The sequence below is a fragment of the Janthinobacterium glycogeni genome, assembly GCF_051380725.1.
GTDB lineage: Bacteria > Pseudomonadota > Gammaproteobacteria > Burkholderiales > Burkholderiaceae_D > Janthinobacterium.
Window position 1 is genome coordinate 1 of sequence record NZ_JBNYXP010000014.1, and the last position, 55538, is coordinate 55538.

Genomic DNA, 55538 nt, shown 5'->3' on the forward strand with positions numbered 1-55538 from the left:
ATGACCATAGCAAGTTGGTCCCACCCCTTCCCATCCCGAACAGGACCGTGAAACAACTTTGCGCCGATGATAGTGCTGCAACCAGTGTGAAAGTAGGTTATCGTCAGGCTTGTTATATAAAAAAACCCCGCATCAGCGGGGTTTTTTTTCGTCTGTAGCGTTCATCGGACTAGATGCCCCAGGTGATGCTTTCGCCTTCCGCCTTTGCCGAGCGCAGCATCTCCATCAAGGGATAGGCGCGCTGCGAGAAATGCACTTTTTGCGCGCGCGCATGGGCGCCCGTTTCGCCATCTTCCAGCGTTTCCGGCGTATGCGCATCGTGTTCAACATCATTTTCCGGATGCAGTTTGCTTTCTGCGACTTCTTTCTCCAGCAGGGTCAGGGCATCACCCGCTTCGGCCGGCGTGATGACGCCGCGCGTGGGATTCTTGTGCAGGATGTCGAGGATGCGTTGGGCATGTTCCTGGTACATCAGCACTTCAGGGGAGGATTTGGATTTGAATGAGATCAACATAAGCGCTTTCTGAAACTTGTTGTTAGTGTCGAAACAATATCACGACTTGAAATGTCGCACAGGCCGTCTGATTGCCCGGATTGCGTATTTGCAAGCCGGATAGGGCCATCTGTTGGACAACGCACGCATTTACAAGAGCTTGCTTGCGGTGAAAACACCCGTTTAAGCGATCGTTAAGTCTCAATCCAGTTTCACCGAGTCCATGAAAGTGTCGATGGTGTCACGCGACAGCTTGCTTTCTTCACCAAGAATGATGATCTGGAAGATGCGTTTATCCTGCGCCACAAAACGGCCGACCAGCAAGACCGGCTTGCCTTGCTGCGTGCCCTTGGCCTCGATGCTGAGCGAACTGCGCTGGTGCGTTCCGGCCGCCGTGCTCCTGGCCGCCGATGCCGATTTTTCGCTGCGCACGGTGCCGTTGATATTTTTTAACAGGGCAGTCTGCATGGCGGGCAGGGCCGCTTGCGCCTGTTCGGCGCTGTCGAGCACGGCGCTGCCGATGGCGAAGGTCGCGCCATCAACCTCGCTGGCCGTCATGGTCAGGCTGACTTTCTTGCCATCGAGATCGATTTCGCGCGTCAGCACAGCCGGCTTGCCTGGGAACAAGGCCGTGAACTGGGCGTCGGGGCTGCGGTAGTCGCGCCAGTCGAACTTCGGACTGCACGCCGACAAGACGCTGGCGGCCGCGAGCGTAGCCAGAAAGAGGGCGAGTGATGGTTTTTTCATCAGCAGATGGTAGCAGCGCCGCCAGTCGCGCGCAATCGCGCACGTGCGGCGCTTACGGGCCGCCTTATACCTCGCGCAGCACGCGCCGGTACTGGATCGCTTCGGCGACGTGCGGCTGCGTGATGTGGGGACTGCCTGCCAGGTCCGCGATGCTGCGCGCCACGCGCAGTACGCGGTGGTAGGTACGCGCCGACCAGTGTAATCGCGCCATGGCGCCATATAGCAGCTGTTCACCATGCGTTTCCAGGCGACAATGCTGTTCGATTTCCGTGCTGCTCAGGCGCTGATTCGCCTTTCCCTGGCGCGCCAGCTGCAGGGCAAAGGCTGCGGCCACCCTCTTGGCGATGGCTTGCGTGTTTTCTCCGGCGACGGCGTGCCGGCCCAGCGCCGCTGGCGGCATGGCGGCCACTTCAATCTGCAGATCGATACGGTCGAGCAGCGGACCGGACAGGCGGCTGTGATAACGGAGCACGGCGTCCGGCGTGCAGCGGCAACGTCCCGAAGCGTGGCCCAGATAGCCGCACGGGCAGGGATTCATGGCGGCGATCAGCTGAAACCGCGCAGGAAACTCGGCCTGGCGGGCCGCGCGTGAAATGTTGATCACGCCCGATTCCATGGGCTGGCGCAGCACATCGAGCACCCGGCGCTGGAATTCGGCGATTTCATCGAGAAACAGCACACCGCAGTGTGCCAGCGAGATTTCTCCCGGGCGCGGCACGTTGCCGCCGCCCACCAGGGCCACGCCGGACGCCGTCTGATGCGGGGCGCGATAGGGGCGGCGTTTCCAGTGCTCCACCTTGAAGTGACCGCCCAGCGAATGCACGGCAGCCGATTCCAGCGCCTCTTCGTCGCTCATGGGCGGAAGCACGCCGGGAAAACGGCTGGCCAGCATGGTCTTACCCGCGCCTGGCGGCCCCACCATCAGGACGTTATGGCCGCCCGCGGCCGCCACTTCCAGCGCCCGCCGCGCCTGCTGCTGCCCTTGCACGTCGGCAAAGTCAGGATACGGAAAGACGTGCGCTGCCAGCATGGGCTGGTGGCGCTGCAAGGCCGTGTGGCTGGCGTGCGCGGCAAAATGCGCGCAGACTTCGAGCAGGCTGCGGGCAGGATAGATGCAGGCGTCGCCGACGAGCGCCGCCTCGTCCGCGTTCGCCTGGGGCAGGATAAAGGCGCGTGGCGTGCCCGCCGGGCTGCGCTGCATGGCAAAGGTCATGGCCAGGGCGCCACGGATGGGACGCAACTGACCTGAGAGCGACAGTTCGCCCGCGAATTCGTAGTGATGGAGTTGGTCGCCCGGCAACTGGCCGGAGGCAGCCAGGATACCCAAGGCAATGGGCAGGTCGAAGCGCCCCGATTCCTTGGGCAAGTCCGCCGGCGCCAGGTTGGCCGTGATGCGCCGCGCCGGCATCTCGAAGCCGCAGTTTTGCAGCGCGGCACGGACGCGGTCGCGCGATTCCTTCACTTCCGTATCCGGCAGGCCGACTATCGTAAAGGAAGGCAAACCGTTGGCAAGGTGGACTTCGACGCTTACCTCGGGCGCTGCCATGCCGGCCAGGGCGCGGCTTTTCAGGACGGCCAGACTCATCAGACTCCCCTGCATCGCGGGCGCGGGCAGGATCAGTCTAGCGCGTGAAATGCCGTCAGGCTTGAGCTATGCCAGCAAGACCGCCAATAAGGGACCTGGCTGGCGGCACCTTAGGCCTTGGACTCGTTCAGACGCGTTTCCAGTTCGATCAGGCGCAATTCCAGGGCGTCGAGCTTGGCGCGGGTCTTGGCCAGCACTTGTGCCTGGATATCGAATTCCTCGCGCGTGACGAGATCGAGGCGGGCGAAGCCCTGGGTCATCATCGATTTCACGTTTTTCTCGATATCCTTGGCCGGCGAGTTCTCGATGGCTTGGTGAATCTTGCCTTGCAAGTCGTTAAAGAAGGTATTCATGTCCATGGTCAGTCCTTTTATGGTGCGGCATGTGCATCGCACCATTGCGGTGCACAGCGGTGTTAATCTGGTGCGAAAATAGGCAAATCCACAACGCTTCAGCAGCGTATTCCCGCATGCTCAGCGGCTTGCAGGGTATGTATGGCCGGAAAGGCACCTGTCAAGGTGGCAAGAGAGCTGGCACGTATTCTGCTAAAGAAGGTATGAACGCTTTGTGATCTCCAGCCAAGATTTTAAACCTCAACCGCTTTAAAAGTTCAATAAAAGGGAACCGCCATGAAGAATCTGTCCAAGAACATGACTTTAGCTGCAGCGTTGACGCTGGCCATGACCGCCTTGTGCGGCAGCGCCATGGCCCAGGATGCAGTGGCGGCGCCTGCCGCGGCCGAAGCCGTACCTGATAACGTGGTGAGCTACAACGTGGCGCTGACCAGCGACTACCGCTACCGTGGCGTGTCGCAAAGCCGTCTCGACCCTGCCATCAGCGGCGGCGCCGACTATACCCACAATCCCACGGGCCTGTATGTCGGCACCTGGCTGTCGAGCATCAAATGGATCAAGGACGGCGGCGGCGATACCAACCTGGAATGGGATATCTACGGCGGCAAGCGTGGCGAGATCAGCAAGGATTTCACCTACGATGTGGGCGGCCTGTACTACTTCTATCCGTCGAATGGGCTGAGCACCAACGCGAACACCTTTGAACTGTACGGCCAGCTTGGCTATGGTCCGGCCTACATCAAGTACTCGCATTCGACCAGCAATCTGTTCGGCGTTGCCGACAGCAAGAACAGCGGCTACCTTGACGTGGGCGCCAACGTCGATGTGCACGATGGCTACATGCTGAACCTGCATGCCGGACGCCAGAAGGTCGCGCACAACAATTCCCTCAGCTATAACGATTACAAGATCGGCGTGACCAAGGATTTCGGCGTGGTGACCGTGGCTCTGGCCGCCGTCAAGGCCAACATCACGTCGCTGGCACCGAATGGCAAGAATCTGGCGAAATCCGGTCTCGTGCTGACCGTATCGAAAACCTTTTAAGCGAGACTGCCATGAAAATGATTACTGCGATCATTAAACCGTTCAAACTGGACGAAGTACGCGAAGCCTTGTCGGCTATCAATGTGCAAGGCATTACCGTCACGGAAGTCAAAGGTTTCGGTCGCCAGAAAGGGCACACGGAACTCTACCGTGGCGCCGAGTATGTCGTTGATTTCTTGCCAAAAACCAAGATTGAAGCGGCTGTCGATGACGCCATTGTCGACCAGGCCATCGAAGCGATCGAAGGCGCCGCGCGTACCGGTAAAATCGGCGATGGCAAGATTTTCGTCTACAACCTGGAACAAGTCATTCGCATCCGTACCGGTGAAACCGGCAACGAAGCGCTCTAAGGGGAATATTGATGCGTAAAAATATAACAAAATTGCTCGCTGGGTTTGCCTGTCTGTGTGCGTTTGGCGTCGCCGCGCCAAGCTTTGCCGATGCCCCTGCCAAGACCGAGGCGGCCACGACCACGGCCGTTGCCGCCTCCGCCGTCACGCCGGTGCCTGACGCAGCAGCACCGGCTGCCGCCGCGCCTGCCCCGGCCGCTGCCGCACCAGCCGCCGCGCCCGTCGCCAACAAGGGCGATACCAGCTTCATGATGATTTCCACCTTGCTGGTGATCTTGATGACCATCCCCGGCCTGGCCCTGTTCTACGGCGGCCTGGTGCGCTCGAAAAACATGCTGTCGGTGCTGATGCAGGTGTTCATGGTGTTCGCGCTGGTCATCGTGCTGTGGTGTATCTACGGCTACTCGATCGCCTTCACGGAAAAAACCGCCTTCTTCGGTGGCTTCGACCGCCTCTTCCTGAACGGTATCTGGGACCCGGCCAAAGGCACGTTTGCCGCCGCCGCCACCTTCAGCAAGGGCGTTGTCATTCCCGAGTTCGTCTTCGTGGCTTTCCAGGGCACGTTTGCCGCCATCACCTGCGCGCTGATCGTCGGCGCCTTTGCCGAGCGCGCCAAGTTTGCCGCCGTGCTGGCCTTCGTCGTGCTGTGGTTCACGTTCGCCTACCTGCCAGCGGCCCACATGGTGTGGTTCTGGACCGGTCCTGACCTGATCACCAACGCCGCCACCTCGGCCAGCGAAGCCTTGAAGGCTGGCTGGATCTGGCAAAAAGGCGCGCTGGACTTCGCCGGCGGCACCGTGGTGCACATCAACGCCGCCGTCGCTGGCTTGGTGGGCGCGATCATGATCGGCAAGCGCGTCGGCTATGGCCGCGAATCGATGGCGCCGCACTCGCTGACGATGACCATGATCGGCGCGTCGCTGCTGTGGGTGGGCTGGTTCGGTTTCAATGCCGGTTCCTCGCTGGAAGCGGGCGACGTGGCGGCTTTGGCCTTCGTCAACACCTTGCTGGCAACGGCCGCCGCCACCCTGTCGTGGGTATTTGGCGAGTGGATCAGCAAAGGCAAGCCATCCATGCTCGGCGGCGCGTCAGGCGCCGTGGCCGGCCTGGTGGCGATCACCCCGGCGGCCGGCTTTGTCGGTCCGATGGGCGGCCTGGTCATCGGCTTGCTGGCCGGTATCGTCTGCCTGTGGGGCGTGAATGGCTTGAAACGCCTGATCGGCGCCGACGATTCGCTCGACGTGTTCGGCGTGCATGGCGTGGGCGGCATCCTCGGCGCCTTGCTGACGGGCGTGTTTGCTGCACCACAATTGGGCGGCCAGGGCATCTTCGACTATGTCACCAACAAGATGTCGGCGGATCCGTACTCGATCGGCCATCAGGTGTGGGTGCAGGCGCAAGCGGTCGGCACCACCATTCTCTGGTCTGCCCTGGTCTCCGTCGTCGCCTATAAACTGGTCGACATCGTCATCGGTCTGCGCGTACCGGAAGAAGAAGAGCGCGAAGGCCTCGATATCACCAGCCACGGCGAGCAGGCGTACCATGGCTAAATAGTAATTATTTGGCATGCCAGCGCCCCGGCGCGGTGCGCCTTGTCTGAAAAGGCGCCTCGTTGAGGCGCCTTTTTTTCGTTGTGGGAATGGAAAAGGTCTTTAAAACAAGGGTTTTGCCCCGATTTGGGGTACTTACACGGTAATATAGTCGGCAGTTCTGTGTGCTTTTTTGAATACTGCACATAATTTAAGGATGTAACTATGGTTCCCCATCTCGTCACGGCCCTGACCGGACCGCTGCTCGACCTCGAAAAAAAGATTCTGGCCGCGACGCCGGCCATTGAGCGCTGGTTTCGCATGGAGTGGCAAGAGCACACGCCGCCCTTTTATTGCTCGGTAGACTTGCGTAACGCCGGCTACAAGCTGGCGCCCGTCGATACGAATCTGTTCCCTGGCGGTTTTCACAACTTGGCCACGGAAATGCTGCCCCTGTCCGTGCAGGCGGCCATGGCCGCCATCGACAAGTATTGCCCGGACGCCCGCAACTTGCTGATCGTGCCGGAATTGCACAACACCACGCCGCAATACCTGCAGAACGTGGCGCGCCTGATGCAAATCTTCCGCCAGACAGGGCTGCACGTGCGCTTTGGCTCGTGGTCGCCCGAGATCACCCAGCCGACACCGCTGGCTCTGCCGGACGGCAACATGCTCGTCATCGAGCCGCTCGTGCGCCTGAACAACGGCCGTCGCCTGGGCTTGAAGGATTTCGATCCGTGCACGATTCTGCTGAATAACGACTTGTCGGACGGCATTCCCGACATCCTGCAAAACATCCATGAGCAAAGCCTGCTGCCGCCCTTGCATGCGGGCTGGGCCTTGCGCCGCAAGAGCAACCACTACACGGCCTACGATGAAGTGGTGAAAAAATTCGGCAAGATGATTGATGTCGACCCGTGGATGCTCAACCCCTTCCACGCCAAGTGCAGCGACGTGAACTTCCAGGAAGGCGAGGGCGAAGACGCGCTGGCCGCCAGCGTTGACGTGTTGCTGGCCAAGATCCGCAAGAAATACAAGGAATACGGCATCAAGGAAAAGCCGTTTGTCATCGTCAAGCCCGATGCGGGCACGTATGGCACGGGCATCATGACAGTGCGCGACGCGAGCGAAGTGCGCGACTTGTCGCGCAAGCAGCGCGACAAGATGTCCATCGTCAAGGACGGCAAGGTCGTCACCGACGTCATCATCCAGGAAGGCGTGCCCACGTTTGAAAGCATCAAGGATGCCGTGGCCGAGCCCGTCGTCTACATGATCGACCGCTATGTGGTGGGCGGCTTCTACCGCGTACATGCGGAGAAGGGTGTCGACCAGAACCTGAACGCGCCCGGCTCGCAGTACGTGCCGTTGGCGTTTGCCCAGCAGCATGCCGTGCCGGACTTGAAGGCCAAGCCGGGCACGGCCGCGCCGAACCGTTTCTATGTGTATGGCGTGGTGGCGCGCCTGGCCCTGCTGGCCGCGTCGCTGGAAATGGAGCGCACGGACCCGAATCCCGAGGTGTATTGATCTCTCCCCGCAGCTTGCCGGGCGCGGTGACTACCGCACCTGGCGATCTCGGCTAGAATCAAGCATTCCTTATCAGGCTCCCCGATTGGACGCACCATGAAAATTGCATTCCTTGCCGACCCGCTGGCAGGCTTCAAGACTTACAAAGATTCCACCTTCGCCATGATGCGCGAGGCGGCCAAACGCGGCCACGCCGTCTACGCTTTCGAACAGAAGGACATGGCGCTGGAAGAGGGCATCGTCACGGCATTGGTAAAACATATCGAACTGACGGGCGACGAACACGACTGGTACAAGGTCGTCTCGACCGAGGAAGTGCGCCTGTCGGCTCTGGATGCCATCATCGAGCGCAAGGACCCGCCGTTCGACATGGAATACGTGTATGGCACATATTTGCTGGAACTGGCGGAAAAGCAGGGCGCGCACGTCTTCAACAAGCCGTCCGCCATCCGCGACAACAATGAAAAGCTGGCCATCGCCCAGTTTTCCGAATTCACTTCGCCGACCCTGGTGACGTCGGACGAAGCGCGCCTGCGCGCCTTCCATGCCAAGCACCAGGACGTCATCTTCAAGCCGCTCGACGGCATGGGCGGCACGGGCATCTTCCGCGTCAAGGCCGATGGCCTGAATCTGGGCGCCATCATCGAGACCTTGAGCGAGAACGGCGCGCAAACCATCATGGCGCAGCGTTTTATCGCCGACATTGTCAAGGGCGACAAGCGCATCCTCGTCATCGGCGGCAAGCCGGTGCCGTTTTCGCTGGCGCGCATCCCGCAGGCGGGCGAAGTGCGGGGCAACCTGGCGGCCGGCGGCACGGGCGTGGCGCAGCCATTGACGGCGCGCGACCTGGAAATCGCAGAAAAGCTGGGCCCGATCCTTTCCGCGCGTGGCCTGATGCTGGTAGGATTGGACGTGATCGGCGACTATCTGACGGAAGTCAATGTCACCAGCCCGACCTGCTTCCAGGAAATCATGCAGCAGACGGGTTTTGACGTGGCTGCCATGTTTGTCGACGCCGTCGAGCATGGCGTTGCGCAAGCGCAGCAACGCTAGAAGGTGAAACGACTATGGTAGGGATTTTGCTCATGACACATGCACCGCTGGGACAGGCCTTCATCGCCGCCTGCGCGCATGTGTTTCGCGGTCCAACGGAGCGGTTTGAAGCCATCGACGTCGTCGCCGACCAGGACCTGGCGGAAGTGCAAAAGCTGGCGTCGGACGCCATCTGCCGCCTCGACGACGGCTCCGGCGTGCTGGTGATTACCGATGTGAAGGGCGGCACGCCGTCGAACTGCTGCAACAAGCTGGCCGATGCGGGCAGGGTGGAAGTCATCGCCGGCATCAGCCTGCCCATGCTGCTGCGCGCCATCACGTATCGCCGCGACACGCTCGACGTGGTGGTGGAGATGGCGCTGGCCGGCGCGCAAAGCGGCGCCGTGCGCGTCGATAACCGCATTCGCGTAGGCGAGTAAAGAGTGACATGGCCGCCGCCCTGAAGGCGGCGGGTTTTATAGCCAGGGCTGGCAACAATGCAGTGCATTCAGGGATAGAGACCATACAAAAATGATTCAAAGAGAACTCGAAATCATCAACAAGCTGGGACTGCACGCACGCGCCTCCGCCAAATTTACCCAGCTCGCCGCCAAATTCAAGAGCGACGTCTGGTTGACCCGCAACGCGCGCCGCATCAACGCCAAGTCCATCATGGGCGTGATGATGCTGGCCGCCGGCAAGGGCGCGAAAGTGACCCTGGAAGCCGAGGGCGATGATGAGCAGGCATGTGTCGATGCGCTCACCGCCCTGATTAATGACAGGTTTGGCGAAGGCGAGTAATGCCCGCCGAACGCAGCCGCAGCCGCATTCCGACAGGTCAACCCATGGCATCTTTCACGCTCCACGGCATCCCGGTTTCCCGCGGCATCGCCATCGGCCGCGCACATCTGCTGGCGCCGGCCGCCCTTGACGTCAAACATTACCTGGTCGCCCAGGAACAGATCGAAGCCGAAGTCCAGCGCCTGCAAAGCGCCATCGCCACCGTCCACAAGGAACTGCAGACCTTGTGGAACGAGCTGCCCAAGGATGCGCCCACGGAGCTGGGTGCGTTCATCGACGTGCATGCGCTGATCCTCTCCGACCCGATGATTTCCGAAGCGCCGCTCGACATCATCCGCAAGCGCCATTACAACGCCGAATGGGCGCTGTTGACGCAGATCGATGAGTTGTCGGCGCAGTTCGATGAAATCGAAGACCCGTACCTGCGCGAACGCAAGGCCGACATCCAGCAGGTGGCCGAGCGCGTATTGAAAGTCTTGCTGGGCACGGAGCAGCTGCTGCCCAAGGCGGCGGCCGAAGACGAATTGATGGCGCAGATGATCGTCGTCGCCCACGACATTTCTCCGGCCGACATGCTGCAGTTCCGCGACCGCTCTTTCATCGGTTTCATTACCGACGTGGGCGGGCAGAACTCGCATACGGCCATCGTCGCGCGCAGCCTCGATATCCCGGCCGCCGTCGGCATGTCGCAGGCGTCGATGCTGATCGACCAGGATGACTGGCTGATCATCGACGGCGACGCCGGCGTCGTCATCGCCAACCCCAGCGCGCTGGTGCTGGAACAGTACCGCGAGCGTCAGGTGGCGATGCAGCGCGCGCGCAAGAAGCTGGGCAAGCTGAAAAAGACGCCGGCCGTGACCAAATGCGGCACGCCCGTCACCCTGCTGGCGAATATCGAGTTGCCCGAGGATTGCGCGTTTGCGCTGGAGTCGGGCGCCAGCGGCGTGGGGCTGTTCCGCTCCGAATTCCTGTTCATGGGCCGCGCGCACAAGATTCCCACCGAGGATGAGCAGTTCGAGGCTTACCGCAACACGGTGCAGTCGATGAAGGGAAAAGTCGTCACCATCCGCACGCTCGACATCGGCGCCGACAAGCCGCTCGACCAGTCCGACCATACGGCCTTGAATCCGGCCCTGGGCCTGCGCGCCATCCGCTACTGCCTGGCCGAGCCGCAATTGTTCCTGACGCAGCTGCGCGCCATCCTGCGCGCCTCCGCCTTCGGCAAGGTGCGCATCCTGATCCCCATGCTCGCGCATGCGTTCGAGATCGACCAGTCGCTGGCCATGATCGCGCAGGCGAAGGCCAGCCTGCGCGAGGAGGGCGTCAAGTTCGACGACGAGGTCGAAGTGGGCGCCATGATCGAGATTCCGGCCGCGGCGCTGGCCCTGCCCATGTTCGTCAAGCGCATGGATTTTCTGTCGATCGGCACGAACGACTTGATCCAGTACACCCTGGCCATCGACCGGGTCGACTACGAAGTGGCGCATTTGTACAATCCGCTGCACCCGGCCGTGCTGCAGCTGATCTCCATGACGATCGCGGCCGGCCACAAGGCGGGCATCGACGTGGCCGTGTGCGGCGAGATGGCGGGCGACGTGAAGCTCACGCGCTTGCTGCTGGGCATGGGTTTGCGCGAGTTTTCCATGCATCCGGCCCAGCTGTTGGCGGTCAAGCAAGAGATCCTGAACAGCGACCTGGGCCTGATCGCGCCACAAATGCGCAAAATTATGCGGTCGATGGAACCAAATGTGATCGCGGAAGCCGTCCAGCAACTGCAGCTCATGTAAACTGTCACCTTATCAGCATCAGGACACATCGCGCGCGGCAAGAGGTGTCCTGATGTTAAAGTTGCAGCACCTATCATCGCGGTGCTGCATCGACCATGGCCCGTGGGGCCGCCCCCCTTTTATAAACCGACACACATGTCATCCATTGGAATCGTTTCGCCGCAAACCATGTATTTTGCGCAACCCCTGCAGCTGCAAAGCGGCGCATCGCTGCGGGACTATATGTTGATGTATGAAACCTACGGCACCCTGAACGCCGACAAATCGAACGCGGTGCTGGTCTGCCACGCCCTCAACGCCTCGCACCACGTGGCCGGCGTCTACGCCGACGAGCCGAAAAGCACGGGCTGGTGGGACAATATGGTCGGCCCCGGCAAGCCGCTCGACACGGACAAATTCTTCGTCATCGGCGTCAACAACCTGGGCTCCTGCTTCGGCTCGACGGGCCCCATGCACACCAATCCCGCCACCGGCAAGCCATATGGCGCCGCCTTCCCCGTCGTCACAGTGGAAGACTGGGTCAGCGCGCAGGCGCGCCTGGCCGATGAACTGGGCATCAAGCAGTTCGCCGCCGTGATGGGCGGATCGCTGGGCGGCATGCAGGCGCTGGCGTGGAGCATCATGTTCCCCGAGCGCTTGCGCCACTGCGTGGTGATCGCCTCGACGGCCAAGCTGTCGGCGCAAAACATCGCCTTCAATGACGTGGCGCGCCAGGCCATCCTGTCCGACCCCGATTACCATGGCGGCGATTTTTATGCGCACGGCGTGGTGCCGAAGAACGGCTTGCGCGTGGCGCGCATGGTGGGCCACATCACCTATCTGTCGAATGACGACATGGCCGAGAAATTCGGCCGCAAGCTGCGCGATGCGGCACAGACGGGCGACTACAAGTTCGGCTTCGGCATCGATTTCGAGATCGAATCGTACCTGCGCTACCAGGGCGACAAGTTCTCCGAATATTTCGATGCCAACACGTATTTATTGATCACCAAGGCGCTCGATTATTTCGATCCGGCGCGCGCGCATGGCGGCGACCTGGCCAAGGCCCTGTCGGGCACCAAGGCCAAGTTCTTCCTCGCCTCGTTTTCCACCGACTGGCGTTTTTCGCCCGAGCGCAGCCGCGAAATCGTCGAGGCGCTCGTGTGCAACCGCCGCCAGGTCACGTATGCGGAAATCGACGCGCCGCACGGGCACGACGCCTTCCTGCTGGAAGATGCGCGCTATATGAACATGGTGCGCGCCTATTACGGCCAGGTTTGGAACGACATCGGCGCGGGCTTGCCCGCTCCTGCACCGCACACCGCCGTCCGCCAGGGCGCGAAGGAGACCGCATGACTTTTGACGAATTGAGCGTGCTGCGCCCCGACCTGGCCTTCATCGCCCACTGGGTGCCGAACAACGCGCATGTGCTGGACGTGGGCTGCGGCGAAGGCGTGATGCTGCAGTATCTGCAAAGCGACAAGGAATGCAGCGGCTACGGCATCGAGATCGCCGACGACAAGGTGCTGGCCAGCACCCTGCGCGGCGTGAACGTGATCCAGCAGGACATGGAAAAGGGCCTGGCCATCTTTGGCGACAACAGCTTCGACACGGTGCTGTGCCTGTCGTCGCTGCAGATGATGAAGCAGGTCGAACCGCTGCTGCGCGACATCGTGCGCGTCGGCGCCGAAGCCATCGTCTCGTTTCCCAACTTCGCCTACTGGCCGCACCGCGTGGCGCTGCTGAAAGGCCGCATGCCCGTGTCGAAGTCGCTGCCTTACCAGTGGTACGACACGCCCAACGTGCGCTGCGCCACCATCAACGACTTCCGCGAGCTGGCCGAGGAATGCGGCCTGGAAGTGATCGAATGCGTGGCCCTGGCCGAAGGCAAGATGGTTTCCGTGCTGCCGAACCTGCGCGGCGACCTGGCCGTCTTCCGCCTGCGTAAAAAAGCGGTGCATTGATGAGCACAAGCCCGGCGCCTGGCTGGCGTTCCTATGCCAATGGCCGCATGCTGGCCGTGCTGGTGCTGGGTTTCAGTTCCGGCCTGCCCCTGTTCATCCTGCTGTATCTGCTGCAGGCATGGCTGGCCAAGTCGGGCTTGAACGTGAAGGCGCTGGGGCTGTTCGCGCTGGTGCAGTTCCCGTACATCTGGAAATTCCTGTGGGCGCCCCTGATGGACCGCTACCGCATCCTGGGACTTGGGCGCCGGCGCGGCTGGATGGCCTTGACGCAGGTGGCGCTGTTCTTTTCCATCGGCGCCATGGGCATGCTCGATCCGCTCACGCAGATCGGCCTGATCGCGGCCGCCGCCGGCGGCGTCGCCTTTCTGTCGGCCAGCCAGGACATCGTCATCGACGCCTACCGGCGCGAAATCCTCAGCGATAACGAGCAGGGCCTGGGCGCGGCCGTCATCGTCAATGCGTATAAAGTGGCGGGCATGGTGCCGGGAGCGCTGTCGCTGATCCTGGCCGACCGCATGCCATGGCAGCCCGTGTTCTGGATCACGGCCGCCTTCATGCTGCCGGGCCTCGTGTGCACCTTGCTGATCAGGGAGCCGACCGTGTACGGCTCGCCGCCGAAGACCATGCGCGAAGCGATCATCTTGCCATTCCAGGAATTCATCGCGCGCGATGGTTGGCGTAACGCAATGTGGATCCTCGCCTTCGTATTACTCTACAAAATCGGCGACAGCATGGCCACGGCGCTGGCGACGAAGTTCTATCTGGACCTGGGATTTTCCATGACGCAGATCGGCCTGGCCGCCAACACCACGGGTTTCTGGGCCAGCCTGGCCGGCGGCGTGGTCGGTGGCGTGTGGATGCTCAAGCTGGGCATCAACCGGGGCCTGTGGGTGTTTGGCGCACTGCAGGCGATCGCGATTCTGGGATTCGCCTGGCTGGCGCAGGTGGGGCCGAACACCATACTGCTCAGCGCCGTGATCGGTTTTGAAGCTTTCGCCAGCCTGGGCCTGGGTGCGGCCGCGTTTGTCGCGTTCCTGTCGCGCACCACGGACCCGCGCTACACTGCCACGCAATATGCCTTGTTTTCCAGCCTGAGCGCCGTGCCGCGCACCCTGATCAATGCTTCGGTGGGCTTTCTGGTCGCCGAGCTGGGCTGGTTCTCGTTTTTCATCGTGTGCTTCTTCCTGGCCTTTCCGGCCATGATGATGCTGCCTAAAATTGCTCCATGGAGGTCTGCCAATGGCACCAATATCCCTTAAACGTTACGCCGTCCTGGCCAGCCTGTGCACGGCTACCGCGCTGGCGCCCCTGTCCGTCCACGCCCAGCAGGCGACGGTCCAGGATGGCATCAAGGTGCGTCCTTTGTCGACGTCGCGCATCTTTGCCGGCGGCGCCGATTTCAATGCACAATCGAAGCAGCAATATGCGCAGCTGGTCAACGAGGCGAAGGAAAAAAATGCGCTGGTGCCCGACAGCGACCCGCAAGTCAAACGCCTGCGCGCCATCGCCCAGCGCATCATCCCGTTCGCCACGCGCTGGAACGAGGCGGCAGCCGACTGGAACTGGCAGGTCAACCTGCTCAATTCCGACCAGGTCAATGCCTTTTGCATGCCGGGCGGACAGATCGCTTTTTACAGCGGCATCATCACCAAGCTCAATTTGACCGACGACGAAGTGGCCATCGTCATGGGCCATGAGATTTCGCACGCCTTGCGCGAACACTCGCAGGCGCAGGCAGGCAAGGGCAACCTGGCCGCCGTCGGCGCCAAGCTGGCCGGCGCCGGGCTGTCGGCCTGGCTCGGCGTCGATCCGAGCATCACCAGTACCGCCACGAATATGGCGGCGCAGGGGGTGATGCTGAAGTTTTCGCGCGACGATGAACGCGAAGCGGACCTGATCGGCATGGACCTGGCCGCACGCGCCGGTTTCGACCCGCGCGCCGGTGTCATCCTGTGGCAGAAGATGGCGGCCGTGAGCAAGGGTGCGCCGCCGGAATTCCTTTCGACCCACCCGTCGGGCAAGGATCGCATCTCGCAGATGAACAGCCACATGGCGCAAGTACTGCCCCTGTACGCGCGCAGCAAGGGTGTCAGCGTGGACGCCTTGCCGCCATACCGCAGCACCGCCATCGCGCAGCGCTAGAATGTCGAAGCGTCACGCCGCCGCACCCTTGCCCATGCGCGACGGCGTGGCGGCCAGCTATCTGTGGTTGCCGGAAGGGCAATGGCCGGACATGCTGTCGTTTCTGCTCGAGCGCTATCCGCAGATCAGCGCCGCGCAATGGCGGGACCGCATGGCGCGCGGCGAAGTGGTGAACGGTAACGGCGCCGTGCTGGCGCCCGACAGCGCATACCGGCGCGGCATGCGCATTTTTTACTACCGCGAGCTGGAGCGGGAAACGCCGATTCCCTTCCAGGAAGAGATCCTGTTCCAGGACGACCATCTGGTGGTGGTCGACAAGCCGCACTTTCTGCCCATGACGCCGGGCGGGCGCTTCGTGCAGGAGACCTTGCTGACGCGCCTGAAGAAGCGGCTCGACAGCGCCGACCTCACGCCGATCCACCGCCTCGACCGCGAGACGGCCGGCGTGGTGATTTTTTCGCGCCAGGTCGCCAGCCGTGGCGCCTACCAGTCGCTGTTCCAGCGCCGCGAAGTGCGCAAGACCTATGAAGCGCTGGCGCCCGTGCTGGCGGGACGCGATGTTCCATTCACCTACCGCAGCCGCATGGTCGAGGGCGCGCAGTTTTTCCTCATGCGCGAGGAAGCGGGCGAGCCGAACTCGGAAACCGTCATTGACGTAATCGAGCGGCGCGGCGAGTTGAATCTGTACCGGCTGCAGCCGCACACGGGCCGCAAGCACCAGCTGCGCGTGCACCTGGCCTCGCTCGGCATCCCCATCGTCAACGATGCGTTTTACCCGGTAGCCCTGCCGTGCAAGGAAGACGACATGTCGCAGCCCTTGCAGCTGCTGGCGCGCGCCATCGATTTCACGGACCCGCTGTCGGGCGCGCCGCGCCATTTCGAAAGCCTGCGCGTGCTGGCGTAAGCCGACACTCCCATTGGCGTGTCAACCGTCTTGTCGGCAGATCAGGCGTAGGTCGGCTTAGCGCAGCGTAAGCCGACACCAGCGCCGACGTGTCAAAGATCAGCCCTTGAGCGTGTAATCGATGATCAACGGTGCGTGGTCGGAAAACCGCTCGTCCTTGTAGACGCTGACCGTATGCGCCTGGGCCGCGATGCCGGGCGTGGCGACGTGGTAATCGATGCGCCAGCCCACGTTCTTCGCGTAGGCTTGCCCGCGGTTGCTCCACCACGTGTACTGGTCTTCGCGCTTGTCCAGGCCGCGGTGCACGTCGACGAAGCCCACTTCGTCGAAGACGCGCGTCAGCCACGCGCGTTCCTCGGGCAGGAAACCGGAATTCTTCTTGTTGCCCTTCCAGTTTTTCAGGTCGATTTCATGGTGGGCGATATTCCAGTCGCCGCAGATGACCACTTCGCGGCCCAGCGCCTTCAATTCCAGCAGGTGCGGCAGGAACAGTTCCATGAAGCGGAACTTGGCTTCCTGGCGCTCCGGGCCGGACGAGCCGGAGGGGCAGTACACGGAAATGACGGACAGGTTGCCAAAATCGCAGCGCACGTAGCGGCCTTCGGCGTCGAATTCGGGGCTGCCGAAGCCGATATGCACGGCGTCCGGTTCCACCTTGCTGTACACGCCCGTGCCGGAGTAACCCTTTTTCTCGGCATAGTGGAAATGGCCGTGATAGCCGTGCGGATTGAGGAATTCCGGCGTCATGTCGGGCAGCTGCGCCTTCAATTCCTGCACGCAGATGAAATCGGCCGTCTGCGTGCCCATCCAGTTGAAAAAGCCTTTTTTGGCGGCGGAACGGATGCCGTTCAGGTTGGCGGAGATAATTTTTGGCATAGGTCTAGAGTGAAAGGGCGCTGGCCGGGGCCGACAGGCGCGGCATGGCGATTGTCTCGCCGCTGCGCGCGGATTAAAATACAGGCACTTTTAAAAAATGAGGCTAATGTGAATAATTTACGCCAGCAGTTTATCGCGTTTTCAGTATCCAAGGGAGTCTTGCGGTTCGGCGAGTTCACCACCAAGGCCGGGCGCCAGTCGCCGTACTTCTTCAATGCGGGCCTGTTCCATGACGGCGCGACCCTGGCCGAACTGGCGCAGTTCTACGCGCAGACCCTGCTCGACTCGGGCGTGGAATTCGACATGCTGTTCGGCCCCGCCTACAAGGGCATCACCCTGGCGTCGGCCACCGCCGTTGCGCTGGCCGGCAAGGGCCGCAACACCTCGTTCGCCTTCAACCGCAAGGAAGCCAAGGACCATGGCGAAGGCGGCACCATCGTCGGCGCCAAGCTGCATGGCAAAGTCGTCATCATTGACGATGTGATCTCGGCCGGCACCTCGGTGCGCGAATCGGTGGACATGATCCGCGCCGCCGGCGCCGAGCCATGCGCCGTGCTGATCGCCCTGGACCGCATGGAGCGTTCGGGCCCGGACGGCCAGCTGTCGCCAAGTTCGGCGGTGCAGGAAGTGTCGAAACAGTACGGCATTCCCGTCATCTCGATCGGCAACCTGGACGACTTGTTCGGCTACCTGAACGGCGCCGGCGCCGATCCGGAACTGTTGAAGCATAAGGAAGCCGTCTCCGCGTATCGCGCCAAGTATGGCATTTAAAGCGTCCATGGCGGCGTGCGGCGCGTTGCCGCACTAGCGTCTGTCTGCCGCGCCGCGCCTTGCCCTGAGCACTTTAAATCGTTTTGTCTTCCAGCAGCGCCCGCAGCCGCGGGTCGCTGCAGGCGGCGCCGGCTTGCGGATGACATTGCAACAGCCGCCGCAACAGGGCGCCGCCGATGCCGCGCCGGCGGAACGGCGGTTTCACGAACAGCATGTTCACCGTCACGTCATCGGCGTGTCGGCTGATATCGAGCATGGCTACCTGCTGGCCGTCGATCCAGGCGCACAGCGCGCTGTCCCCTTGCCAGTCGATCCGCATCACGCCAGCCATGGTTGCAACGCCGCATGCAAGCCCAGGGCGAACAGGCCGATAAAAAAGCAGCGCTTGAATACCAGCTGCGCGATGCGCCCGCGCAGCCATTGACCGGCCAGCATGCCGGCCAGTGCCGGCAGCAGCGCATACGCGGAAGCGCCGGCCGCGCCGAGGCTGAAGTCGCCGTGCACAGCCAGGCTGGCCGCCAGCGCCACGGTCGACGCCGTAAACGCCAGGCCCAGCGCCTGCACCAGCGCGTCGCGCGCCAGGCCCAATCCCTGCAGGTACGGCACGGCGGGAATCACGAACACGCCCGTGGCGGCCGTCACCAGTCCCGTCGCCGCGCCCGCCACGGGCCCCAGCCAGGCTTCGTGCCGCGCCGGTACGCGCAGCTGCAGCGAGAACAGGCCCGCCAGCGCATACAGCATCAGCGCCACCCCCAGCGCGACGACGGCCCAGGCGCCGCTGTCGGCCGGCATCAGGGCGCCGCCCGCCAGGGTGCCGGCCATGACGGCGGCCAGCATGGGCCACAGGCGCCGCAGCAGGGCGCGCAGTCCGGGGCCGGCCGCCAGCTGCCAGACATTCGTCACCATCGACGGCACGATCAAGAGGGCCGCCGCCTGCACGGGCGGCATGACGAGGCTCAGCGTGCCCATGGCCACCGTCGGCAGGCCCAATCCGACTACGCCCTTGACGAAGCCAGCGACGAGGAAGCTGGCGCCGACAGCCAGCAAGAATGACGTCTCCATTTTTCTGTTCCACAGTGAATTGCGTGGATTCTGCGCGCGCTGGGCGGTTTCGCCAAGGTGGATTATTTTGAGTCAGCCTCAGTAAAATGCGAAGGCTGGTAAGATGCTGAAAAGGAGGGCCGTCATGCGCTTTGATCTGGTCGATTTGCAGCTGTTCGTCAACGTGGTGGAGGCGGGCAGCCTGACGGCGGGTGCCGCGCGCAGCCATCTGGCGCTGGCGTCAAGCAGCGCGCGCGTGCGCGGCATGGAAGAGATGCTGGGCATGCCCTTGCTGCTGCGCGGACGGCGCGGCGTGGAGCCGACGCCCGTGGGCCAGACCTTGCTGCATCACGCGCGCCTCGTATTGCTGCAAATGGAGAAAATGCGTGGCGAACTCGGCGAATTTGCGCGCGGCTTGAAAGGGCAGTTGCGTCTGCTGTGCAATACGGCCGCGCTCAGCGAATTCTTGCCCGAGGCGCTCGGTGCTTTTCTCGACCGCCATCCGAACCTGACCATCGACCTGGAGGAGCGCCTCAGTTACGATATCGTCAAGGCCGTCTCGGAAGGGCTGGCCGACATGGGCATCGTGTCCGACTCGGTCGACATGCGCGGCTTGCAGACGTTTTTGTTCCGCCCCGACCGGCTGGTGGTCATCGCCGCGGCCGACGGCGTGCATCACCGTGCGCTCGGACAGGATGGCGTCGTCGCGTTTTCCACGTTGCTGGATCACGATTTCATCGGCCTGGCCGACGACAGCGCGATGCAGCAGTACCTGGGCATGCATGCGGCCCGCCTGGGGCGCCCCTTGAAGGTGCGCGTGCGCCTGCGCAGCTTCGATGCCGTGTGCCGCATGGTGGCCAGCGGCGTGGGCATCAGCGTGGTGCCGCTGGCGGCGGCCAGCCGCTGCCAGCAAACGATGGCGCTGCGCTGCCTGGAATTATCCGATCCCTGGTCGGTACGCAATCTCACCATTTGCGTGCGCCAGTTCAGTGAATTACCCCTGTATGCGCGCCAGTTGATCGATCATCTGAAGGCGTGACAGGGCATGACAGGAGCAGCGATGCGTTTTTCAGAAGACAAGATGGCCAGCCTGCTGTGCAGCGACCAGGTCGAGCGCCCCATCCACATCTGGCAGCCGGAGCAACCACGCGCCGTGATCCTGGCCATCCACGGCGGCATGGCGCACGCGGGCGATTACGTCACGCCGGCGCTGGCCTTCCGCCAGCACGGCATCGCCACCGTCAGCTTCGACATGGTGGGCCACGACGGCAAGCGCAAGGTCGACATTCCCTCGTTCGACGCCTTCCTCGACGACGCGGAACTGTTCCTCGCCTGGGTCAAGCAGACGTATCCGGGCGTGCCGATCTTCGTCATGGGCCACTCCATGGGCGGCCTGATCGCCACGCACCTGGGACTGCGCCGCTTCGCGGGCGATCCGGCGATCAAAGGTTTCATCATCTCCTCGCCGTATTACGTGAATGCGATTCCCGTGCCGAAGGTGCTGCAGATGCTGTCCGGCTGGCTGGCGCAGCGCTTCCCCACGATGAAGGTGCCGTTGGGGAATCTGACCATGCTGCTGACGCATGACCAGACCATCACCGCGCGCCACTTCCAGGACGAACGCGACGGCATACGCGCCAGTGCGGCGTCGGTGCGCTTTGCCCATGCGCTGACGTTGGCGCAAAAGGAACTGGCCGGCGGCTTGTCAGACTGGCGTTTCCCCCTGTTCGCGGTGGTGGCGGGCGACGACAAGCTGGCCGACAGCCGCGCCACGGAAAGCCTGCTGCGCAGCGTGCCCGATGGCTTGCTCGACTATCACTACTATCCGGCCAATTATCATGAGAATTTCAATGAAGTGAACCGCGAGGCGATCTTTGCCGCCATCCTGGCCTGGATCGAGAAACTGCTGGCACCCGTGCAGGCTTGAGGGCCGGGTATCGTTATAATCGGTTTGACTGCATTTACCGCCGGCGCATGCCGGCCCGGTCCCCGCGGCACAGGGGAATACTCAAGGAACGAACGATGCGCTTGCTGATTGCCCTGTTACTCCCATGGCTGACCTTTTTCACGATCGGCCGTCCGATCGCCGGCATCATTTGCCTGATCCTGCAAATCACCGTGATCGGCTGGCTGCCAGCGACGATCTGGGCCGTATATGCGCTGAGCCAGTACAAGACGGACCAGAAGATCGCCGACGCCATGCGCCGGCGTTGATGTAGGGCTAAGGCCTGTTTAAGCTGCGCTTCCTATCTTGATTCAAGCGACATGAGGAGAGTGAGATGGCATCAAACGGACGCGGTACCCTGGGCCTGGCGGCGGCGATGCTGACCGCCGGGCTGTTGCTGGGAAGTGCGGCGCAGGCGCAAACCGACAGCGGACTGCCGCCCGTGCAGAAGAGCGGGGCGGTGGAGTACCTGAGCGGCGGCATCGGCCTCGATGAGTCGACGGCCATCAAGAGCGCCAGCCGGCATTGGCCCTTGAGTCTCGTGTTTTCCGTGCAGGCGGCGGGCAAGGCGGAATTTGCCTCCGACGTGAAGCTGGAAATACGCGATGCCAAGGGCGCTTCGGTGCTGGAAACGACGGCCAGCGGACCGTTCCTGCTGGCGAAACTGCCGCCAGGCAGCTACAGCCTGCGCGCCACCCTGGCCGGCAAGACGCTGGAACGCAAGGTGCAGATCAAGGCGGGCGGTTCCGCGCGCGTGGAGCTGGTCTGGCCGGCGGGAACGAACCAGGGCCGGCCTTGATGGCGGGCGACGGCAAGGCGCCTGAACGGGACTTGTCGGCGCGGGGTTTGTCGGCGCATATCCTGCCCACGTCGGCGACGATGGTCGGCGTGTGCATGACGGTGCTGTCGATCGGGCATTTGGCGCCGCGCGGCGATGTGCGCGTGGTCATCGACAAGCTGCTCGCCGTCGATGCCATCGTTTTTCTCGTCAGCGCCGTGCTCTCGTTCATGTCGCTGCGCCCCGGCCAGTCGCGCCTGCGCTACGAATCATGGGGCGAGCTGCTGTTCATTTGTGGCCTGGCGCTGCTGGCGCTGGGCGCCGTGGTGCTGGCCTTCGTCATCAACTGACCTCGATCAGCTGACCGCGAGCACGCGCCCTTCGGCGGCGCTTTGCAACGCCAGTTCGATCAGGCGTATCGTCGCTGCCGCATCCTCGGCCGCCACCGGCGCTGGTGCGCCGTGGCGGATGGCGTCGGCCATGCCCTGGTAAAAGTCCTGGTAGCGGCCCGCCTGCATCTCGAGGTGTTCAGCATGTCCGTCCGGCTGCGTGCCCAGGTGCAGCGCGCCGCGCACGGGGTCCACGCCCCAGCCGGGCTGGCCCGGCCTGCCGCCCGCCTTCAGGGCGTCTTCCTGCGGATCGAGGCCGAATTTCACGAAACTGCCCTTGTCGCCATGTACGGCGAAGCGCGCCGTCGGCGCCTTCACCAGGCAGCCCGCTTGCAGCACCACGCGCAGGCGGTCGTAGTACAGGACGATGTGCATGTAATCGACGGCTTGCGCGCCATCGCGCTGCAGGGCGATATCGGCGTACAGTTTCTCCGGCTGGCCGAACAGCTGCATGGCCTGGTCCAGCATGTGCGAGCCCAGGTCGTACAGCAAGCCGCCGCCGGGCGCGTCGGACTCGCGCCAGCGCTGGCGGATCTCCGGGCGGAAGCGGTCGAAATGCGATTCGACGCTGGCGATGCGGCCCAGGGTGCCTTTTGCCAGCAGCGCTTTCAAGGTCAGGAAGTCGCCATCCCAGCGCCGGTTGTGATACACGCTGAGCACCAGCTGGCGCTCTTTCGCCAGCGCGATCAGGCTCTGCGCTTCAAAGCTGGAAATGGTGAAGGGCTTGTCGACCACCACGTGCTTGCCCGCCTGCAGGGCCGCCTGCGCCAGGCTGAAGTGCGCCTCGTTGGGGGCGGCGATGACCACCAGTTCGATGGATGGATCGGCAAACAGCTGCGACGCTTCCGCATACACGGTGGCGTGCGGCCAATCCTTGTGCACCAGCTCGGGCTTGCTGGAGGCGACGGCCGCCAGTTCCAGGGCATCGATGGTGGACAGGACGGGAGCGTGGAAGGTGGAGCCGGCAAAGCCGTAGCCGACCAGGCCGGTTTTGATCTTGTTCATGGCGGATTCACAGGTGCGTGGAAGAATCCATGATCATACCCGCAAGCGGGCGGCAGCTCCGCTGTTGCGATGCTGCCGCTGATATATTAGTTCAGGCTCCAGACGTATTGCACCTTGACGCTGGCGCTGACCGGCTTGCCGCCAGCGAGGGCCGGCTTGAACGTGCACTTGGCGATGCCGCTGCGCGCCGCTTCGTCGAGGGCAGAATGGCCGCTGCTTTTGACCACGCTCGAACCTGTTACCTTGCCGGCGGCATCGACGTCGAAGGACATGTTGACCGTGCCCTCTTCCTTCGCCTGCAGCGATGCGGCTGGGTAAATGGGTTTGCCGCAGACGCCAAAGTCGATGACGGGGCGGCGTTCCAGCACGGGTGTGCTGTCGGCGGCGACGGCCTGGCCGTAGATGCCGAGACAGGCGCCGGCCAGTGCCAGCAGCGGCACGGCCGCCTTCCAGTTCAGGGCTTGTGGTGCGGGGCGCAGCAATCGTGTGATACGTGACATAAGATTTCCTCCGTTGGCCGCCTGGGCCAGGTGGTGGGTTGAGAACTGGAGACGTTCCAGTTCCGAGAGTGCAAGAGCCAGACGCCGCGGTTCGCCCAGTTGTCTTGCTGCGAAATCATCTGCAATATGTTCGCGTTCGAGGCGCACGCCGCGTGAAATCCACCAGACGGCCGGATGGAAGAACAGCAGCGCCTCGATGGCGTTTTGCAGCAGGTTGACCAGATAATCGTGGCGCCGGATGTGCGCCAGTTCATGCGCCAGCAGTGCGTCGAGCAGGTGCGGCGGCATGCCGGTCAGCAGCGCCGCCGGCACCAGCACCATGGGGCGCCAGATGCCGGCCGTGAGCGGACTGGCGATGTTGTCGAGCACGCGCAGCCGCACGGGCCGCGTCACGCCGGCATCGTGCGCCATGCGCGACAGCCTGGTCTGCAGTGGGGCATGCGTGGCGCCGGTATTCCTGGCGCTGCGTTCTATCCACAGCATGCCCAGCGCCATGCGCACGGCCAGCACGGCGGCGCACAGGGCCCACACGCCGACGACGGCGCGCAGCAGCAAGTCCAGGTCGGGCAGGCTGTCGGGCGCCAGCAGGGCGGCCGGCAGCAAGGCGCTGGAGTACAGGGCGCCCGTGGCATCACCGCCGGCCAGGCGCAGATACAAGCCCGCCGCCGGCCATGCCAGGCAGGCCAGCAGGGCGCCGCAACCGACGGCGTAGCGTGCCTCCGGACGCGCATTGCGCAGGGCCGCCCACGCCAGCGCCGTGGCGCAGCCGATCAGCAAGCCTTGCCACAGGAAGTGCAGCAGGGTCCAGCCCAGCGCCGGCACGAAGCCGTTCATGCTTGATCGTCCTTGAGCATTTTTTCGATTTCCGCGCGTTCGGCGCGCGATACGCCCGTGCGCAGCGCCGCCAGCACCAGCGCCTTGGCCGAACCGGCGAAGGCCTTCTGCATCAATTCCTTGAGCAAATTCGTCTGCAGGCTGTCCTGCGCCTGCGCCGGCGCATACACGTGCGAGCGCTGGCTTGCGTCGCGGATCAGCAAGCCCTTGGTGTGCATGATCTGCATCAGGCGCAGCACGGTGCCATACGTGATGGCCGGCTTGGCCAGCGCCATCGCTTCGTGCACCTGCTTGGCCGTGGCGGCGCCCAGCGGCCACAGTGCCTGCAGCAGATCGAGTTCGGCTGCCGTCGGTTTCGGGATGTCGTGCGTCTTGGCCATGCTGTTTTCCTCTTGCCTGAAATTCAATATGGCTAGATTAAACCTTGTAGACAAAAATGTATACTTTAATTTTCAGTGCTGCTTAAACGTCTTTCAGGCATGGGATAGAAGCTAGACAAATTTGTTTATGTACGGATTGTTCAGACGAAAAAAAAGACGCCGCAGCGTCTTTTTTTTGGAAGGGGGGCGGAAAATTATCCCGCCAGCTTGGCCTTCAGCAGTTCCGTCAGCTGCGCCGGGTTGGCCTTGCCCTTGGACGCCTTCATGGCCTGGCCGATCAGCGCGTTGATGGCCGCTTCCTTGCCGGCGCGGTACTGCTCCACCGACTTGGCGTTGGCCGCCAGCACTTCATCGACGATGGCTTCCAGGGCGCCGGAGTCCGAAATCTGCTTCAGGCCCTTGGCGTCGATGATGGTATCGACCAGGTGCTCGTCGCTGGACTTCGCTTCCCACATGCCGGCGAAGACTTCCTTTGCCGCCTTGTTCGAGATCGTGCCGTCGGCGATGCGCTTGAGCATGGCGGCCAGCTGGGCGGCGGAGACGGGGGCGTCGTCCAGGTCCACGCCTTCGCGGTTCAGGGTCGACGACACGTCGCCCATCAGCCAGTTGGCGGCGGCCTTGGCGTTTTCCTTGCCGGCCTTGTCGACCACGGCGACGAAATAGGTGGCCATGGCTTTCGATTGCGTCAGCACCAGCGCATCGTAGTCCGGCAGCGCGTATTCGCTGATGAAGCGCGCGCGCATGGCGGCCGGCAGTTCCGGCATCGAGGCCTTGACCGTGGCGATCCACTCGGGCGAGATGACCAGCGGCGGCAGGTCCGGGTCAGGGAAGTAGCGGTAGTCCTGGGCGTCTTCCTTGCTGCGCATTTCGCGCGTTTCCTTGCGGTCCGGATCGTACAGGCGCGTCGCCTGCACGACCTTGCCGCCGTCTTCGATCAGCTCGATCTGGCGGCGCACTTCCACGTGCACGGCTTCCTCGATGAAGCGGAAGGAGTTCAGGTTCTTGATCTCGCAGCGGGTGCCGAATTCCTTCTGGCCGACGGGGCGCACGGAGACGTTGACGTCGCAGCGGAACGAGCCTTCCTGCATGTTGCCGTCGCAAACGCCCAGCCACATGACCAGCGAGTGCAGGGCCTTGGCGTAGGCCACGGCTTCGGCGGCGCTGCGGATTTCCGGTTCCGAGACGATTTCCAGCAGCGGCGTGCCGGCGCGGTTCAAGTCGATGCCGCTCATGCCCGCATAGTCTTCGTGCAGCGACTTGCCGGCGTCTTCTTCCAGGTGGGCGCGCGTCAGGTTCACCGTCTTGGTGACGAATTCGCCGTCCTTTTCGTAGCCGAAGGTCAGGGCCCCGCCGATGACGACGGGGTCTTCGAACTGGCTGATCTGGTAGCCTTTGGGGGAATCGGGATAAAAATAGTTTTTGCGGGCGAAGACCGAGTGCGGCGCGACGGTGGCGCCCACGGCCAGGCCGAAGCGGATCGCGCGATCGACAGCCTGCTTGTTCATCACCGGCAGCACGCCGGGCAGCGCCAGATCGACGGGGCTCGCTTGCGTGTTGGCTTCGGCGCCGTACTTGATCGGCGAACCGCTGAAAATTTTGGATTCGGTCGTGAGCTGCACGTGGTTCTCAAGACCGATGACGACTTCCCATTGCATAGTGTTCTCGCTTAATTATTGGTGGCGCCGCCCGGGCGGCGCGAATTTTTTCTTAATTTTCTTAAATGCCGTCAGGGCTGCGCGTATGCCAGTCCGTCACTTGCTGGAACTGGTGGGCCACGTTCAGCAGCCTGGCTTCGCCGAAATAATTGCCGATGATTTGCAGGCCGACGGGGCGCTTGCTGTTTTTTTCGCCTGCGCCGAAGCCGCATGGAATCGACATGCCAGGCAGGCCGGCCAGGCTGGTCGACAGGGTGTAGATGTCGGCCAGGTAGTTCGCCACCGGGTCGTCCGTCTTGTCGCCCAGATCCCAGGCGACGGTCGGCGCGACGGGGCCCATGATGACGTCGCAGACGGCGTTCGCGCCATTTAATACGGCGTCGAAATCCTGCGCGATCAGGCGGCGGATCTTTTGCGCCTTCAGATAGTAGGCGTCGTAGTAGCCGTGGCACAGCACGTAGGTGCCGACCATGATGCGGCGCTGTACTTCCGGGCCGAAGCCCTGGGCGCGCGACTTCTTGTACATGTCCTGCAAGTCCTTGTACTCGGTGGCGCGGTGGCCGTAGCGCACGCCGTCGTAGCGCGACAGGTTCGACGACGCCTCGGCCGGCGCAATCATGTAATAGGCGGGAATCGACAGGGCGGTGTTCGGCAGCGAGATGTCGACCAGGGTGGCGCCCAGTTTTTCATACTGCGCCAGCGCACCGCGCACGGCCGCTTCCACGTCCTTGGCCAGGCCTTCGCCGAAGTATTCGCGCGGCACGCCGATGCGCAGGCCCGTCAGCGGTTGGCCCAGTTCACGCGAAAAATCTTCCGCCACGCCGCCCTGTTCCGGCGACAGGCTGGTCGAGTCGCGCTCGTCGAAGCCGGCCATGGCGCTCAAGAGCAGGGCGCAGTCTTCGGCCGAGCGGGCCATCGGGCCGCCCTGGTCCAGCGACGAGGCAAAGGCGATCATGCCGAAGCGCGAGACGCGGCCATACGTCGGCTTGATGCCGGTGATGCCGCAAAAAGCGGCCGGCTGGCGGATCGAGCCGCCCGTGTCGGTGCCGGTGGCCGCCGGCGTCAGGCCGGCAGCGACGGCGGCGGCCGAGCCGCCCGAGGAGCCGCCTGGCACGGCTGTTTTATCCCATGGGTTCTGCACGGCGCCGAAGGCCGAGTTCTCGTTGCCGGAGCCCATGGCGAATTCATCGCAATTGACCTTGCCCAAAGTGACCATGCCGGCCGCCTGGAATTTTTCCACCACGGTGGCGTCAAACGGGCTGGCGTAGTTGGCCAGCATCTTCGAGCCGGCCGTCGTGCGCCAGCCTTTTGTGACGAACAGGTCCTTGTGCGCGATCGGCACGCCCGTCAACGGCGTGGCCGTGCCGGCGGCGATGCGCGCGTCGGCGTCGGCAGCTTGCGCCAGGGTCAGGGCACGGTCGACGTGCAGGAAGGCGTTCGAGTTGTCCGCTTCGATGCGGTCGAGGAAATGCGTCGCCAGTGCAACGGCGGAAATTTCCTTGTTCTGCAAAAGCGTGGACAGCTGTTTGATGGATTTTGTATGCATGGCGTTTCTATTTTGATATTCGGCAAGAAGGCGGGAACGGCGCAGCGGCGTGTTTATTCGATAACTTTGGGAACGAGATAGAGGCCATCCTGGACTTTCGGCGCCACGGCCTGGTAGGCGTCGCGGCGGTTCTGTTCCGTGGCGACGTCCTCGCGCAGGCGCAGGGCGATATTGTCCATGTGGGCGGCCAGCGGGTGGCTCAGGGGCGCCACGCCATCGGTATTGACGGCTTGCATTTGTTCTGCCAGTGCGAAAATCTTGTTCAATTGGGCCAAAGACGTGACGGCCTGGTCGTCGGCCATTTCAAGTTGGGCCAGGTGGGCGATGCGTTTTACGTCGGAGAGTGTCAGGGACATGGCGAATGGCGCGGAGTGCCGCGCATTAGTATTAAGTTGGCGTTTTGATAAAACGCGGGTATTTACTGCTATTTTGCTCACAAAAATCGAGGAATGCCGCGTAACTCGCGGCTGCAAGAGTCGCACTTTTCCATGGTTTTTGAGCAAATCGCATTCAAATTATAAGGTAGAATGGCGGGTTAATGCGTTGCCGGCGCTGATGGACCGCTGCCGCAGCATAGAAAAGATTGCGCAAGCGCCAAGCGAAACCCGAAAAAATCGCCTCCACGGATTTTCAGGGTGCCTGAAAGCGCCCGCTTTGAAACTCCCCATAAACAGCTTTTGCGCAGCTCGATGCGCTACAGGACACTCATGTTTGGTTTTTTACGCAGGTATATCTCCACCGATCTGGCCATTGACTTGGGCACGGCCAACACCCTTATTTATGTACGCGGCCTCGGTATCGTCCTGGACGAGCCATCCGTCGTCGCGATCCGCCAGGAAGGCGGTCCGAATGGCAAGAAGACCATTCAGGCAGTCGGCAAGGAAGCCAAGCAGATGCTGGGCAAAGTGCCGGGCAACATCGAAGCGATTCGTCCGATGAAAGATGGCGTGATCGCCGACTTCACCGTGACCGAGCAGATGCTCAAGCAATTCATCCGCATGGTGCACGACTCGAAATTCTTCCGTCCATCGCCGCGCATCATCATTTGCGTGCCGTGCGGTTCGACCCAGGTCGAGCGCCGCGCGATCCGCGAATCGGCCCTGGGCGCCGGCGCCTCGCAGGTGTATCTGATCGAAGAACCGATGGCAGCGGCCATCGGCGCGGGCCTGCCCGTGTCGGAAGCGACCGGCTCGATGGTGGTCGACATCGGCGGCGGCACCACCGAAGTGGGCATCATTTCGCTGGGCGGCATGGTCTACAAGGGTTCTGTGCGCGTGGGCGGCGACAAGTTCGATGAAGCCATCGTCAACTACATCCGCCGCAACTACGGCATGCTGATCGGCGAACAGACCGCCGAAGCCATCAAGAAGGCCATCGGTTCGGCCTTCCCTGGTTCGGAAGTGAAGGAAATGGAAGTCAAGGGCCGCAATCTGTCCGAAGGCATCCCGCGTTCGTTCACCATTTCCAGCAACGAGATCCTCGAAGCGCTGACCGACCCGCTGAACAACATCGTCTCGGCCGTGAAGAACGCGCTGGAACAGACGCCGCCGGAACTGGGCGCCGACATCGCCGAAAAAGGCATGATGCTGACGGGCGGCGGCGCACTGCTGCGCGACCTGGACCGCCTGCTGATGGAGGAAACCGGCCTGCCGGTGCTGGTGGCCGAGGACCCGCTCACCTGCGTGGTGCGCGGTTCCGGGATGGCACTGGAACGTATGGACAAGCTCGGCTCGATCTTCTCCTACGAATAATCTGATCAACGGGCCGGAGAGCGGGTCTCCGGCTTTGGTTTTGGCGCCGGCGTCTGACCGGTGCCTGCACGTTGGCGCACTGCGCCTGGCCTGATTATTGGAAGTCATGGAATACAGTCCTCCGCCACTTTTCAAACAAGGCGCCTCCGCCCGCGTCAAGATGATGGTGTTCGCCGGCATTTCTATCGCCCTGCTGCTGGTCGATTCGCGCATGCACGCGCTGACGGCCGTGCGTCAGGCGGTCGGCACCGTGCTGTATCCGGTGCAGATGGCGGCCCTGGTGCCGCGCGATGTGGCGCTTGGCGTCGGCAATTACTTTTCTTCCTTGTCCGCCCTGGAAAAACAGGTGCGCGACCTGAAGCACGAACAGATCGCCTCGGCGCAGATCCTGCAGCAGGCGCAGCTCAACATCGTTGAAAACAACCACCTGCGCAAGCTGATGGAAGCGCGCGAGCGCGTGCCCGTCAAGACCATGATGGCTGAAGTGCTGTACGACACGCGCGATTCGGCCACGCGCAAGATCGTGCTCGATCGCGGCATCCAGCATGGCGTGGAACTGGGCCGCCCCGTGATCGACAACCTGGGCGTGGTGGGGCAGGTCACGCGCGTGTTCCCGTTCACCTCCGAAGTGACCCTCTTGACCGATGAAGAGCAGGCCATTCCCGTGCAGCTGCTGCGCAACGGCGTGCGCAGCGTGGCCATCGGCCGCGGCAAGTCGGGCACCATGGAACTGCGCTTCACGGCCCCCAGCGCCGACATCCAGATCGGCGACATTGTCATTACCTCGGGCCTCGACGGCCTGTATCCGGCCGGCCTGGCCGTGGCGCGCGTGACCCTGGTCGAGCGCAATGCACATGGCCCGTTCGGCCGCGTCGTGTGCCAGCCGCTGGCCGGCATCGAACGCAACACCCAGCTGCTCATTTTGATGACGTCGCCGGAGATTCCGCCGCGCCCGCCCGCCGAAGACGTCAAGACGGGCCGCAAGATCGCCGGCAAGATGGCGCCGATCAAGGACCCGGCCAAGGAGGCTGCCGCCGCGCCCGCGCCGGCAGCGAGACCGTCCGCCAGCCCCGCGCCGAAACCGGCCGCGCCTGCAGGAACGGCAGCAACGCCTGTAACAACGCCAGCACCTGCCGCCGTGCCACCGAAGGAAGCGACACGATGAACCGCCCGCATTACATCCTGCTGCCGGTCAGCCCTTTGTTCATCGGTTTTTCTCTGCTGTGCGCCTTTTTGCTGAATCTGCTGCCGTGGGGACAGTTCGTCGGCGTGCCCGATTTCGTCGCGCTGGTGCTGGTCTTCTGGGGCATCCACCAGCCGCGCAAGGTCGGCATCGGCGTCGCATTCTTCATGGGCCTGATGATGGACGTGCACGATTCGACCCTGCTGGGCGAGAATGCGCTGGCGTATACCTTGCTGTCGTATTTCGCCATCATGATGCACCGGCGCGTGCTGTGGTTCCCCATCCTGACGCAGGCGCTGCACGTGCTGCCGCTGCTGCTGCTGACGCAGGCGCTGCAATTGCTGACGCGGCTGATCGTCTCGGGCCGTTTCCCCGGCTGGCTCAATTTCATCGAGAGCTTCGTCGCCGTCGCCCTCTGGCCTTTCGTGACGTGGATCCTGCTGGCGCCGCAGCGCCGTGCCGTGGACCGCGACCATAACCGGCCGATCTGACGGGCGCCTGCCATGACCGAACTGAAAAATACCGAGCGCGAACTGCATTTTTTCCGCATGCGCCTGACCATCCTGGGCGCGCTCGTCTTCGTCTGCTTTTCGCTGCTGCTGGCGCGCTTCATCTGGCTGCAGGTGATCAAGCACGAGGACTACGCGACCAAGGCCGAGGACAACCGCATCGCCGTGGTGCCCATCGTGCCCACGCGCGGCCTGATCCTCGACCGCAACGGCGTGGTATTGGCGCGCAATTACTCGGCCTATACGCTGGAAGTGACGCCATCGAAGCTGAGCGCCAGCCTCGATTCGGTGATCGACGAGCTGTCGACCCTGGTGCAGATCGACATCAAGGACCGCCGCCGCTTCAAGAAGCTGCTGGAAGAATCGAAGAACTTCGTCAGCGTGCCGCTGCGCACGCGTTTGACGGACGAGGAAGTGGCGCGCTTCACGGCGCAGCGTTTCCGCTTCCCCGGCGTCGAGGTGCAGGCGCGCCTGTTCCGCCAGTATCCGATGGGCGAGGTGGCCTCGCACGTGGTGGGCTTCATCGGCCGCATCAACCGCAATGAAGCCAAGGCGCTGGAAGAGGGCGAGGACGCGGCCAACTACAACGGCACCGACCATATCGGCAAGGAAGGCCTGGAAAAAAGCTACGAGAAGCAGCTGCATGGCACCACCGGCTACGAAGAAGTGGAAGTGTCGGCCGGCGGGCGCGCCATGCGCACCCTCTCGCGCACGGCTGCCACCCCCGGCAACAACCTGATCCTGTCGATCGACATCGAACTGCAAAAAGTGGTCGAGGAAGCGTTTGGCGAATGGCGCGGCGCGGCCGTGGCCATCGACCCGGCCACAGGCGACATCCTCGCCTACGTCTCCAAGCCAGGCTATGACCCCAACCTGTTCGTCGACGGCATCGACCAGCAAAGCTGGAACGAACTCAATACCTCGCTGGACCGGCCGATGGTCAACCGCCCCCTGTCCGGCACCTACGCGCCCGGCTCGACCTTCAAGCCCTTCATGGCGCTGGCCGCGCTGGAATTGGGCAAGCGCACGCCGAGCCAGTCGATTTCCGATCCCGGCTTCTTCATCCTCGGCGGCCACACCTTCCGCGATGACAAGGTGGGCGGCCATGGCACGGTGGACATGCACAAGTCCATCGTCGTCTCGTGCAACACCTATTACTATCAGCTGGGGCGCGACATGGGCATCGACGCCATTCACGACTTCATGAAGCCGTTCGGTTTCGGCCAGCTGACCGGTATCGACCTGAATAATGAAAAGACGGGCGTGCTGCCGTCGACGGAATGGAAGCGCAACCGCTTCAAGACGCCGCAGCAGAAAAAATGGGTGGGCGGCGACACGATTTCGGTGAGTAACGGCTCCGGCTACAACTCCTACACGCCGCTGCAGATCGCCCACGCGACGGCCAACCTGGCCAATAACGGCGTGGTGATGAAGCCGCATCTGGTGAAAATCATCGAAGACGCCGCCACGCGCGCGCGCACCCTGACGGTGCCCAAGGAAAGCTACCGCATCGCGCTCAAGCAGGAAAACATCGACATCATCAAGCGCGCCATGGTGGGCGTGACCAGCGAGCAGGGCGGCACGGCCGCGCGCATCTTCACCGGCGTGCAGTACACGGTGGGCGGCAAGACGGGCACGGCGCAGGTGGTGGGCATCAAGAAAAACGAGAAGTACAATGCCAAGCTGCTGGCCGAGCGCCTGCGCGACAACGCCCTGTTTACGGCTTTCGCGCCGGCCGACAAGCCGCGCATCGCGATCGCCATCGTGGTGGAAAACGCGGGCTTCGGCGCCGGCGTGGCCGCGCCGATCGCGCGCAAGGCGCTCGACTACTACCTGCTGGGCAAGCGTCCGAGCGACAAGGAAAAGGACACCACCAAAGTGCCCAAGGAAGATGTCGACGAAGTGCGTACCCTGGAAGAAATCACGGACGAGCAGGCCGCCCCGGCGGCTCCTGCCAGGCAATAAGGAAGCACATGCCCATTAACGAGAGGCGCTCGCTGTGGCGGCGCGCCAAACCCTATCTGGCGGTGTTCGATCCGCCGCTGATGATCATCATCCTGATGCTGCTGTGTACCAGCCTGCTGACCCTGTATTCGGCCAGCATCGGCATCCCCGGCAAGATCGAGGACCATCTGCGCAACATCATGCTGTGCTTTTTCGTCATGTGGGTGGCGGCCAACGTCACGCCGCAGATGATGATGCGCATCGCGGTCCCCGCGTACACGGTATCGGTGATCTTGCTGGTGGCCGTGGCGCTGTTCGGCACCATCAAGCTCGGTGCGCGGCGCTGGCTGCATATCGGCGTGATCGACATCCAGCCGTCCGAATTCCTGAAGATCGCCACGCCGCTGATGCTGGCCTGGTTCTTCCAGCATAATGCGGGTGCGCTGCGCTGGAAATCGTTCCTGATGGCGGCCGTGCTGCTGCTGGTGCCCGTCTACCTGATCGCGCGCCAGCCCGACCTGGGCACGGCGCTGCTGGTGGTGGCGGCCGGCTTTACCGTCATCTTCCTGGCCGGCCTGTCGTGGAAGGTGCTGGCCGGCTTGCTGATCACCTTTGTTTCCTGCCTGCCGATCGCCTGGTCGCACCTGCATGATTACCAGCGCGACCGCGTGATGATGCTGATCGACCCGACCAAGGACCCGCTGGGCAAGGGCTTCCATATCATCCAGTCCATCATCGCCATCGGTTCGGGCGGCATGACGGGCAAGGGCTGGACGCACGGTACGCAGGCCCATCTGGAATTCGTTCCGGAGCGCACGACCGATTTTATTTTTGCCGTGTATTCCGAGGAATTCGGCCTGGTCGGTAATCTGATTCTGATGCTGATGTATTTGCTGCTGGTGGGACGGGGGATGATGATCGCCGCCAACGCCCCCAGTTTTTTCACTCGCCTGCTGGCAGGAGCGATAACTATGATTTTCTTTACTTACGCCTTTGTAAATATGGGCATGGTCAGCGGCATCGTGCCGGTGGTCGGCGTTCCTCTGCCATTCCTCAGCTATGGCGGCACCGCGCTGCTGACCCTGGGCGTGGCCACCGGTATCCTGATGAGCATTCAGCGCCACCGCAAGCTGGTGCAGACCTGATGCGCGCGCCTGTCGACACCTTCGCCATGCGCGGGCCGAATGTTGCCACGCTGCTGGTGGTCTTGCTGACCCTGGCCGCCTGCGGCACCACGCCGCAAAAGCCCGCATCGAATAATGTGCCGCTGCCGTCCGGCGGCAAGGTCAAGGTGCCCGTGCGCCAGGACCCCACCTTGCCGGCGCTGCCGGCGGCAGGTTCCGGGCGCGGCGGCTACTACAAGGATGATGGCCCGGGCGACAATCCGCCCGCCAACCTGCGCGACGTGCCCGATGCGGAAGTGCGCAACGAGCCGTATTCGACGCGCTCGAACCGTCCGTATGTCGTCTTCGGCAAGACCTACACGCCGATCACCGACAACGAACCATTCAAGCAGACGGGCACGGGCACCTGGTATGGCAAGAAATTCCATGGACAGCGCACCTCGTCGGGCGAAATCTACGATATGTACAAGATGACGGCGGCCCATCCCACCTTGCCGATTCCATCGTATGCGCGCGTGACGAGCATCGACAGCGGCGAGCAGGTGATCGTGCGCATCAACGACCGCGGCCCGTTCCACGCCACGCGCGTGATCGACGTGTCGTACACGGCGGCGCTGAAACTGGGCTTCCTCGGCAAGGGCAGCCATCAGGTGGTCGTCGAACGTCTGCTACCAGCCGATATCGACGCCATCCTCGCTGCCCGCGCGGCGCCAAAGCCGGTGCCTTCCGTGGTCGCGATATCCATCGATACGCCCGTGGAAACGGGCGCCGTGGTGCAGCCGGAAGTGTCGACGCAGATGCTGCCCGTCGATGCGACGGTGGCCATGCCTGCCCCGGCGGCGCTGGCCAGCGGCTTCTATTTGCAGCTGGGCGCCTACTCGCGCGCCGACAATGCGGAAACGGGACGTTCGCGCCTGGCGCCGTACGCGGCAGCCCTGGGTACCCTGGGCGTGGTGCAGGCCGGTAACCTGTTCCGCCTGTACGGCGGCCCGTTCTCCAGCCGCGCCGAGGCGGCACGGGCGGCGGCGAATTTGCCTGAGTCGACGGGTATCAAGCCTATCGTCATCGAAAGATAAGCGTAGGTCGGATCAGGCGCAAGGCGCCGTAATCCGGCGCGATTGTCAGGTGTCATTTACAGGAGCGCAGTTCCTGCTCTTCGAACTGCTTTGTGATCGCTGCCAGCCGCGCGCGCGTGGCGGCGTCGAGGTCGCGGAACTGGTAGGCGAATTGCTTGCTGGCGCTGTAGCGCGGCGCGACGCGGGCGCTGTGCACGCCCTGTTTGTTGAGCGATGCCAGCTGGCTTTGCGCGCTGGTTTCCGACTTGAATACGCCCAGTGAAATGCCCCAGCGCAGCGGGCTGTTTTCGTTCATGATGAAGTAATTCGTCACGCCCAGCTGCTTCAATTCGCCGGCCTTGCGGTCGGCGCCTTCCTTGCTGCCCTGCGGCGGGATGTACACCATGTAGCTGGAAATGTCCTGGCCGGCCACGTTGCGGCGCGACTGGCGGTCGCCCAGGTCCAGCGCGGCCACTTGCGCTTCAAAGCGGCGGCCATCGGCCAACAGAAAATTGCCCACTTCCGTGCACGCATACGATGGCGGCGGCGCCGGCGTTTCCGCGGTGACCGGCACAGGCGCTGTGGCCACGGCCGGTGCGGTCGCCTGCTCCTGCGTCAGCAAGGTGAGCTTGCCCGCCTGCAGCTGGTTTTTCAGGCGCGCCGGTTCGCGCGTCTCGCTGCGAAAACTGCCCAGATAACCCTGGCCGATGGCCAGCACCAGCAGGTTGACGCCGGCCAGCAGCCAGAAGATGAATTTCAGCATACGTGGTTTCCTTGTGTTCCTGCGGCCCCGGCGCGCGCGGCCGCCTGCAGGCCGATCATGACGATATTGTCGACCAGGTGCAGCGGCACGGCCAGCGCCAGGGCCGGTGCGATGCGCGGTGCGGCGCCGCCCGACAACAGGCAGGCGCTGGCGCCGTGCATGCGCACGGCCCGTTCGATGGCGCCCGCCTGCGCCGCCAGGCAGCCGGAGAGGATGGCGTCGTCCGTGTTGTCGGCAAAGCCGCCAGGCAGCATGGCGTCGCCGGCGATGTGCGGCAGCTGCGCCGTGTTGCGCGCCAGCGAACTGGCCATCAGTCCCAGTCCCGGCAAGATCATCCCGCCGAGGAAAACGCCATCGGCCGTGATGGCGTCGATGGTGGTGGCGGTGCCGCAATTGGCGACGATGACGGCCTGGCCAGGCGCCAGCGCCTGCGCGCCGATGGCGGCGGCAAAGCGGTCGCAGCCCAGCTGCGACGGCGCGCGGTAGCCGTTCGTCAGTCCCGCCAGCCGCGGCAGCGAGACGAAGTCGCGGGGGGCCACCGGCAGCATGGCGCGCAGGCGCGTGCCGATGACGCTGCCCGCCACGTTCGACAGCAGCGCTTCGCTGATGGCGAGTTTCTCCCATTGCGCTGCCAGGGTGTCGAGCTGCGCATGCGCGACGGCGCCGCTGGCCAGCCAGCCGCCAGAGGCACTGTCGGCGGCCACGAGCGCCCATTTGATGCGCGTATTGCCGGCGTCGATCAGCAGCAGCATGCGCTTACTCCCCGGCCAGGCGCAAGGACACGTCGCCGGACATGACTTCTTGCAGGCCGCCGTCGGTGCGCAGCAGCAAACGGCCCAGCTGATCCACGCCGGCGGCCACGCCTTGCTGCAGCAACTGGCCGTTGTCGAGGATTTTCACGTGCTGGCCCTGCCACGCATGCAGCAGGTTCCAGCGTTCCGTAAACGGCGCAAAGCCCGTGTCGTCGAATTCGGCCAGCACGCCGGCCAGGCGGCTCAAGAGCGCCGCCACGAGGGTGTTGCGCTCCATCTGCGCCAGCCAGGGCACGGCCGAGACGCTGCGGCCGATCTGCCGTTCCAGCGCATCGGGCATCAGCAGATTGATGCCGCAGCCGATCACGGCCCACACGCCGCCATCGGCTGCCTGCTGCGTTTCGACGAGGATGCCCGCCAGCTTGTGGCCATCCTTGAGCAGGTCGTTCGGCCACTTCAGTTGCACCGGCACGCCCAGCGCCGTCATGCTTTCGGCCAGCGCCACGCCGACGGCCAGCGGCAGGCCGACCAGCTGGTGCAGCGGTCCCTTGAAGCGCCAGGCCAGCGAGAACATCAGGCTGGCGTCCGCCTGCGACACCCACGGCCGTCCGGCGCGCCCCCGCCCGGCCGTCTGCTGGCCGGCGATGCGCAGGGTCGGGCCGGCCAGTGTGGCGCAGCGCGCCAGCAGGTCGGCGTTGGTCGATCCCGTTTCGTCGACCACTTCGATGGCAACGTGCGAGGCGCCCGTGGCGCAATGGGCGGCGATGGCCGCGCTGTTCAGGTCTGAGTGCTTCGTCATGTTGGTCAGTTCAGTTGCGCGCCTTGTGCGGCGCATTCGCGAAGGCCCGGTCGTAGACGGCATTGGGCAGTGCGCGCAGCAGCTTGGCGACGACGCCCATCTGCCACGGGATCACGCGGTAGCTGTCGCCGTCGGCGATGGCGCGCGCGGCGCGCGCGGCGAATTTGTCGGCCGGCATCAGGAAGGGCATGCGGTAGGCGTTGTGGCGCGTCATCGGCGTGTCGATGTAGCCGGGCGTGATGGTGACGACCTTGATGCCCGCCGGTTTCAATTCCAGGCGCAGCGATTCGCAGTAGCTGATGACGGCCGCCTTCGAGGCGCTGTAGGCTTCGGCGCCGGGCAGGCCGCGGATGCCGGCCACGCTGCCGATGCCCACCAGGCGTCCGCTGCCCTGGTTTTTCATGGCGGCGATGAAGGGCGCGAAGGTGGCGACGGTGGCCGTGACGTTGATGGCGATGAGGCGCGCGAAGGCGTCGAGGTCTTCCGCGTGTTCGCTCAAGGTGCCGTACGAGACGCCGGCGCTGGCGATGACGACGTCGATGCCGCCGGCATGGGCGATGAAGTCCTGTGCTGCGTTTTTCAGGGCGGCGTGGTCGCACACGTCGACGGCGTAGGCGCGGTGGCGTTCAGGGTGGGGCAGGGAAGCGATCAGTTGCTGCAGGGTGTCGCCGCGGCGGGCCAGCAAGCCCAGTTGCGCGCCCTGGCGCGCGTACTGCAGCGCCAGGGCGGCGCCCAGTCCGCTCGACGCGCCCGTGATGAAAACGCGTTGCATCAGGCGATGTCCGGGCGCGCCAGGGAAGTGGCCATGCTTATTTCTTTTCCGCTTTGGCTTTCGCGACCAGCACGTCCATCACGGTGAGCGCCTGGGCGTTCAGCTGCTCTTCGTTCTTGGCCGACTTGCTGCCCTGATCGGCCTGCGAAGGCGAGGTGATGTAGCGGCCGTCGATGGCGATCATGGGCCAGAACGTCACGTTATAGCCCTGCATCATGGCGTCCGCGCGGCGCACGCGGGCCGAGACGCCCATCGAACGGTAGGTGTCGATGAATTTCTGGCGGTCCACACCCTGCTTGGCGACGAAGTCGAAGACGGCGTCGTCGGTGTTCAGCCGGTTGCGTTCCACGTGCATGGCGTGGAAGACGCCGGTGTGCAGCTTGTCGACCAGGCCCATGGCTTGCAGGGTGAAGAACAGCCGCTGCTGCGGCAACACGCTCTCGTCGCGCGACACGTGCACGCGCTTGAAGACGATGTTGTCGCCCTGTTTCTTGACCCACGCCGCCAGCTGCGGCTCGAGCACGTTGCAATGCGGGCAGTAATAGGCGAAGAATTCCGTCACTTCGATTTTCTTGCCCGATTCCGTCGCCTGCGGCGTGGCCAGGGTGTCGTATTCGACGCCGTTCTTCGGCTCGGCAGGAGAGGCGGACGCGCCCAGGGCGACAGTGCACAGGGCGGCGGCGATCAGGATGTTCTTCAGAAAACGCATGCTGGTTCCTTATTTTTGATTGCGGACGACGGCGACATCGATGCCGTTTTCAGACAGTTTGGTGCGCGCGCGGTTCATCGCTTCGAGCTGGTTGAACGGCCCGATGCGCACGCGGTGCAGCACGCCGGCGTCGGTGCTGCGGTCGCTGATGGCCGCTTCGAAGCCGAGCAGCGCCAGTTTGCCGCGCGTGCTTTCGGCGTCCGACATGTCATGGAAGGCGCCGGCCTGCAGATAATAAATCCATTTGTCGCTGGCTGCATCGGCCTTGGCTTCTTTCACGTCGGCCTTGGCTTGCGGCGCGGGCGCCGCTGGTGCAGCCGCCGGCGTTTTCGGCGCCGGCTTGTCCTTCAAGGTACCGATCAATTCCTGCAGCGCGTCCGGCGGCGGCGCCTTCGGCTGCTGCGCGGGCGCGGGCGCCGGTGCGGCCGGCTGCGTCGGCGTGACGATCTCGCGCGGCTCCTTGGAGAAGTCGCGCGCCGCTTCCTTGGCCGCTTCCTTGTTGCCGTACATCGGCTTGTTCGGGTCGGCGATCTGGCCGGCCGTCGGTTCGGCCGATTTGCCGGCCTTGCCCGACTTGTCGGTGAAGGGCGAGGCGCCCTTGGTGATCACCAGGGCGACCACCACGGCGATGCCCAGGCCGATGACCAGGCCGATGATGATGCCGACCAGGGTGTTGCCCTGCTGGCGCCGGGTCGAAGAGAAGCGGGAAGCATGATTCATTGACGGTTTGACCTTCGCGATTACATTTTGTTTGGCGCGGACACGCCGATCAGTGCCAGGCCGTTGCGCAATACCTGGCGCGCGGCGACGACGAGGGCCAGGCGGGCCATCTTGACGGCTTCGTCCTCGACCAGCACTTTTTCGGCGAAGTAGAAGCTGTGCAGGTTGGCGGCCAGCTCGCGCAGGTAGAAGGCGACCTGGTGCGGTCCCAGTTCCGCTTGCGCGCGCGCCAGCATTTCCGGGTAGGCGGCCAGGGTCGCCAGCAGGGTCGCTTCGGTCGGCGCCGTCAGCGGGGACAAGTCCACGCCGGCGACCGTGCTTGCATCGCCGCCCCAGTTTTCCAGGATGCGGCAGATGCGCGCATGCGCGTACTGCACGTAATACACAGGGTTTTCATCGGTGGTTTTCAGCGCCACGTCGACGTCGAAGACGAATTCCGTGTCGGCCTTGCGCGAGATCAGGAAGAAGCGCACGGCGTCGCGGCCCTTGGCGATGTCGCCGCCGCCCGACCATTCGATCAGGTCGCGCACGGTCACGTAGGAGCCGGCGCGTTTCGAAATCTTGACTTCCTCGCCGTCCTTCATGACGGTGACCATCTTGTGCAGCACGTAGTCGGGGTAGCCTTGCGGGATGCCCATGTCGACCGCCTGCAGGCCGGCGCGCACGCGCGCGATGGTGCCGTGGTGGTCGCTGCCCTGGATATTGATGGCCTGCACGAAGCCGCGCTGCCATTTCACCAGGTGATACGCGACGTCCGGCACGAAATACGTGTAGGTGCCGTCCGTCTTGCGCATCACGCGGTCCTTGTCGTCGCCGAAGTCGGTGGTGCGCAGCCACAGCGCGCCATCCTGCTCGTAGGTGTGGCCCGCCTTGATCAGGGTTTCCACCGCGCTGTTGACCTTGCCGTCCGCGTACAGCGACGATTCCAGGTAGTAATTGTCGAACTTCACGCCGAAGGCCTGCAAGTCGATGTCCTGCTCGTTGCGCAGGTAGGTGACGGCGAACGGGCGGATCGAATCGATGTCGTCCACGTTGCCGTTGGCCGTCGCTGGCAAGCCGTCGCTGGCCGACACGGTCTTGCCGGCCTTGAAGTCGCTGGCGATGTCGGCGATGTAGTCGCCGTTGTAGGCCGACTCGGGCCATTCGGCGTCGCCGGGCTTGAAGCCGCGCGCGCGCGCCTGCACGGAATTGGCCAGGGTCTGGATCTGCACGCCCGCGTCGTTGTAGTAGAACTCGCGCGTGACCTGGTAGCCTTGCGCGTCGAACAGCGAGGACAGGGCGTCGCCCAGGGCTGCCTGGCGGCCGTGGCCCACGTGCAGCGGACCGGTCGGATTGGCCGAGACGAATTCCAGGATGACTTGCTTGCCGGCGCCTGCCGTGCTGCGGCCATAGCTGTCGGCCTCGCTCAAGATGGTTTTCACCACGGCCTGCTTGGCGGCGGCGGAGACGCGCACGTTGATGAAGCCGGGACCGGCGATTTCCACCGCCTCGACCAGGCCCTTGCCGGCCGGGTTGGCCAGCACGGCCGTCACGATGGTTTGCGCCAGTTCGCGCGGGTTCTGTTTCAGCTGCTTGGCCAGTTGCATGGCGATATTGCAGGCGACGTCGCCATGCGATGCATCGCGTGGTCGCTCGAGCACCACGGTAGGCTCAAGCGAAGTGCCGGCCAGGACGGGAGCGAGGGCGGCCTGGAACAGGGCGATGATTTCTTGTTTCTGTTGGGCGAGCATGAGCAGGATGGCGGTGGAACCGCGTTAAGAATGAATAGAATGAATCGAAAAGCAAAACGGACGGCCATGACATCGCCGCCCAGACTGGGTTAATTATACTGGTTTGCTGCCGGGAACAATACGCTAGCCGGCAGTGTCCCCGTGCCGGCGCGTTTCACGATATTATCAGGAGAGCATGCCCATGTTGGTGCGCGAAAACATCAGCATGGCGCATTCTGCTTGTATATATGCAGTTTTTTGCCGCAATTTACAGGTATCGCTGCAATCGCTTGGGCCAGAGGACGCCACAAACGCTACAATCGACCCTTTATTGATGACGCGCGGCCGCGACTTTGCCTCCATGCAGCCCGCCGCGCGCAGCCACACCGGATAACTATGAACAAGCGCCCCACGCTGAAATTGAAAACCAAGCCGGCGCCAGGCCAGGCGCCTGCCGCACCGAAATTGCGTCCCAGCTACCATCCCGACCTGAAACCGGTCTTGCAGCCAGGCTTCCAACCCGATTTGCGCGCCGACTCGCTGGCGTTTTGCCTGCTGGGCGCGGCCAATGCCGTGGCGCAAGTGCGCACGGGCACGGCCCTGCCGCAGGCGCTGGCCAAGGTGTTTGCGCAATCGAACGCCAGCCCGCAGGCGCGCGGCGCCATCCAGGATATTTCCTACCGCACCATGCGCCAGCTGGGCCGCAGCGAAACCCTGGTCGGCCTGATGACGTCGAAGGCGCCGGAGCCGCCGATGCTCGCAGCCCTGCTGTGCTGCGCGCTGTCCTTGATGTCGGCCGAGCCGGGCGAGCAGCCGTACGAAGAGTTTACCGTGGTCGACCAGGCTGTCACGGTGGCCACCTCGCACCCTGACCTGGCGCACGCCAAGGGCATGGTCAACGCCGTCTTGCGGCGCTTCTTGCGCGAGCGCAAGTCCTTGCTGGAGGCGGCCTTGCAGCAACCTTTGGCGCAATGGAATTATCCGCAGTGGTGGATCGATTCGCTGCGCCTGGCTTACCCGCGCGACTGGCAAGCCATTCTGACGGCCGGCAATGCCGTGCCGCCATTGACCTTGCGCGTGAATCGCCGCAAGAGCACGGTCGAAGCCTATCTGGCCGTGCTGGCGGAGGCGGGTATCGCCGCGCGCCAGGTGGGACCGTTTGCCGTGCGCTTGGACAAGCCGATCGGCGTGGCGCTGATTCCCGGCTTCGAGCAGGGTGTCGTCTCCGTGCAGGATGCTGGCGCGCAACTGGCCGCACCGCTGCTGGACTTGCAGGACGGCATGCGCGTACTCGATGCCTGTGCGGCGCCGGGCGGCAAGACATGCCATATCCTGGAACTGGCCGACGTGCACGTGACGGCCATCGATGCGGACGCCAAGCGCCTGCCGCGCATCGCGGAAAACCTTGAGCGCCTGGGCCTGGACGCGACCTTGAAGGCGCAGGACGCGCAATCAAGCGCATGGTGGGACGGCCAGCAGTACGACCGCATCCTGGCCGACGTGCCGTGCACGGCCTCGGGCATCGTGCGCCGCCATCCCGATATCCGCTGGTTGCGCCGCAAGGGCGACGCGTTCCAACTTGCAACACTTTCATCCAAAATTCTGGACAACCTGTGGCAGATGCTGCGCCCCGATGGTAAATTGCTGTTCGTGACATGTTCGTTGTGGCCGCAAGAGTCCGAGGCACAGGCGGCGGCATTTGCGGTGCGCAATAATGCGACCCGATTGACAGCGCCTGGCCAGCTGTTGCCGACTGGCAGCGCGGAGCAGGACCACGACGGTTTGTTCTATGCGCTATTCCAAAAAAATGCGGCTTGAGCGATTCGTCGAACCTTTTCTCACGGACACTACCGGCACACTTGTGACAACACGACTCTTCCGACTCCTGGCCCTGCTGCTGATGCTGGCATGTACCATGCCACGCGCGCATGCCGCCGATATGGTCGAGATCACCCGTGCCTACATCGAGGCTGGCGAAGAGGGCTACAAGCTGGCCGCCACGTATTCCTTCGAGCTCAATCACGACCTCGACGATGCCGTGCAGCATGGCGTGCCGCTGTATTTCACGACGGAAATCGAACTGACCCGGCCCCGCTGGTACTGGTTCGATGAAAAAGCCATCGTCGCGCGCCAGACCAGCAAGCTGTCGTACAACGTGCTGACGCGCCAGTATCACGTGTCGGGCGGCGGCTTGCAGCAAAGCTTCCCCACGCTCGACGATGCGCTGTTCCTGATCCGCCGTCCCAGCCGCTGGCTGGTGGCGCGGCGCGGCGAGCTGAAAGTGGGGCAGACGTATAACGTTACCTTGCGCATGGGCATGGACCGCGACTACCTGCCCAAGCCGATACAGGTCAATGCCTTCAATAACAGCGACTGGCGCCTGGCTTCGAATAAAAAAACCTTCTTGTATACGGCGGAGTAGTGAGTCAAGCATTGCGCTATTTGCTGGTGGTGGGCGGCGGCATTGTCAGTATCCTGCTGTTCCTGCTGGCGTCGGCTTCCGATAATTCCGGCTTTTTCGACCGTTACTACACCTGGCTGCTGGGCCTGAACGCGGCCGTGGCCGTGTCCCTGCTGGCGCTGGTTGGCATTTCCCTGGGGCGCCTGTACGCGCGCTACAAGAGCGGCAAGTTCGGCTCCAAGCTGATGACGCGCCTGGTGATGCTGTTCGCCGCCGTCGGCATCCTGCCGGGCCTGGTGATTTTCCTTGTCTCTGTGCAATTCGTCTCCCACTCCATCGAATCCTGGTTCAACGTCAAGATCGAAGCGGCGCTGGAATCGGGGATTGAGCTGGGCCGTGCCGGCCTCGATGCGGCCCTGGTCGAGCTCGATCACCGGGGCCACAAGGCCGTCGAAGAAATGGGCGCCGACCCGGTGGCCGGCCCGGCCGTACTGACCAGCCTGCTGCGCGAAGAGGGCATGCAAAATGTCATGCTCGTCAGCGGCGACGGCGTGCTGCTGGCCAGCGCCGGCCCGCACAGCGCGGCCGACTTGCCGACGCCGGCCATGCTGGTGCAGGCGGCCTTGCCGGCCGGCTATGCCTCCGCCGAAGGGGGGCTGGAATTGCACGACGATGGCACGGAGTCGGGCGGCGGCGGTTTCCGCTCGGGCTTGCCTGCGTCGCTGGAAACGGCGGCCAGCCTGCGCCTGCGCGTGCTGGTGGCCGTGCCGGGGCCGTCCGTCTCGCCCCGCTATTTGCAACTGCTGCAATCGGTGCCGCCCAAGCTGGCGACGAATGGCGAAGTGCTGCGCGCCGCCTACAGCGAATACAAGGAACGTTTCGTCGCGCGCGTGGGACTGCGCAAGATGTACATGGAAATCCTCACCTTGACCTTGCTGTTGGCCATCTTTGGTGCCATCGGCAGCGCTTTCCTGATCGCGGGCAACCTGGCCCAGCCCCTGCTGCTGCTGGCCGAGGGCACGCGCGCCGTGGCCGAGGGCGACCTGTCGCCGCGCCCTATCGTCGCCACCAAGGATGAACTGGGTACGCTGACGCAATCGTTCAACATCATGACGCGCCAGCTGCTCGATGCGCGCACGGCCGTGGAAAGCAACCGCGCCGCACTGCAAAACGCCAAGGCCCACCTGGAATCGGTACTGGCGAACATGTCGGCCGGCGTGATGGTGCTCGATGGCGACTTCAAACTGGTGACCTGCAATGAATCGGTCGAGCGCATCCTCCAGCATTCCGGGATGAGCATGGTGGGCCAGCCGCTGGCGCAGATTGCTGGAATGGAAGAATTTGGCGGCGCCATCATCAGCGCCTTCACGGCGCAAAGCGCGCAATCGGCGTCGGGCCGCAACCAGCAGCGTCTGCACTGGCAGCGCCAGATCGAGATTCCGCGCCGCCTGGGCAGCAGTGCCGACGAGCATGACATCACCTTGCTGGCGCGCGGCTCGCGCTTGCCGCTGGAGTCCGGCAGCGGCTATATCGTCGTGTTCGATGATATTTCCGACGTCATTTCCGCGCAGCGTTCGATCGCCTGGGGCGAGGTGGCGCGCCGCCTGGCGCATGAAATCAAGAATCCGCTCACGCCGATCCAGCTGTCGGCCGAGCGCCTGCAGATGAAGCTCGAAGGCAAGCTGGAGCAGCCCGATGCCGACCTGCTCAGCCGCGCCACCACCACCATCGTCAAGCAGGTCGATGCGATGAAGCGCATGGTCGACGACTTCCGCGACTATGCGCGCACGCCGCCGGCCGTGCTCGTGCCCCTGCGCCTGAACGAGCTGATCGAAGAGATCCTGAACCTGTACCTGCGCGGCGACGATGGCGACATCATCCACCCGCTGCTGGCGCCGAATCTGCCGATGGTGATGGGCGATCCGACCCAGTTGCGCCAGGTGATCCATAACCTGCTGCAGAACGCGCAGGACGCCATGGCCGACCTGCCGCCGGATTCGCCGCATCCGCGGATTGACGTAAGGACGGAAGCAATTCATTATCGCAGTGCGGACGGCGGCGTGAATATCGCCGTACGGCTGGCCATCACCGACAATGGTCCAGGTTTTGCACCAAAAATCCTGGCGCGCGCCTTCGAGCCGTATGTGACCTCGAAGGCCCGCGGCACGGGATTGGGCCTGGCGATGGTAAAGAAAATTATCGATGAACACGGCGGACGCATCGATATCGAGAACCGGGTCGACGGCAATGGCGCTTCGGTGGTCATTTTGCTGTTAAAGTTAGCTCCCGACACTCCTGCCCAGGAATTCCTGGCGTGAGGGTCTGGTTTAGTATTTAAAACACTAATAAAATCATAGTTGTCCGCCGTGTACATCTTGTGCGCGACGGCCGGCGAAATGAGGAAGGCAAGACACGAATGGCAAACATACTCGTAGTGGATGATGAAATGGGTATCCGTGAGTTGCTCTCGGAAATTTTGGGCGACGAAGGACATGCTATCCAGCTGGCCGAAAATGCGCAGCAGGCGCGCGAAGCGCGTGCCGCCGGTGCGCCGGATCTGGTGTTGCTGGATATCTGGATGCCCGACACCGATGGCGTCACCTTGCTCAAGGAGTGGCAGCGCGATGGCTTGCTGACCATGCCGGTGATCATGATGTCGGGCCACGCCACCATCGATACGGCGGTCGAGGCGACGCGCATCGGCGCCATGAACTTCCTGGAAAAACCGATTGCCCTGCAAAAACTGCTAAAAGCGGTCCAGCAAGGCTTGACGCGGGCACAGGAAACCGTGCGCGCGCCGAGCGTGGCGCCGCGCCCCGCGGCGCCCGTGGTGGCCGAGGAAAGCAGCCATCCCGTGCCCAGCTTTGGCGGCAGCGCGCCGCAACAGCTGATGGTGCGCCCAGGCATCGCCGTACCGGCGGTGGCCGAAGGCCATGGCTACAACCTGTCGTTCGACTTGCCGCTGCGCGAGGCGCGCGACGCGTTCGAGCGCATGTATTTCGAACACCACCTGGGCCGCGAAGGCGGCAGCATGACCCGCGTGGCGGAAAAAACGGGCCTGGAACGCACCCATTTGTACCGCAAGCTGAAACAGCTGGGCGTCGAACCGGGCAAGCTGGCCAAGAAAGGCCTGTGACGGCAGCCGTACGGCGTCCGACGCCGCTGACCCTGGTCAGCGGCGGCAGCGCCGCCGGGCGCGAGGCTGCCATCGCGCAAGCCTTGCAGCCTGGCCAGCCGGCCGCCGTGATCCTCGAGGGTCTCGCTGATGGCAACGCCATCCTGGCCGACCTGGCCGAACAAATTTCCCCTTCTCCATCGTTTCCACTGCAACTGTTGCGCATCGCGCCCGGCTGCCTGTGCTGCAGCGGCAATCTCGTATTGCGTGTAACATTAAATCGTCTGCTGCGCCATCCACCCGCGCGCCTGTTCATCAGCCTGGCCGATGCCTCGCACATCGAACAGCTGCGCACCTGGCTCACCGCCAGTCCCTACGATGTCCTGCTGGCGCTGGAACCGGACGTGCTTGTTTCCTGAACGCGGCTTCCTGACGGTATTACCGCAGTCGCAGTTTGCATCTCGTTACAACTCTGTAGCCCGCAGGGTGGCCCGGCCGCTTGAAATGGCGGCGTGGGGACCCCACCTCTGTCCTGAAACCGCAAGAGTTTCTCTTGCTTGAGCGAAGGATGCAAAATGAACCTGATCTATAACAGCGAACAGTACAGCGTCGTGGAATTCGGCGTCGATGGCGACCTGGAAGCCCTGCGCTTCGGCGGCTATGAAATCGTCGACAAGGGCGGCAAACGCGAGACTTTCATCGCGGGAGTCCTCGCGCAACACTTCCGCCGCGACGTCACGGAATTGATTGCCAGCGAACCGAGCATGGAAGAGATCGATGAATTTTTGGGCAGCTATGATTCCCTCATGAGCCAGCCAGTCCTGTTGCACTGACCGGATGGCTATCGCCACCATACCAATCGGCAAGCCGGCATGGTATGGTGGCCGTGTTATCCCGCTGCAAACAGACCATGTGCCAACTTCTCGGAATGAATTGCAATGTCCCCACGGACATTGTCTTTAGTTTTACCGGCTTCGCCATGCGCGGCGGCCATACCGATACCCACCATGACGGCTGGGGCATCGCCTTTTTCGAGGGCGCCGGCGTGCGCCACTTCGTCGACCACCAGGCGGCCATCGCCTCGCCCGTGGCCGAACTGATCAAACGCTATCCCATCAAGTCGCGCAATGTCATCGCGCATATCCGCAAGGCGACCCAGGGCCAGGTGGCGCTGGAAAATTGCCACCCCTTCGTGCGCGAACTGTGGGGCCGCTACTGGGTCTTTGCCCACAATGGCGATTTGAAGGAGTTCACCCCCGTGCTGACGGGCAGTTACCGTCCCGTCGGCTGCACGGACAGCGAACGGGCTTTCTGCTACCTGCTGCAGGAATTGCACGCGCGCTTCGGCGACGCCCCGCCGGCCTTGCCGCAACTGCATGCCGCGCTGGCGGCGCTGTTGCCCAGCATCGCGGCCCACGGCACGTTCAACATGATGCTGTCGAGCGGCGAGGCGCTGTTTGCCCATTGCTCGACCAGCTTGCACTATCTGGTGCGACAACATCCGTTTCCAACTGCTAAACTCTCCGATGAAGACCTGAGCGTGGACTTTTCCCAGGTGACGACGCCCCAGGACAGAGTGGCCGTGATCGTTACCCAGCCGCTGACGACGAATGAGCAATGGACGGCGTTTGCGCCCGGCGAATTGAAATTATTTGTCGATGGGATGGTGCAAGATACGCCAGTGGCCTGATTTTTGACGACAATAGCCTTGATTACTGCCAAAATACCCACAGCGCGGGCGAAATTCAGCTAAAGTATTGTCAATAGTGAACCTTGATGCGGGCGCCGCGCGGCCGGTGTCACTCGACGTGATTGATGAAGAGTTAATGATCGATATTTCCAGCAACGACATCACCCCGAAACCCTTGCGCGTGCGCGAGTTCTATCTGGGGCGACAACCTATCCTCGACCGCAACCAGGCCCTGTTCGGCTATGAGTTGCTATTCCGCAACGCTCCGGTCGGCCCCGCCAACATTACCAGCGACCTGTCCGCCACGGCATCCGTGATCGCCCACGCTTCCCAGCTGGGCATGGAAAAAGTCATCGGCGACGCGCTCGGTTTCGTCAACGTCGACGCCGACGTGATCATGAGCGACATCTTCGTTTTCCTGCCGCGTGAAAAAGTCGTGCTGGAAATCGTCGAATCGATGCCGGTCACGCCGGAAGTGCGCGCGCGCATCAGCGAACTGGTGGGCCATGGCTTCGCCTTCGCGCTGGAAAACGTCGTGTCCGATACGGCGCAAGTGCAGGAACTGCTGCCGCTGGTGCAATACGTCAAGATGGACATGAGCACGGTCGACCCGAAAGTGCTGGCAGCCCTGGCGCCCCGTTTCAAGCAGGAAAACAAGAAACTGGTGGCGGAAAAGGTCGAGACGCGTGAAGAATTCAAGTCGGGCCTGGACCTGGGCTTCGATTATTTCCAGGGTTATTACTTTGCCAAGCCTGCCATCATGACGGGCAAGAAGCTGTCGCCGTCGCAACTGGCCGTCATGGAACTGATGACACTGGTGACATCGGATGCCGACAACATGGATATCGAGCGCGCCATCAAGCGCGACGTGTCGCTCGCCCTGAACTTGCTGCGCCTGGTCAATACGCCGGCCGTGGGCGCGCGCCAGCGCATCGATTCGCTGAGCCAGGCCGTGACCGTGCTGGGCCGCCGCCAATTGCAGCGCTGGCTGCAAATCATGCTGTACGCGGAACCAAGCAAGCGCGGCCATAGTATGACGCCGCTGCTGATGCTGGCCACCACGCGCGGCCGTTTGCTCGAATTGCTCGCGCATAAACTGCGCCCGAACCATGCCCATTCGGCCGATATCGCCTTTACGGTCGGCATCATGTCGCTGATGGATACCCTGTTCGGCGTGCCGATGTCGGAAATCCTCAGCCAGATTGAAGTGATCGACGAAGTGGCCGAAGCGCTGCTGTCGCGTGAAGGTTTCTATGGCGACCTGCTGCGCCTGGCCGAATGCATCGAACGCATCGAAGACATGGAAGGCGAGATCGTGCCGACCTTGCGCGACCTGGCCATGTCGCCGGACGATCTGGTGGAGCTGGAAATGGCCGCCTATGAATGGAGCGATAACGTTGTAAGGTATGCTTTGTAATGGCGCCTGACCTGAGCTACTGCGCGTCGGTATAGGCGGCCTGCGATGCTCACCGTACTTTAGTACGGTTGCGCTTCTTAGCCACCTCTCCCTTCCGCTCGCTACGCTCATGCCAGGCGCTGTGACGTTGCGTATCTGCTGGACTTGCGTGTTGTCCGTCTCCCAAAGCCCTGCACGGCATCGCCGTGACAGGGCTTTTTTACGCCGCTACGCCGCCGCGCCGGGCCAGTGCTTGTGCAGCTCGGGGTCGGTGCGCAGCTCCCACAGGGCCAGCACGGCGACGGCGATACCGACGATCAGCTCGTTCCACATGACGACGCGCTGGTCGGCCAGCCGCAGCACCCACGGCGACACGGCCACCCAGACGCCCACCAGCAGGTTGACGACGACGGCCCAGAAATAGGTCTTGTACAGATCGAAGGCGGCCAGCACGGCGACGACCAGGCCCGAGATAAAGGCGTTGATCATCTGCGGCGAGCCTTCAGGGTAGGAAAAGGCCCAGGGCGAGACGAGCAGCCACAGGCCCAGCAACAGGATCACCTGATCCTGCCAGCGTTTCAGTTTGAAGTTGGTTGCCATATTACCTCCTTGCCAGTTGGGGAACGGGCCGGAGCGGGCATGCAGCATGCCAGCCGGCATACTGCGTTAGTGCGCTTCGGCGCGCGATAAGTTCCGCGCGCCTTGTGCTTATATTATGGCACTACGACAGATTCGGCGCCAGCCAGCGTTCCACGTCCTCGATGCTGGCGCCACGGCGCTTGGCCATGTCTTCCACCTGGTCCATGCCGATCTTGCCGACGACGAAGTATTTCGACTCCGGATGGGCAAAATAGAAGCCGGACACGGCCGCGCCGGGGAACATGGCATACGATTCCGTCAGCTGCATGCCGATTTCCTCGGCCTGCATGACCTCGAACATCTGTTTCTTGACCGTATGCTCGGGGCAGGCCGGGTAGCCGGGCGCCGGGCGGATGCCGACATATTTCTCGGCGATCATGTCGTCGTTGCCCAGGTGCTCATCGGGCACGTAGCCCCACAAATCCTTGCGCACGCGCTCATGCAGGTATTCGGCAAACGCCTCGGCCAGGCGGTCCGCCAGCGACTTCAGCATGATGGACGAGTAATCGTCGTGCGCATCCTCGAAGCGTTTTTCATACTTTTCGATGCCCAGGCCGGACGTCACGGCGAACATGCCGATGTAATCTTTCACGCCCGATGCCTTCGGCGCAATGAAGTCGGCCAGGCACTGGTTCGGACGCTGCACGCCATCGACCACGGGTTTCACGCCTTGCTGGCGCATGCCGTAGTACGTGAACGCCACGGTACTGCGCGTATCGTCCGTGTACACCTCGATATCGTCGTCATTGACGCTGTTGGCCGGCAGCAAGGACACGACGCCGTTGGCCGTCAGCCAGCGCCCGTCGATGAGTTTTTTCAGCAAGGCCTGGCCTTCCGCATAGACCTTGGTGGCCGCGTCGCCCACCACCTCATCCGTCAAAATGGCAGGGAAGGGGCCGGCCAGATCCCAGGTCTGGAAGAACGGGCCCCAGTCGATATAGTTGGCCAGCGTGGCCAGGTCGACATTTTTAAACACGCGCCGGCCGATGAACTTCGGCTTCACGGGCGCGCAGGGACCGTCGAACGGCACCACCATCTTGTTGGCGCGCGCCTGCGCCAGCGGCAGGATGGGCAGCGCCTTCTTGTTGGCGTGCTGCTCGCGGATGCGCGCGTAGTCGAGCTCGATGTCTTCCACGTACTTGTCGCGCTGTTCCGGCGTCAGTAAGGATTGCGCCACGGACACCGAACGCGAGGCGTCCGGCACGTAGATGACGGGGCCTTCGTAGTTGTGCGCGATTTTCACGGCCGTGTGGGCACGGCTGGTGGTGGCGCCGCCGATCAGCAGGGGAATCTTCAGCATGCGGAAATGTTCGTCGCGCTGCATTTCCTTGGCGACATACGCCATTTCTTCCAGCGATGGCGTGATCAGGCCTGACAGACCGATGATGTCGGCGTTTTCCACCTTGGCGCGGGCGAGGATTTCCGAGCACGGCACCATCACGCCCATGTTGACCACTTCGAAGTTATTGCATTGCAAGACTACCGTGACGATATTCTTGCCGATGTCATGCACGTCGCCTTTGACGGTCGCCATGATGATCTTGCCCTTCGGCTTGGCGACGATGCCCGTGCGCTGCTCTTCCAGCAGCTTTTCTTCCTCGATGAACGGAATCAGGTGGGCCACTGCCTGTTTCATCACGCGCGCCGATTTCACCACTTGCGGCAGGAACATTTTCCCTTGGCCGAACAGGTCGCCCACCACGTCCATGCCGGCCATCAGCGGGCCCTCGATCACGTGGATGGGGCGACCGCCATTGTGCAGCAGTTCCTGGCGCGCCTCTTCCGTGTCTTCCACGATGAATTGCGTGATGCCGTGCACCAGCGCATGCGACAGGCGCTCCTGCACCGTGCCTTCGCGCCATGCCAGGGTTTGCACCTCGGCCTTGCCGCCCGCCTTCAGGGTGCCGGCAAATTCGATCATGCGCTCGGTCGAATCTTCGCGGCGGTTCAGCACCACGTCTTCCACGCGCTCGCGCAATTCCGGGTCCAGGTTGTCGTACACGCCCACCATGCCGGCGTTGACGATGCCCATGGTCATGCCGGCCTTGATGGCGTGGTACAGGAAGACGGTGTGGATGGCTTCGCGGGCGGGATCGTTGCCGCGGAAACTGAAGGACACGTTCGACACGCCGCCCGAGATCTTCGCGTACGGCAGGTTTTCCTTGATCCAGCGCGTGGCGTTGATGAAGTCGACGGCGTAGTTGTTGTGCTCTTCGATGCCGGTGGCGACGGCAAAGATGTTCGGGTCGAAAATGATGTCTTCCGGCGGGAAGTCCAGCGCATCGATCAGCAGATGATATGCGCGGGCGCAAATTTCGATCTTGCGCTCGAAGGTGTCCGCCTGCCCCTTCTCATCGAAGGCCATGACGATGACGGCCGCGCCGTAGCGGCGGCACAGTTTCGCCTGGCGCAGGAATTCTTCTTCGCCTTCCTTCATGGAAATCGAGTTGACGATGGCCTTGCCCTGCACGCATTTGAGGCCCGCTTCGATGACCGACCATTTCGACGAGTCGACCATGATGGGCACGCGCGAAATATCGGGTTCCGAGGCGATCAGGTTCAGGAAACGCGTCATGGCGGCCAGCGAATCGAGCATCGCCTCGTCCATATTGATGTCGATCACTTGCGCGCCGTTTTCCACTTGCTGGCGCGCCACGGACAGCGCCTCGTCGTATTGCTCGTTGAGAATCATGCGCGCGAACGCTTTGGAACCCGTGACGTTGGTGCGCTCGCCCACGTTGACGAACAGCGATTCGTCGTTGACGACGAACGGTTCCAGGCCCGCCAGGCGCAGGTCGTGCGACGGCGCTGGCACGGTGCGCGGCGTGTTTTTCGACAGCAACTCGCCGATGGCGGCGATGTGCTCGGGCGTGGTGCCGCAGCAGCCGCCTGCCATGTTCAAAAAGCCCGCGTCGGCAAATTCGCGCAGCAGGGCGGATGTGTCGGCTGGCAACTCGTCGAAACCCGTGTCGCTCATGGGGTTGGGCAAGCCCGCGTTCGGGTAGATGCACACGAAGGTGTCGGCGATCTTGGCCAGCTCTTCCGCGTACGGGCGCATCAGGGCGGCGCCCAGCGCGCAATTCAGGCCGATGGTCAGCGGCTTCGCGTGGCGCACGGAATTCCAGAAGGCGGGCACGGTCTGGCCCGACAGGATGCGGCCCGAGGCGTCCGTGACGGTGCCGGAAATCATCAAGGGCAGGCGCACGACGGTCGGGTTTTGCTCGTAGAACAGGTCGATGGCGAACAGGGCCGCCTTGCAGTTCAAGGTATCGAAGATGGTTTCCACCAGCAGCACGTCGGCGCCGCCCTCCACCAGGCCCTGCGTCTGCTGCAGGTAGGCAGCCACCAGCTGGTCGAAACTGACGTTGCGCGCGGCCGGGTCGTTCACGTCGGGCGAGATCGACGCCGTCTTTGGCGTCGGTCCCAGGGCGCCCGCGACGAAGCGCGGCTTGTCCGGGGTGGAATACTTGTCGCAGGCGGCGCGCGCCAGCCTGGCCGCCTGGACGTTCATTTCATAGGCCAGGTGGGCCATGTGGTAATCGTCCTGGGCGATCGTCGTGGCGCCGAAGGTATTTGTTTCGATCAGGTCGGCGCCGGCCGCCAGGTAGCGCTCGTGGATTTCCTGGATGATGTGCGGCTGCGTCAGGGTCAGCAGCTCGTTATTGCCCTTGACGAACAGTTCGCGCGCGCCGCTGTCGGCCGGCGCGGCGAAATCGATGAAGCGGCCGGCGGGACCGCCACGGTACGCTTCTTCGTCGAGCTTGTACTGCTGGATGATCGTGCCCATGGCGCCGTCGAGGATCATGATCCGCTGCGCCAGGATGGCGCGCAAGGTGGCTTCGGTCGGGGACATGGCGGGGATCACGGTATCGTTCATTTCATGCTTTCAATAGGCAAACGGGCGGCGGCGCGGCGACAAGACAGTACGAGGCGGTTGCGGGCCAGCAGGATCAGCTGACGGAGTGTGCCCGCCGGGTAGGGCAGGCAGAAGGTGGCAATCGCCTGAATCACCGGGTCTAAAATTATACGGCATCAGGCTGCTTTGGTTTTAAGCAAAAGCGGCCGTTTGCCCCACGGCAGGCTTGCTTGCAACACATCGGCTTGCGCCGCGCCTGATTCTGAAATGACATTCCTGAAAATTGTACTGAAAATGTTAATTCTTCCGCCAAAATTGCCAGGAAGATACGCTCTCCAGGCTGTGGAAAAATTCCCACATTATTTGCGCCATAGCGGCCTACTTTTAATGAATTTTATGGCAATAGCTGTAATGGAAAATAATTTTGATGCAAGGCCATAGATGGGGGCGAATAATTCTTAAAATAAATCTTTCCAAGAAAATATTTTATTATTATCAAAACCAATTGAATCAAAAGCATTAATAGTTGTCTTTGGGAATCGAATTAACCCATAATATGGCTTCTTCGAAATCACATTCTCACCAAAAGTCACCAATATGTCACATTTCCCTCGTGTCCTCCCCGGCATCGCGCTGCACCAACATGGTTGCCAGCCATGAAAAACCATCTGCTTGTTGCCTTGTTTCTTGTGCTGGG

The 55538-nt window shown here is 63.0% G+C and carries 56 protein-coding genes and 1 rRNA gene (1 of these 57 running past the window's edge); 35 read left to right on the forward strand and 22 right to left on the reverse strand.

Annotation, left to right across the window (positions count from 1 at the left end; translation table 11 throughout):
* Positions 1-109: ribosomal RNA gene (gene rrf / locus ACQ4W4_RS24005) — 5S ribosomal RNA — on the forward strand; the annotation flags it as partial.
* 60 nt (positions 110-169) lie between these two features.
* On the opposite strand, the gene ACQ4W4_RS24010 is transcribed toward rrf, so the two are convergent.
* From ACQ4W4_RS24010 to ACQ4W4_RS24025, 4 genes are all read right to left on the reverse strand, one after another.
* Positions 170-514 carry a DUF1840 domain-containing protein gene (locus ACQ4W4_RS24010; RefSeq protein WP_436544089.1) on the reverse strand — a complete coding sequence of 115 codons (345 nt, stop codon included), beginning with the start codon at positions 512-514 and terminating at the stop codon, positions 170-172.
* A 180-nt stretch (positions 515-694) separates the two neighbouring features.
* Positions 695-1240 carry a hypothetical protein gene (locus tag ACQ4W4_RS24015; protein WP_436544090.1) on the reverse strand — a complete coding sequence of 182 codons (546 nt, stop codon included), beginning with the start codon at positions 1238-1240 and terminating at the stop codon, positions 695-697.
* A gap of 64 nt (positions 1241-1304) precedes the next feature.
* A complete protein-coding gene (locus ACQ4W4_RS24020) occupies positions 1305-2825 on the reverse strand; it encodes a YifB family Mg chelatase-like AAA ATPase (RefSeq protein ID WP_436544091.1) in 1521 nt (506 codons plus the stop codon).
* A 110-nt stretch (positions 2826-2935) separates the two neighbouring features.
* Entirely contained in the window at positions 2936-3184 is a 249-nt protein-coding gene (locus tag ACQ4W4_RS24025; protein WP_046683506.1) for an accessory factor UbiK family protein, read from the reverse strand.
* 270 nt (positions 3185-3454) lie between these two features.
* Between ACQ4W4_RS24025 and ACQ4W4_RS24030 the strand changes: the two genes are divergently transcribed.
* From ACQ4W4_RS24030 to ACQ4W4_RS24090, 13 genes are all read left to right on the forward strand, one after another.
* On the forward strand, positions 3455-4222 hold the full coding sequence (locus ACQ4W4_RS24030; RefSeq protein ID WP_436544092.1) for a TorF family putative porin: 768 nt from the start codon (positions 3455-3457) through the stop codon (positions 4220-4222).
* Between the two features lie 11 nt (positions 4223-4233).
* Positions 4234-4572, forward strand: a complete 339-nt coding sequence (locus ACQ4W4_RS24035; protein ID WP_010393464.1) for a P-II family nitrogen regulator — start codon at positions 4234-4236, stop codon at positions 4570-4572.
* Positions 4573-4583: 11 nt separating this feature from the next.
* On the forward strand, positions 4584-6122 hold the full coding sequence (locus ACQ4W4_RS24040) for an ammonium transporter (protein ID WP_436544093.1): 1539 nt from the start codon (positions 4584-4586) through the stop codon (positions 6120-6122).
* Positions 6123-6326: 204 nt separating this feature from the next.
* The gene (gene gshA, locus ACQ4W4_RS24045) at positions 6327-7625 is read left to right on the forward strand and encodes a glutamate--cysteine ligase (protein WP_070222828.1); all 1299 of its coding nucleotides are present in this window, start codon (positions 6327-6329) and stop codon (positions 7623-7625) included.
* Between the two features lie 96 nt (positions 7626-7721).
* Positions 7722-8678 (forward strand): glutathione synthase, encoded by a 957-nt coding sequence (gene gshB, locus ACQ4W4_RS24050; protein WP_436544094.1) that lies wholly within the window; start codon positions 7722-7724, stop codon positions 8676-8678.
* A 14-nt stretch (positions 8679-8692) separates the two neighbouring features.
* Complete coding sequence (locus ACQ4W4_RS24055; RefSeq protein WP_035824452.1) at positions 8693-9097, forward strand: PTS sugar transporter subunit IIA; 405 nt, start codon at positions 8693-8695, stop codon at positions 9095-9097.
* 91 nt (positions 9098-9188) lie between these two features.
* Complete coding sequence (locus ACQ4W4_RS24060) at positions 9189-9458, forward strand: HPr family phosphocarrier protein (protein WP_034749416.1); 270 nt, start codon at positions 9189-9191, stop codon at positions 9456-9458.
* A 44-nt stretch (positions 9459-9502) separates the two neighbouring features.
* Positions 9503-11245 (forward strand): phosphoenolpyruvate--protein phosphotransferase, encoded by a 1743-nt coding sequence (gene ptsP, locus ACQ4W4_RS24065; RefSeq protein WP_070222880.1) that lies wholly within the window; start codon positions 9503-9505, stop codon positions 11243-11245.
* A 135-nt stretch (positions 11246-11380) separates the two neighbouring features.
* The gene (gene metX / locus ACQ4W4_RS24070) at positions 11381-12580 is read left to right on the forward strand and encodes a homoserine O-succinyltransferase MetX (protein WP_436544095.1); all 1200 of its coding nucleotides are present in this window, start codon (positions 11381-11383) and stop codon (positions 12578-12580) included.
* Positions 12577-13188, forward strand: a complete 612-nt coding sequence (gene metW, locus ACQ4W4_RS24075; RefSeq protein ID WP_436544096.1) for a methionine biosynthesis protein MetW — start codon at positions 12577-12579, stop codon at positions 13186-13188. The genes metX and metW overlap by 4 nt, the downstream gene beginning before the upstream one ends.
* Positions 13188-14447, forward strand: coding sequence for an AmpG family muropeptide MFS transporter (locus tag ACQ4W4_RS24080; RefSeq protein ID WP_436544097.1), 1260 nt, complete (start codon positions 13188-13190; stop codon positions 14445-14447). Before metW ends, ACQ4W4_RS24080 begins: the two co-directional genes overlap by 1 nt.
* On the forward strand, positions 14428-15330 hold the full coding sequence (locus ACQ4W4_RS24085) for a M48 family metallopeptidase (protein WP_436544098.1): 903 nt from the start codon (positions 14428-14430) through the stop codon (positions 15328-15330). The genes ACQ4W4_RS24080 and ACQ4W4_RS24085 overlap by 20 nt, the downstream gene beginning before the upstream one ends.
* 1 nt (position 15331) lies before the next feature.
* Positions 15332-16234, forward strand: coding sequence for a pseudouridine synthase (locus ACQ4W4_RS24090; protein ID WP_436544099.1), 903 nt, complete (start codon positions 15332-15334; stop codon positions 16232-16234).
* A gap of 99 nt (positions 16235-16333) precedes the next feature.
* On the opposite strand, the gene ACQ4W4_RS24095 is transcribed toward ACQ4W4_RS24090, so the two are convergent.
* A complete protein-coding gene (locus tag ACQ4W4_RS24095; RefSeq protein WP_436544100.1) occupies positions 16334-17110 on the reverse strand; it encodes an exodeoxyribonuclease III in 777 nt (258 codons plus the stop codon).
* Between the two features lie 108 nt (positions 17111-17218).
* Between ACQ4W4_RS24095 and pyrE the strand changes: the two genes are divergently transcribed.
* Entirely contained in the window at positions 17219-17881 is a 663-nt protein-coding gene (gene pyrE / locus ACQ4W4_RS24100) for an orotate phosphoribosyltransferase (RefSeq protein WP_071079536.1), read from the forward strand.
* Positions 17882-17954: 73 nt separating this feature from the next.
* Here pyrE and ACQ4W4_RS24105 read toward each other — a convergent pair whose 3' ends face one another.
* The gene (locus ACQ4W4_RS24105; protein WP_193316819.1) at positions 17955-18212 is read right to left on the reverse strand and encodes a GNAT family N-acetyltransferase; all 258 of its coding nucleotides are present in this window, start codon (positions 18210-18212) and stop codon (positions 17955-17957) included.
* The gene (locus tag ACQ4W4_RS24110; protein WP_436544101.1) at positions 18200-18943 is read right to left on the reverse strand and encodes a sulfite exporter TauE/SafE family protein; all 744 of its coding nucleotides are present in this window, start codon (positions 18941-18943) and stop codon (positions 18200-18202) included. The genes ACQ4W4_RS24105 and ACQ4W4_RS24110 overlap by 13 nt, the downstream gene beginning before the upstream one ends.
* Positions 18944-19067: 124 nt before the next feature.
* Between ACQ4W4_RS24110 and ACQ4W4_RS24115 the strand changes: the two genes are divergently transcribed.
* The 5 genes from ACQ4W4_RS24115 (at position 19068) to ACQ4W4_RS24135 (ending at position 21995) form a co-directional block, all read left to right on the forward strand.
* Positions 19068-19961 carry a LysR family transcriptional regulator gene (locus ACQ4W4_RS24115; RefSeq protein WP_070222806.1) on the forward strand — a complete coding sequence of 298 codons (894 nt, stop codon included), beginning with the start codon at positions 19068-19070 and terminating at the stop codon, positions 19959-19961.
* 21 nt (positions 19962-19982) lie between these two features.
* Positions 19983-20849: an alpha/beta fold hydrolase gene (locus ACQ4W4_RS24120; RefSeq protein ID WP_436544102.1), complete on the forward strand. Its 867-nt coding sequence runs from the start codon at positions 19983-19985 to the stop codon at positions 20847-20849.
* A 95-nt stretch (positions 20850-20944) separates the two neighbouring features.
* On the forward strand, positions 20945-21136 hold the full coding sequence (locus ACQ4W4_RS24125) for a YqaE/Pmp3 family membrane protein (protein ID WP_326458128.1): 192 nt from the start codon (positions 20945-20947) through the stop codon (positions 21134-21136).
* 65 nt (positions 21137-21201) lie between these two features.
* Positions 21202-21666: a carboxypeptidase regulatory-like domain-containing protein gene (locus ACQ4W4_RS24130; RefSeq protein ID WP_436544103.1), complete on the forward strand. Its 465-nt coding sequence runs from the start codon at positions 21202-21204 to the stop codon at positions 21664-21666.
* Complete coding sequence (locus ACQ4W4_RS24135) at positions 21666-21995, forward strand: hypothetical protein (protein ID WP_436544170.1); 330 nt, start codon at positions 21666-21668, stop codon at positions 21993-21995. Before ACQ4W4_RS24130 ends, ACQ4W4_RS24135 begins: the two co-directional genes overlap by 1 nt.
* A gap of 6 nt (positions 21996-22001) precedes the next feature.
* Here the strand turns inward: ACQ4W4_RS24135 and ACQ4W4_RS24140 are convergent, their stop codons facing one another.
* The 6 genes from ACQ4W4_RS24140 to gatC all read right to left on the reverse strand — a co-directional run bounded on the left by ACQ4W4_RS24140 (position 22002) and on the right by gatC (position 28310).
* The gene (locus ACQ4W4_RS24140) at positions 22002-23039 is read right to left on the reverse strand and encodes an oxidoreductase (protein WP_436544104.1); all 1038 of its coding nucleotides are present in this window, start codon (positions 23037-23039) and stop codon (positions 22002-22004) included.
* A gap of 86 nt (positions 23040-23125) precedes the next feature.
* Positions 23126-24373 (reverse strand): TonB family protein, encoded by a 1248-nt coding sequence (locus tag ACQ4W4_RS24145; RefSeq protein ID WP_436544105.1) that lies wholly within the window; start codon positions 24371-24373, stop codon positions 23126-23128.
* A complete protein-coding gene (locus tag ACQ4W4_RS24150; RefSeq protein WP_436544106.1) occupies positions 24370-24753 on the reverse strand; it encodes a BlaI/MecI/CopY family transcriptional regulator in 384 nt (127 codons plus the stop codon). Before ACQ4W4_RS24150 ends, ACQ4W4_RS24145 begins: the two co-directional genes overlap by 4 nt.
* A gap of 194 nt (positions 24754-24947) precedes the next feature.
* Positions 24948-26408 carry an Asp-tRNA(Asn)/Glu-tRNA(Gln) amidotransferase subunit GatB gene (gene gatB, locus ACQ4W4_RS24155; RefSeq protein WP_436544107.1) on the reverse strand — a complete coding sequence of 487 codons (1461 nt, stop codon included), beginning with the start codon at positions 26406-26408 and terminating at the stop codon, positions 24948-24950.
* 61 nt (positions 26409-26469) lie between these two features.
* Complete coding sequence (gatA, locus tag ACQ4W4_RS24160) at positions 26470-27954, reverse strand: Asp-tRNA(Asn)/Glu-tRNA(Gln) amidotransferase subunit GatA (RefSeq protein WP_436544108.1); 1485 nt, start codon at positions 27952-27954, stop codon at positions 26470-26472.
* A 53-nt stretch (positions 27955-28007) separates the two neighbouring features.
* Entirely contained in the window at positions 28008-28310 is a 303-nt protein-coding gene (gatC, locus tag ACQ4W4_RS24165; RefSeq protein WP_070222787.1) for an Asp-tRNA(Asn)/Glu-tRNA(Gln) amidotransferase subunit GatC, read from the reverse strand.
* 351 nt (positions 28311-28661) lie between these two features.
* Here gatC and ACQ4W4_RS24170 point away from each other — a divergent pair, with 351 nt between their 5' ends.
* The 6 genes from ACQ4W4_RS24170 (at position 28662) to ACQ4W4_RS24195 (ending at position 35541) form a co-directional block, all read left to right on the forward strand.
* Positions 28662-29705, forward strand: coding sequence for a rod shape-determining protein (locus tag ACQ4W4_RS24170; protein WP_010393186.1), 1044 nt, complete (start codon positions 28662-28664; stop codon positions 29703-29705).
* Between the two features lie 106 nt (positions 29706-29811).
* Complete coding sequence (gene mreC / locus ACQ4W4_RS24175; protein WP_436544109.1) at positions 29812-30870, forward strand: rod shape-determining protein MreC; 1059 nt, start codon at positions 29812-29814, stop codon at positions 30868-30870.
* Positions 30867-31379, forward strand: coding sequence for a rod shape-determining protein MreD (gene mreD, locus ACQ4W4_RS24180; RefSeq protein WP_035824494.1), 513 nt, complete (start codon positions 30867-30869; stop codon positions 31377-31379). Before mreC ends, mreD begins: the two co-directional genes overlap by 4 nt.
* A gap of 12 nt (positions 31380-31391) precedes the next feature.
* Entirely contained in the window at positions 31392-33362 is a 1971-nt protein-coding gene (gene mrdA, locus ACQ4W4_RS24185) for a penicillin-binding protein 2 (RefSeq protein ID WP_436544110.1), read from the forward strand.
* Between the two features lie 8 nt (positions 33363-33370).
* Positions 33371-34486: a rod shape-determining protein RodA gene (rodA, locus tag ACQ4W4_RS24190; RefSeq protein ID WP_070222781.1), complete on the forward strand. Its 1116-nt coding sequence runs from the start codon at positions 33371-33373 to the stop codon at positions 34484-34486.
* A complete protein-coding gene (locus tag ACQ4W4_RS24195) occupies positions 34486-35541 on the forward strand; it encodes a septal ring lytic transglycosylase RlpA family protein (protein ID WP_436544111.1) in 1056 nt (351 codons plus the stop codon). Before rodA ends, ACQ4W4_RS24195 begins: the two co-directional genes overlap by 1 nt.
* A 52-nt stretch (positions 35542-35593) precedes the next feature.
* Here ACQ4W4_RS24195 and ACQ4W4_RS24200 read toward each other — a convergent pair whose 3' ends face one another.
* Genes ACQ4W4_RS24200 through argS form a run of 7 tightly spaced genes read right to left on the reverse strand, consistent with a single transcriptional unit; the run spans position 35594 to position 41765 of the window.
* Positions 35594-36283: an SPOR domain-containing protein gene (locus ACQ4W4_RS24200; RefSeq protein ID WP_436544112.1), complete on the reverse strand. Its 690-nt coding sequence runs from the start codon at positions 36281-36283 to the stop codon at positions 35594-35596.
* Positions 36277-37035 carry a type III pantothenate kinase gene (locus tag ACQ4W4_RS24205; RefSeq protein ID WP_436544113.1) on the reverse strand — a complete coding sequence of 253 codons (759 nt, stop codon included), beginning with the start codon at positions 37033-37035 and terminating at the stop codon, positions 36277-36279. Before ACQ4W4_RS24205 ends, ACQ4W4_RS24200 begins: the two co-directional genes overlap by 7 nt.
* A 4-nt stretch (positions 37036-37039) precedes the next feature.
* The gene (locus ACQ4W4_RS24210; RefSeq protein WP_436544114.1) at positions 37040-37834 is read right to left on the reverse strand and encodes a biotin--[acetyl-CoA-carboxylase] ligase; all 795 of its coding nucleotides are present in this window, start codon (positions 37832-37834) and stop codon (positions 37040-37042) included.
* Between the two features lie 10 nt (positions 37835-37844).
* Positions 37845-38606: an SDR family oxidoreductase gene (locus tag ACQ4W4_RS24215; RefSeq protein ID WP_436544115.1), complete on the reverse strand. Its 762-nt coding sequence runs from the start codon at positions 38604-38606 to the stop codon at positions 37845-37847.
* 37 nt (positions 38607-38643) lie between these two features.
* Positions 38644-39315, reverse strand: a complete 672-nt coding sequence (locus tag ACQ4W4_RS24220; protein ID WP_436544116.1) for a thiol:disulfide interchange protein DsbA/DsbL — start codon at positions 39313-39315, stop codon at positions 38644-38646.
* Positions 39316-39324: 9 nt separating this feature from the next.
* Positions 39325-40035 (reverse strand): SPOR domain-containing protein, encoded by a 711-nt coding sequence (locus ACQ4W4_RS24225; RefSeq protein WP_436506128.1) that lies wholly within the window; start codon positions 40033-40035, stop codon positions 39325-39327.
* 20 nt (positions 40036-40055) lie between these two features.
* On the reverse strand, positions 40056-41765 hold the full coding sequence (gene argS / locus ACQ4W4_RS24230) for an arginine--tRNA ligase (RefSeq protein ID WP_436544117.1): 1710 nt from the start codon (positions 41763-41765) through the stop codon (positions 40056-40058).
* A gap of 375 nt (positions 41766-42140) precedes the next feature.
* Here argS and rsmB point away from each other — a divergent pair, with 375 nt between their 5' ends.
* The 8 genes from rsmB to ACQ4W4_RS24270 all read left to right on the forward strand — a co-directional run bounded on the left by rsmB (position 42141) and on the right by ACQ4W4_RS24270 (position 50367).
* Positions 42141-43562, forward strand: coding sequence for a 16S rRNA (cytosine(967)-C(5))-methyltransferase RsmB (gene rsmB / locus ACQ4W4_RS24235; RefSeq protein ID WP_230506384.1), 1422 nt, complete (start codon positions 42141-42143; stop codon positions 43560-43562).
* 97 nt (positions 43563-43659) lie between these two features.
* The gene (locus ACQ4W4_RS24240; protein ID WP_314606323.1) at positions 43660-44166 is read left to right on the forward strand and encodes a DUF4390 domain-containing protein; all 507 of its coding nucleotides are present in this window, start codon (positions 43660-43662) and stop codon (positions 44164-44166) included.
* On the forward strand, positions 44166-46463 hold the full coding sequence (locus ACQ4W4_RS24245) for a sensor histidine kinase (protein WP_436544118.1): 2298 nt from the start codon (positions 44166-44168) through the stop codon (positions 46461-46463). Before ACQ4W4_RS24240 ends, ACQ4W4_RS24245 begins: the two co-directional genes overlap by 1 nt.
* A gap of 98 nt (positions 46464-46561) precedes the next feature.
* Positions 46562-47281 (forward strand): response regulator, encoded by a 720-nt coding sequence (locus ACQ4W4_RS24250; protein ID WP_092716767.1) that lies wholly within the window; start codon positions 46562-46564, stop codon positions 47279-47281.
* The gene (locus ACQ4W4_RS24255) at positions 47278-47679 is read left to right on the forward strand and encodes a CobW family GTP-binding protein (RefSeq protein ID WP_436544119.1); all 402 of its coding nucleotides are present in this window, start codon (positions 47278-47280) and stop codon (positions 47677-47679) included. Before ACQ4W4_RS24250 ends, ACQ4W4_RS24255 begins: the two co-directional genes overlap by 4 nt.
* Before the next feature lie 156 nt (positions 47680-47835).
* Entirely contained in the window at positions 47836-48093 is a 258-nt protein-coding gene (locus ACQ4W4_RS24260; RefSeq protein WP_100875523.1) for a BTH_I0359 family protein, read from the forward strand.
* Between the two features lie 77 nt (positions 48094-48170).
* Positions 48171-48950 (forward strand): class II glutamine amidotransferase, encoded by a 780-nt coding sequence (locus ACQ4W4_RS24265; protein ID WP_436544120.1) that lies wholly within the window; start codon positions 48171-48173, stop codon positions 48948-48950.
* Positions 48951-49086: 136 nt separating this feature from the next.
* Positions 49087-50367, forward strand: coding sequence for an EAL and HDOD domain-containing protein (locus ACQ4W4_RS24270; protein ID WP_436544121.1), 1281 nt, complete (start codon positions 49087-49089; stop codon positions 50365-50367).
* A 207-nt stretch (positions 50368-50574) separates the two neighbouring features.
* Here ACQ4W4_RS24270 and ACQ4W4_RS24275 read toward each other — a convergent pair whose 3' ends face one another.
* Positions 50575-50946: an SPW repeat protein gene (locus tag ACQ4W4_RS24275; RefSeq protein ID WP_436544122.1), complete on the reverse strand. Its 372-nt coding sequence runs from the start codon at positions 50944-50946 to the stop codon at positions 50575-50577.
* A 121-nt stretch (positions 50947-51067) separates the two neighbouring features.
* Entirely contained in the window at positions 51068-54862 is a 3795-nt protein-coding gene (gene metH, locus ACQ4W4_RS24280) for a methionine synthase (RefSeq protein WP_436544123.1), read from the reverse strand.
* 635 nt (positions 54863-55497) lie between these two features.
* Between metH and ACQ4W4_RS24285 the strand changes: the two genes are divergently transcribed.
* Positions 55498-55538 carry the 5' portion of an IPT/TIG domain-containing protein gene (locus tag ACQ4W4_RS24285; RefSeq protein WP_436544124.1) on the forward strand. Its footprint extends 2431 nt past the window's final position, so 41 of the gene's 2472 nt are visible here — the first part of the coding sequence; its start codon is at positions 55498-55500; its stop codon lies off the right edge, out of view.

What these genes read in the sequence shown, in the direction of transcription:
- ACQ4W4_RS24010 (WP_436544089.1), bottom strand. Translation starts at nt 514, where the DNA reads ATGTTGATCTCATTCAAATCCAAATCCTCCCCTGAAGTGCTGATGTAC.
- ACQ4W4_RS24015 (WP_436544090.1), bottom strand. Translation starts at nt 1,240, where the DNA reads ATGAAAAAACCATCACTCGCCCTCTTTCTGGCTACGCTCGCGGCCGCC.
- ACQ4W4_RS24020 (WP_436544091.1), bottom strand. Translation starts at nt 2,825, where the DNA reads ATGAGTCTGGCCGTCCTGAAAAGCCGCGCCCTGGCCGGCATGGCAGCG.
- ACQ4W4_RS24025 (WP_046683506.1), bottom strand. Translation starts at nt 3,184, where the DNA reads ATGGACATGAATACCTTCTTTAACGACTTGCAAGGCAAGATTCACCAA.
- ACQ4W4_RS24030 (WP_436544092.1), top strand. Translation starts at nt 3,455, where the DNA reads ATGAAGAATCTGTCCAAGAACATGACTTTAGCTGCAGCGTTGACGCTG.
- ACQ4W4_RS24035 (WP_010393464.1), top strand. Translation starts at nt 4,234, where the DNA reads ATGAAAATGATTACTGCGATCATTAAACCGTTCAAACTGGACGAAGTA.
- ACQ4W4_RS24040 (WP_436544093.1), top strand. Translation starts at nt 4,584, where the DNA reads ATGCGTAAAAATATAACAAAATTGCTCGCTGGGTTTGCCTGTCTGTGT.
- gshA (WP_070222828.1), top strand. Translation starts at nt 6,327, where the DNA reads ATGGTTCCCCATCTCGTCACGGCCCTGACCGGACCGCTGCTCGACCTC.
- gshB (WP_436544094.1), top strand. Translation starts at nt 7,722, where the DNA reads ATGAAAATTGCATTCCTTGCCGACCCGCTGGCAGGCTTCAAGACTTAC.
- ACQ4W4_RS24055 (WP_035824452.1), top strand. Translation starts at nt 8,693, where the DNA reads ATGGTAGGGATTTTGCTCATGACACATGCACCGCTGGGACAGGCCTTC.
- ACQ4W4_RS24060 (WP_034749416.1), top strand. Translation starts at nt 9,189, where the DNA reads ATGATTCAAAGAGAACTCGAAATCATCAACAAGCTGGGACTGCACGCA.
- ptsP (WP_070222880.1), top strand. Translation starts at nt 9,503, where the DNA reads ATGGCATCTTTCACGCTCCACGGCATCCCGGTTTCCCGCGGCATCGCC.
- metX (WP_436544095.1), top strand. Translation starts at nt 11,381, where the DNA reads ATGTCATCCATTGGAATCGTTTCGCCGCAAACCATGTATTTTGCGCAA.
- metW (WP_436544096.1), top strand. Translation starts at nt 12,577, where the DNA reads ATGACTTTTGACGAATTGAGCGTGCTGCGCCCCGACCTGGCCTTCATC.
- ACQ4W4_RS24080 (WP_436544097.1), top strand. Translation starts at nt 13,188, where the DNA reads ATGAGCACAAGCCCGGCGCCTGGCTGGCGTTCCTATGCCAATGGCCGC.
- ACQ4W4_RS24085 (WP_436544098.1), top strand. Translation starts at nt 14,428, where the DNA reads ATGGCACCAATATCCCTTAAACGTTACGCCGTCCTGGCCAGCCTGTGC.
- ACQ4W4_RS24090 (WP_436544099.1), top strand. Translation starts at nt 15,332, where the DNA reads ATGTCGAAGCGTCACGCCGCCGCACCCTTGCCCATGCGCGACGGCGTG.
- ACQ4W4_RS24095 (WP_436544100.1), bottom strand. Translation starts at nt 17,110, where the DNA reads ATGCCAAAAATTATCTCCGCCAACCTGAACGGCATCCGTTCCGCCGCC.
- ACQ4W4_RS24105 (WP_193316819.1), bottom strand. Translation starts at nt 18,212, where the DNA reads ATGGCTGGCGTGATGCGGATCGACTGGCAAGGGGACAGCGCGCTGTGC.
- ACQ4W4_RS24110 (WP_436544101.1), bottom strand. Translation starts at nt 18,943, where the DNA reads ATGGAGACGTCATTCTTGCTGGCTGTCGGCGCCAGCTTCCTCGTCGCT.
- ACQ4W4_RS24115 (WP_070222806.1), top strand. Translation starts at nt 19,068, where the DNA reads ATGCGCTTTGATCTGGTCGATTTGCAGCTGTTCGTCAACGTGGTGGAG.
- ACQ4W4_RS24120 (WP_436544102.1), top strand. Translation starts at nt 19,983, where the DNA reads ATGCGTTTTTCAGAAGACAAGATGGCCAGCCTGCTGTGCAGCGACCAG.
- ACQ4W4_RS24125 (WP_326458128.1), top strand. Translation starts at nt 20,945, where the DNA reads ATGCGCTTGCTGATTGCCCTGTTACTCCCATGGCTGACCTTTTTCACG.
- ACQ4W4_RS24130 (WP_436544103.1), top strand. Translation starts at nt 21,202, where the DNA reads ATGGCATCAAACGGACGCGGTACCCTGGGCCTGGCGGCGGCGATGCTG.
- ACQ4W4_RS24135 (WP_436544170.1), top strand. Translation starts at nt 21,666, where the DNA reads ATGGCGGGCGACGGCAAGGCGCCTGAACGGGACTTGTCGGCGCGGGGT.
- ACQ4W4_RS24140 (WP_436544104.1), bottom strand. Translation starts at nt 23,039, where the DNA reads ATGAACAAGATCAAAACCGGCCTGGTCGGCTACGGCTTTGCCGGCTCC.
- ACQ4W4_RS24145 (WP_436544105.1), bottom strand. Translation starts at nt 24,373, where the DNA reads ATGAACGGCTTCGTGCCGGCGCTGGGCTGGACCCTGCTGCACTTCCTG.
- ACQ4W4_RS24150 (WP_436544106.1), bottom strand. Translation starts at nt 24,753, where the DNA reads ATGGCCAAGACGCACGACATCCCGAAACCGACGGCAGCCGAACTCGAT.
- gatB (WP_436544107.1), bottom strand. Translation starts at nt 26,408, where the DNA reads ATGCAATGGGAAGTCGTCATCGGTCTTGAGAACCACGTGCAGCTCACG.
- gatA (WP_436544108.1), bottom strand. Translation starts at nt 27,954, where the DNA reads ATGCATACAAAATCCATCAAACAGCTGTCCACGCTTTTGCAGAACAAG.
- gatC (WP_070222787.1), bottom strand. Translation starts at nt 28,310, where the DNA reads ATGTCCCTGACACTCTCCGACGTAAAACGCATCGCCCACCTGGCCCAA.
- ACQ4W4_RS24170 (WP_010393186.1), top strand. Translation starts at nt 28,662, where the DNA reads ATGTTTGGTTTTTTACGCAGGTATATCTCCACCGATCTGGCCATTGAC.
- mreC (WP_436544109.1), top strand. Translation starts at nt 29,812, where the DNA reads ATGGAATACAGTCCTCCGCCACTTTTCAAACAAGGCGCCTCCGCCCGC.
- mreD (WP_035824494.1), top strand. Translation starts at nt 30,867, where the DNA reads ATGAACCGCCCGCATTACATCCTGCTGCCGGTCAGCCCTTTGTTCATC.
- mrdA (WP_436544110.1), top strand. Translation starts at nt 31,392, where the DNA reads ATGACCGAACTGAAAAATACCGAGCGCGAACTGCATTTTTTCCGCATG.
- rodA (WP_070222781.1), top strand. Translation starts at nt 33,371, where the DNA reads ATGCCCATTAACGAGAGGCGCTCGCTGTGGCGGCGCGCCAAACCCTAT.
- ACQ4W4_RS24195 (WP_436544111.1), top strand. Translation starts at nt 34,486, where the DNA reads ATGCGCGCGCCTGTCGACACCTTCGCCATGCGCGGGCCGAATGTTGCC.
- ACQ4W4_RS24200 (WP_436544112.1), bottom strand. Translation starts at nt 36,283, where the DNA reads ATGCTGAAATTCATCTTCTGGCTGCTGGCCGGCGTCAACCTGCTGGTG.
- ACQ4W4_RS24205 (WP_436544113.1), bottom strand. Translation starts at nt 37,035, where the DNA reads ATGCTGCTGCTGATCGACGCCGGCAATACGCGCATCAAATGGGCGCTC.
- ACQ4W4_RS24210 (WP_436544114.1), bottom strand. Translation starts at nt 37,834, where the DNA reads ATGACGAAGCACTCAGACCTGAACAGCGCGGCCATCGCCGCCCATTGC.
- ACQ4W4_RS24215 (WP_436544115.1), bottom strand. Translation starts at nt 38,606, where the DNA reads ATGCAACGCGTTTTCATCACGGGCGCGTCGAGCGGACTGGGCGCCGCC.
- ACQ4W4_RS24220 (WP_436544116.1), bottom strand. Translation starts at nt 39,315, where the DNA reads ATGCGTTTTCTGAAGAACATCCTGATCGCCGCCGCCCTGTGCACTGTC.
- ACQ4W4_RS24225 (WP_436506128.1), bottom strand. Translation starts at nt 40,035, where the DNA reads ATGAATCATGCTTCCCGCTTCTCTTCGACCCGGCGCCAGCAGGGCAAC.
- argS (WP_436544117.1), bottom strand. Translation starts at nt 41,765, where the DNA reads ATGCTCGCCCAACAGAAACAAGAAATCATCGCCCTGTTCCAGGCCGCC.
- rsmB (WP_230506384.1), top strand. Translation starts at nt 42,141, where the DNA reads ATGAACAAGCGCCCCACGCTGAAATTGAAAACCAAGCCGGCGCCAGGC.
- ACQ4W4_RS24240 (WP_314606323.1), top strand. Translation starts at nt 43,660, where the DNA reads ATGCCACGCGCGCATGCCGCCGATATGGTCGAGATCACCCGTGCCTAC.
- ACQ4W4_RS24250 (WP_092716767.1), top strand. Translation starts at nt 46,562, where the DNA reads ATGGCAAACATACTCGTAGTGGATGATGAAATGGGTATCCGTGAGTTG.
- ACQ4W4_RS24260 (WP_100875523.1), top strand. Translation starts at nt 47,836, where the DNA reads ATGAACCTGATCTATAACAGCGAACAGTACAGCGTCGTGGAATTCGGC.
- ACQ4W4_RS24265 (WP_436544120.1), top strand. Translation starts at nt 48,171, where the DNA reads ATGTGCCAACTTCTCGGAATGAATTGCAATGTCCCCACGGACATTGTC.
- ACQ4W4_RS24270 (WP_436544121.1), top strand. Translation starts at nt 49,087, where the DNA reads ATGATCGATATTTCCAGCAACGACATCACCCCGAAACCCTTGCGCGTG.
- ACQ4W4_RS24275 (WP_436544122.1), bottom strand. Translation starts at nt 50,946, where the DNA reads ATGGCAACCAACTTCAAACTGAAACGCTGGCAGGATCAGGTGATCCTG.
- metH (WP_436544123.1), bottom strand. Translation starts at nt 54,862, where the DNA reads ATGAACGATACCGTGATCCCCGCCATGTCCCCGACCGAAGCCACCTTG.